The following is a 55,306-nucleotide window of genomic DNA, read 5'->3' as shown; positions in this document are numbered from 1 at the left end:
GTTTGCGGCCCGCCACCCGCATCGCCGAGTCGCCGCGCCCGATACCGCACACGGTCCGGTTGCCGTACATCTCGTTGAGCGTGGCGAAGGTGGAGGCGGTCACCTCCCAGGTTCTGGTGCCCGGGTTGGTGACCATGGGTCCCACGGTCAGTGTGGTGGTGTGTTCCAGAATGCGGCTGTAGATGACAAAGGGTTCCTGCCAGAGCACGGCGGAGTCGAAGGTCCAGCCGTAGCGGAAACCGTTGCGCTCCGCGCGCCGCATGAGCCCGACGACCGCCGACGACGGCGGGTCGGTCTGGAGGACAAGTCCGAAGTCCATGGCCTGGTCACTCCTCGGTGTCAGGTGAGGTGTTGGCTCGGTGTCAGCTGAGGTACTGGCATGTGGCGCGTGGGGTGTACTGCCCGTGTCCCGCCCGGCCGGTGAACTCCCGCCGGTCGATGACGAGTTCACCGCGCGAGAGGACGGTCTCCACCTGTCCGGTGAGCCGCTTGCCCTCGTACGCGGAGTAGTCGACGTTCATGTGGTGTGTCTCGGCGGAGACGGTCTGCTCGGTGTGCGGGTCGTAGATGACGACATCGGCGTCGGCGCCCGGCGCGATGGTGCCCTTGCGCGGATAGAGACCGAACATCCTGGCCGGGGTGGCGCAGGCGATCTCGATCCAGCGGCGTCGGCTCAGCTTCCCCTCGACCACGGCCTGATGGAGCAGGTCCATCCGGTTCTCCACACCGGGCAGCCCGTTGGGGATCTTCGAGAAGTCCCCGCGCCCCAGTTCCTTCTGCCCGGTGAAGCAGAACGGGCAGTGGTCCGTGGACACCACCTGGAGGTCGTTGGTGCGCAGTCCCCGCCAGAGCGCCGCCTGGTGCTCCTCGGGCCGCAGCGGGGTGGAGCAGACGTACTTGGCGCCCTCGAAGCCGGGTTCCGCGAGATTGTCCGTGGAGAGGAAGAGGTACTGCGGGCATGTCTCGCCGAAGACGGGCAGTCCCTTGTCCCGGGCGGCGGCCAGTTCGGCGACGGCCTCCTGCGCCGAGACATGGACGACATACAGCGGGGCCTCGGCGACCTGCGCGAGCCGGATCGCCCGGTGGGTGGCCTCGGCCTCCAGCAGGGCCTTCCGTACTTCTCCGTGGTGGCGGGGGTCGGTACGGCCGGCGGCCAGGGCCTGTTCGACGAGGACGTCGATGGCGATGCCGTTCTCGGCGTGCATCATGATCAGCCCGCCGTTGTGCGCGCCGCGCTGCATGGCGCGGAGGATACGGCCGTCGTCGCTGTAGAAGACACCGGGATAGGCCATGAAGAGCTTGAAGGACGTGATGCCCTCCTGGACCAGCAGGTCCATCTCCTTGAGGGAGCTCTCGTTGACATCGGCCATGATCATGTGGAAGGCGTAGTCGATCGCGCACCGGCCGTCGGCCTTGGCGAACCAGGTGTCGAGCCCTTCCCGCAGCGCCTGGCCCGGGGACTGGACGGCGAAGTCCACGATGGTGGTGGTGCCGCCCCAGGCGGCGGCCCGGGTGCCGGTCTCGAAGGTGTCGGAGGCGAAGGTGCCGCCGAACGGCAGCTCCATATGGGTATGGGCGTCCACACCGCCCGGGATGACGTACTTGCCGGTGGCGTCGATCGTCCGGTCGGCGGTCCAGCCCTGGGCCACGTCCGTGCCATGGGCGGCGAGGGCGACGATCCTGCTGTCCTCCATGAGGACATCGGCATGGGTCTCGTCGGCGGCGGTGATGACGAGTCCGCCACGGATCAGGGTGCGGGTACTGCTCATGGTGGTGGCGCTCCCTTTCTGAACGATCGGCCGGCCCGGGGCCGGACCGCCCGGTGCGGGCGGTCCGGCGGCGGTGCGAGTGGTGCGGCGGTACGAGCGGTCCGGCAGTGCGGCGGTACGAGCGGTCCGGCAGTGCGGCGGACTACACGGCGCGCAGGGCCTGTTCGAGGATCGCGGCGCCCTCTTCCGCCTCCGTGACGGTCAGGGTGAGCGGGGGCGCGATCCGCAGCACGCTGGTGTTGTGTCCACCGCCCTTGCCGAGCAGCAGGCCGCCCGCGCGCGCCGCCTCGATGACGGCCGAGGCCGCCTCGGGGGCCGCCTCTCCCGTACGGGGCCTGATCAGTTCGATGCCGATCATCAGCCCGCGGCCCCGCACCTCGCGTACGGAGTCGACACCGGCGCCGATCGCCCGCAGCCGCTCGATGAGCAGTCCGCCGACCCGGCGGGCGTTGCCCTGGAGGTCGTGCTCCAGGACGTACGAGAGATTGGCCAGGCCGGCCGCCATGGTGACGGGGCTGCCGCCGAAGGTCGAGATCGAGTTGCTGTCGAGGCAGTTCATGATCTCGGCGCGGGCCACCACACCGCCGATAGACATGCCGTTGCCGATGCCCTTGGCGAAGGTGAGCAGGTCGGGCGGGCCGTTCTCGGCGTGCGCCTGCCAGCCCCAGAAGTGTTCGCCGGTGCGGCCCCAGCCGGTCTGCACCTCGTCGCTGATCCACAGGATGCCGTGGCGGTCGAGGACCTGGCGGAACGCGGCGTACAGCCCGTCCGGCGGGGCGGTGAAGCCGCCGACGCCCTGGATCGGCTCGGCGATCAGCGCGGCGGGCGCCCGGGTGTGCCCGAGCAGGTCCTCCAGGTCGGCGACACACGCCTCGATGAAACGCTCGTCGGTGAGTCCCGCGTAGGGGCCCCGGCTGCGGACACCGCCGTGGACGTACAGCGTCTGGAGCGGGGACAGACTCGTCGGCGACCAGCCGCGGTTGCCGGTGACGGAGACCGTGGAGAAGGACCGGCCGTGGTAGCTGTTGCGCATCGCCAGGATCTGGTTCGAGGCGCGGTACGTGGTCGCCAGCAGCAGCGCCGTGTCATTGGCCTCGGTGCCCGAGGTGGTGAAGAAGACACGGGCGTCCGGGATGCCGGACAGGGCGGCGATCCGCTCGGCGAGTTCGACCATCGGACGGTTGAGATAGAGCGTGGAGGAGTGGATGATCCGTCCGGCCTGCTCACTCACCGCCTTGGTGACCTCGGGGAGCGCGTGGGCGGTCATCGTGGTGAGGATGCCGCCGAAGAAGTCGAGATAGCGGTTGCCCTCCGAGTCCCAGACATGGCGGCCCTCACCATGGGTGATCTCGATGGGCCGGTCGTAGTAGAGCGCCAGCCAGTCGGGGAGTACGGCGCGATGGCGTCCGTACAGATCGTTCGCGAGCGGCTCCGTCATGGCTGCACCAGTCCTTCGTACGCGTCGGGGCGGCGGTCCCGGTAGAACGCCCACTGCTGGCGTACCTCGTCGATCACCCCGAAGTCCAGGTCTCTCACAAGGAGTTCCTCGGTCTTGTCGCTCGCGGTCTCGCCGACGAACTGGCCGCGCGGGTCGACGAAGTAGCTCGTGCCGTAGAAGTCGTTGTCGCCGTACTCCTCCTGGCCGACCCGGTTGATCGCCGCGATGAAGTACTCGTTGGCGACGGCGGCGGCCGGCTGCTCCAACTGCCAGAGGTAGGCGGAGAGTCCGCGGGAGGTGGCGGAGGGGTTGTAGACGAGCTGCGCGCCGTTCAGCCCGAGTTGGCGCCAGCCCTCGGGGAAGTGGCGGTCGTAGCAGATGTACACGCCGACCCGGCCGACGGCGGTCTCGAAGACGGGCCAGCCGGCATTGCCCGGCTTGAAGTAGTACTTCTCCCAGAAGCCCTTGACCTGCGGGATGTGGTGCTTGCGGTACTTGCCGAGATATGAGCCGTCGGCGTCGATCACGGCGGCGGTGTTGTAGTAGAAGCCGGACTGTTCCCGCTCGAAGACCGGGACGACGACGACCATTCCGGTCTCGCGGGCCAGCTCCCTCATCCTGGTGACGGTCGGCCCGTCCGGGACGGCCTCGGCCCAGCGGTAGTGCTCGGGTTCCTGCACCTGGCAGAAGTAGGGCGCGTTGAACACTTCCTGGAACCCGATGACCTGCGCGCCCTGCCGGGCAGCCTCGCGGGCGTGTTCCTCATGTTTGGCGATCATCGATTCGGTGTCGCCGGTCCAGGTCGCCTGGACGAGTGCGGCGCGTACGACTCTGGCCACGAGCTGCTCCTTCGGCGGGGCGGCGATAGCTCTACGCCCGTAGATGCGATGCGTAGGAGGAGAACGTAAGCCCCGTCCCACACGGGGGCAAGACCATCGTCGTTAACCCGCAGAGTCGATCAAGTTTCACACCCGAGCGGTCGACATCGGGCGTTTCGGGTCTCACCAGGCTCTTGGCGGGCCCGTCAGGCGTCCGCGATTCCCGCCACTCTCAGGGCGTGGACGACATCGCGCTCACGGGCCACGGAGACCGCGCGGGCGGCGTCGACGAGCTGCGGGACGAGCCGGTGCGGGTCGGGCGCGGCGACCAGCACGGCGTCCTCCGGCGGACGGGCCTGCACGAAGGCGCTGAGCAGGGCTCTCGCCTCGTGGGCGCGGCCGGCCCCGCCCAGCGCGAGCACGGCGTCGGCGATCTCCTCGGCGGGGCGGGAGACCCCCTGGAGCAGAAGCTGTCGGCAGTCGTCGTCCCGGCCCGCCGTGGAGAGCGCGCCGGCCGCCGCGGCGAGCTGGGCGGGCGGCAGGAAGGCCGCCTCCCAGAGCAGCTCGGCCCAGTCGGCGCCGAGACCGGCGCGGTGCAGCTCGGCGGCGAGCAGGGGCAACTGCCCGGGAGGCCGGCCCGCGGCCTCGCAGAGCGCGACATGGGCCTCTCCGGTACGGCCGTCGGCGCGCAGCGCGATCAGGGTGGCGACCAGTTCGGCGGCGGCCCGCAGGTCCTCCGCGGAGTGCACGGGCTCCGGCGCGGGCGCGGACGGAGCGGGCTCGGCGGGTGCGCCGCCGAAGCGGGCACCCCGGGGGGTGGCGGGGGCGGCGGGCGGCGGCACGGGCAGCGCGGGGGCGGGCACGGCCTCGGTCTCCTCCTCGACCTCCAGCCCGGCGAACCGCGCGCCCCGGGGCTTGCGCCGGGGGGCGGACGCGCGCTTCTTCTCCTTCGCCTCCTTCGCGGTGGCCGGGGCCCGCACGGCGGACCCGGGCCGTCGGCCGTCCTCGGCCCACTGCGGAACGTCCTTGCCCCGGGGCACTCCTGACGAGCCGTCAGCGGCGGAGGCGGAGGCGGAGGCGGAGGCGGAGGCGGAGGCGTCGCGGCTCTCCGCCGGTCCGGTGGGCCCGCCATCGGCGCGGCCCGGGTCCGGCGCGGCCAGGGGGTCGAAGACCGAGGGCTCCTCGGCGCGGAACCAGCCCTCCGGGGCCAGCGGGCGCCCTGCCGGTACGGCGCGGCCCGGGGTGGTCAGGGCCGCCAGCCGGGCGCGCAGTTCGGCGCAGCGCGCGGTCGCGCGCCCGTGATCGTCACGGATCCAGGCCAGTTCATGGGTGAGTTCCCGTGTCTGCGGCGCGTCCGGCGGCGCCGTACGGAGCAGACGCGTCAGCTCCTCGGCCCGGCCCGCCGAGTACGCCTGCTCACGCAGCATGAGCTGGAGCCGCTCCGAGAGGGCCTCCGCGCCTCCGGACAGCCGGTCGTAGGCGGCGGCCGAGGCCGCGTGCAGCCGTCGTGCCCGTACGCCCTCGCGCGCCGCCTCCTCCCGGTCACGGCCCGCCGAGAAGTCCTGGAGCAGTGAGTCCACCACGTCCCAGGGCGGGATCTCGGTCCCGTCGAAACAGGCGCGCAGGCCGTCGGGATCACGCCGGAGGAAGACCCCGTACCAGCCGTCGTCCGGGTCGAGGAGCGACGTGAGGTCCCTTAAGTACCTCGCGAACGCCCCGATCTCCGCCGGGAGTTGATGCACCGCCATCGCTGCCCCGTCCCTGCCCTGGCCTGCCGAAGGGAACCTTTCGGTCCGCAGGCATTCGACCTCAGTCGTGTTACAGGACGGCTACGGACTGTTTTCCGGTACGGTGCGTCGCCCTTCTCCCCCGGAGGTTCAGGAGGTGACGGCGATACCGATCTGGGGACGCTTGCCGCGCCGGACGATCCGGGCCGGCCAGTCGATCACCCAGAACCGCCAGGTGTACTTGCGCGAGAGCATCTTCCGGATCCGGTCCGTGGCCGCCTCGTCGAGCAGCCGCGCCGTGCCCTCCACGATCGGCGCGCCCTCGGCGATCCGGCCGCGGAGGTCACACACCGCCACGGCGACACGGCCGTTGTTGCGGATCCGCTTGACCTTCCAGGAATCCGTCCGGGTCCAGATGAACATCTCGCCGCCCTCCACCGCGTGCCAGACGGGTGTGGCGACACCCGTACCGTCCTTGCGATAGGTGGTGAGGCTGACATAGCGGCTGTGGGCTAGCTCGTCCAGGGTCGTCACGGACGGGAGACTACGCGCTCGCGGGAGGGGCCCGGTAGCCCCTTCGACCGCTCCTCGACCACTGTTCGCGCGCCCGCCGCCGGGCCGACGCGCGGAAGCGGGGCCCGGCCGGGGTCGGACGGCCCTGGCAGGGCTCGGACCGGTACCCGGGGGGGCGGACCGGTACCCCCGGGGTCAGACCGGTACGAGGACGCAGCTCGCGGCGATCTCGTCCATCGACAGGCCCAGCGCGGCCGCCAGCGCCGCCACGGTGAAGAAGGCGGGGGTCGGGGCGCGGCCCGTCTCGATCTTCCGCAGCGTCTCGGCGGAGAGTCCGGCGACCGCCGCGACCTCCACCATGCTGCGCGCACCGCGCGCCTCGCGGAGCAGACGGCCGAGCCGCTCGCCGCGCTCGCGTTCCTGGGGGGTGAGTGGGCTCCGTACCATCTCGTCATTCTAATACCGCCACGCAAGCGTGCCCCAGCCGATGGCGACCGGTATAGTTATTGGAATGGTGGAGATCAAAACCGATGCGTCCCTGGACGCCATGCGAGCCGCCGGCCGGGTCGTCGCCCAGGCGCTGACGGCCGTACGCGAGGCGGCGGCCGTGGGAGTCACGCTGCGCGCCCTCGACGAGACCGCGCGCGCCGTGCTGCGCGAGGCCGGGGCCGGCTCGCCCTTCCTCGACTATCACCCCGACTGGGCGCCCACCCCCTTCCCCGCCGTCATCTGCGCCTCCGTCAACGACGCGATCGTGCACGGCATCCCCGACGCGTACCGGCTGCACGACGGTGATCTCGTGAGCGTCGACTGCGGCGCGGTGCTCGACGGCTGGGTGGGGGACGCGGCGGTCAGCTTCACGGTCGGCCGCGCGCGCCCCGACGACCTCCGGCTGATCGGCACGGCGAACGAGGCGCTGGAGGCGGGGATCGCGGCGGCCGTCGTCGGCAACCGCATCGGTGACATCGCCCACGCGATCGGCCGTGTCTGCCGTGCGGCCGGCTACGGCATCCCGGACGGCTTCGGCGGCCACGGGGTGGGCCGCTCGATGCACGAGGATCCGGGCGTGCCCAACGAGGGGCGCCCGGGGCGCGGTCTGCCGCTGCGCCACGGCATGGTGCTGGCGATCGAGCCGATGCTCATCGGCAGCGGCACGGACCGGCACTTCACCGCGCGGGACGGCTGGACGGTCCGCACCCTGGACTCCAGCCGGGCCTCCCATGTGGAGCACACGGTCGCGATCACCGACGACGGTCCGCGGATTCTCACGGCACTCTGAGCCTCGCCCCGCGGCCGGGTGGGCACCGCCGGCGGCCGTGGAACGCTCCCGGTCGCCGTGGAGACCCACGGCGACCGGAAAGGATCCGGCTCCGGCGCGGCAGGGACTACCGGCCGCCCGCCGGGCGTACCACCATCGCGGAGCCGCCGCCCCTGCGCACCTTCTCCGCCGCGGCCAGCCAGCGGCCGTCGGGCAGCCGCTGGACGCCGGTCGCCGCGCCGATCTCCGGGTTCTGGGTGAACACATGCCCCAGCGCCTCCAGTTGGGCGCGCACCGGACTGTCCCACAGACCCGGCTCCAGCTCCGTCGCCGCGCCGTTGCGCTGGCTGGCGCGGGGCGCCGCGATCGCGTCGACCAGGGGCAGACCACGGTCGAGGTGGCCCGTCAGGGTCTGGAGCACGGTGGTGATGATGGTCGCGCCGCCCGGGGAGCCGAGCGCGAGCACCGGACGGTCGTGCCGGTCGAGCACGATGGTCGGCGAGATGGACGACCGGGGCCGCTTGCCCGGACCGGGCAGGTTCGGGTCGTGGACCGCCGGGTTCGCCGGGGCGAAGGAGAAGTCCGTCAGCTCGTTGTTGAGCAGGAAGCCACGGCCGGGCACGGTGATCCCGCTGCCGCCCGTCGACTCGATCGTCAGTGTGTACGCGACGACGTTGCCCCACTTGTCCGCCGCCGTGAGATGCGTGGTGTTCTCGCCCTCGAAGGTCGTCGGCGCGGCGGTACCGCCGGACGCGCACGGCGTGGGACGGCTCGGGTCACCGGGCGCGAGCGGGCTCTTGAGGACGGCGTCGTCCTTGATCAGGCAGGCCCGTGAGTCCGCGAAGCGCTGGGACAGCAGTCCCTTCGTCGGTACGTCCTCGAAGGCCGGGTCACCGAGCCAGCGTCCCCGGTCCGCGAACGCGATCCGGCTCGCCTCGATGAAGCGGTGCAGATACCGGGCCTGGCTCGCCCGGGAAAGGTCGGTGCCCTCAAGGATGTTGAGCGCCTCGCCGACACTCGTGCCGCCGGAGGACGACGGCGCCATGCCGTACACGTCGAGACCGCGGTAGGAGACCTTCGTCGGGGCCTGCCGCTTCGTCCGGTACGCGGCCAGGTCCCGGGTGGTCAGATCGCCGGAGCGCACGACGCGGGTCGCGTCGGGGTCGACGGGGGGCTTGCGCACCGTACGGACGATGTCGTCGGCGAGGTCACCCCGGTAGAGCGCGGCGGTGCCCCTGCGCCCCAACTCCGCGTACGTACGGGCGAGATCGGGGTTCTTGAAGACCGATCCGACCACCGGCAGCTCTCCCCCGGGCAGGAAGAGCTCGGCGGAGGCGGGGAAGTCCGCGAACCGCGCCTGGTTGGACTGGGTCTGCGAGCGGAAGGTGGCGTCGACGGTGAAGCCGTTCTTCGCCAGCCGTTCCGCGGGCTTGAGAAGCCGCCCAAGGGACCTGCTCCCCCACGCGTCGAGCGCGGTGTCCCAGGTGGCGGGGGTCCCGGGGGTGCCGACACTCCGGCCGCTGGTCATGGCGTCCGCGAACGGGATCGGCTTGCCGTCCTCCAGGAAGAGGGAGCTGTCGGCCGACCGCGGCGCGGTCTCGCGGCCGTCGACGGTGTGCACCGTACGGGACTTGGCGTCGTAGTAGACGAAGTAGCCGCCACCGCCGATGCCGGCGGAGTACGGCTCGGTGACCCCGAGGGCGGCGGCGGTGGCCACAGCCGCGTCCACGGCGTTGCCGCCCTGCCTGAGCACCTCGATCCCGGCCGCCGACGCGTCCGCGTCCACACTCGCGACCGCTCCCCCGTACCCCGCCGCCACCGGTGTTTTCACCGGTGGCCTGGGTGTGGTGGTCGCCACCGACGACGGCAGTGCCGGGGCACATCCCGAGAGCGTGGCGAGGGCGACGGCGACAACCGATACATTCCGCGCGGCGGAGCGACGCATCCGTACCTCCAGTCAAGAACAGTCCGGGCAGCCTAACTTCAGCACGGCCGTCCCGTCAGGACCGTCCGGACAATGGTCACGTCCTGCCGATACGATGCGCGCCCATGAATGACGACATACGCACCCTCGTGCTCGGCGTGGTCGCAGTGGGCGTCGGCGCCTCCCTGGGCTGGATCGCCCGGACCTCTCTCTGGCGCCGCAGGCTCCGCCGTAGGCAGGCGTTCTTCGGGCTGCCCGGAAACTCGGAGTGCCTGCTCGTCGTCAATCGCGAGGCGGGCGGCGACAGCGTGGTCCACCGGTACGACGTCTTCGCGCTGCTGGAGCTGTCCGCCCTGATCAAGGACTGCGGCGCGCACGCCGAGATCGTCCAGCACGACACCGCGCGGCAGGGCTTCGGGGAGCGTACGGAGTTCTGCCTCGGCGGTCCGGCCTCGAACCGCCGTATGGGGGCGCATCTCACCTCGCTGCTGCCCGGGGTCGGGGTGAACACCGATCCCGAGCCCAAGTCCGACCGCGGCGCGTTCCGTATCGGCTCCGAGCACTATCGCGCGGAGCCCGGAGTGGCGGAGTACGTACTGCTGGCCCGGCTCACGGCCGGCGAAGGCGGCCGGCCGGTGTTCCTCTTCTGCGGCCAGCGCGCCATCACCAGCCAGGCCGCCTCCCGCTATCTGGCCCGTCACCACGAGAAGCTGGCCCGCACATACGGGGACAGCTCGTTCTGTCTGCTGCTGAAGGTGGTCAACTCACAGGCGTACGGCCCCGATGTGGTGGAGCTGGTCGCCGATGTGACCAGGGCGGCCCGGGAGCCGGTGCCCGTCGCCCCCGCCTCCCCCTCCGCCACGGACTGAGCACCACGGCAGAGGGCGCGGCGCGGAGAGAGCGGCACTCCCGTCCCCCCGGCTCCGCGACGCGGACCCGTCCCGTGCCGGGCGACCACCCGGCCGGCGCGCAGCTGACCTTCTTCCCGTCCGAGAAGTGATCTCCGGCTGCCGCCGGACGGGCCACTGCCCCTGAACTACCGCCCGCCCGGCAGTGGCGTCCCCGGTGCGGCCGGGGCTGCGCCCGCGGCCTCCGCTCCCGGTACGCGCCGCCGACGGCCTGCGAGCCAGTGGGCGAACCACGAGAGCAGCATGCACATCCCGATGTAGATCGGCGAAATCACCATCACCACGGGGATGAACGGCAAATCGTAGTCGAGATTCGACGCGATGAGTTTTCCGGCATGGAGGAACTCCTCATAGGTGATCAAATATCCCAGGGAGGTGTCCTTGAGAGCGACCACCAACTGGCTGATGATGGTGGGCAGCATGGCGCGGACCGCCTGCGGCACCAGCACATAGGTCATGACCTGCGTCTTGCGCATACCGAGCGCGTAGGCGGCCTCCCCCTGGCCGCGCTCCACCGAGTTGACTCCGGTGCGGAACACCTCGGCGAGCACGGAGCCGTTGTAGAGCGTGAGGCCCGCCACCAGCGCGGGCAGGGCCCGCACCTGGAGCGCCACGAAGATGAAGAAGATCATCACCAGCACCGGCATGGCGCGGAAGAACTCGACGAGCGCGGTGGCCGCCCACCGTACCGGCGGGTGCGCGGAGAGCCGGCCGCAGGCGAGCACCCCGCCGAGCGCGAGCGAGAGCACCGCGGCGCAGGCGAAGGCCGTGAGGGTGTGGGCGAGTCCGCGCAGCAGCAGGTCCTGGATGCCCTGGTACGCGAAGGGGCGCCACTTGGTGGCGGTGAACTGGCCGGTGGCGAAGAGCAGATGGACCACCCAGCCGAGCAGCACGGCGATCGCGGCCGCCGACACGATGCCGTACACCCGGTGCCGTGCGCGGGTCCTCGGCCCCGGGATGTCGTAGAGCGCCGTCGACTCGGCCACCGAGGGCGCCGCGCTCATGGCACGCACGACGCTCTGCGGGGCCGACGGGCCTGTCGTGCTCACCGGCTTCACCGGACGACCCCCCAGCGCCTCTCCAGCACGTTGAAGAGCGCGCTGATGGAGAGGGTGACGATCAGATAGCCGACGGCGATCCAGACGAAGGTCCAGACGATGCTGAAGCCCTTCTCGTTGAGCGTCCTGTAGGTGCCGAGCAGTTCGGTGACGCTGAACGCCCCCGCGATCGCGGAGTTCTTGGCGAGGGCGATCAGCGTGGAGCCGATGGGCGGAATGACCGTACGGAACGCCTGCGGCAGGATCACGGCGCCGAGTGTCTGGCCGAAGGTCATCCCGAGACCGCGGGCCGCCTCGCCCTGCCCCTTGGGCACGGTGTTGATGCCCGAGCGCAGCACCTCGCAGATGAACGCGGAGGTGTAGCAGCCGAGTGCGAGGACCGCGAAGAGCTGGAACGGCAGGACGAGCCCGAAGCGCGGCAGGCCCAGCAGGACGGCGAAGAAGAGCAGGGTCAGCGGGGTGTTGCGGAGGACATTGACCCATACGGCGCCCACGGCGCGCAGGGACCCTACGGGCGACACCCGGAAGGAGGCCATCAGGAACCCCAGGGCCAGCGCGAGCAGCGACGCGTAGACCGTCAGTTCGACCGTGCCGAGGAAGCCCTCGCCGTAGAGGGAGAAGTTCTCGGTGAGTACGTCCATGGCTCCCTCAGTTCGCCGGGTAGCGGTCGACGGGGGGCGCGGGCGTGGCCTTGCGGCCGGACAGGCCGAGGGTCGCGTCGTACGCCCTCTGCCAGTCGCCGTTCTTCTCCCGCGCCACGAGGGCGTCGTCGAGCGCGAATCTCAGGGCGTTGTCGTCGCGCGGGACGCCGATGCCGTACGGCTCCTTCGAGAAGGGCCTGCCGACCACCTTCAGCGCGTCGGGCGCCTTGGCCGCGTAGCCCAGCAGGATGGTGTCGTCGGTGGTGACGGCGTCGACCTGGAAGGTCAGCAGATTGTCCACACAGACCGAGTACGTGTCGTAGGCGACGAGTTCGGCGCGCGGGTAGTCGTCCTTGATCCGCTGGTACGGGGTGGAGCCGGCGGCCGAGCAGACGCGTCTGCCGTCGAGATCCCGGGGGCCCTCGATGCCGTGCTCGTCGGTGCGCACCAGGAGGGACTGGCCGGCCATGTAGTAGGGACCGGCGAAGCCGACGAGCTTCTTGCGTTTCGCATTGATGGTGTAGCTGCCGACGTACGTGTCGATCTGCCCGTTCTGGAGGGCTGTTTCGCGGTTCGCGGAGGCGATCGTACGGAAGCGGACCTCCTTCGGGCCGAAGCCGAGGGACGCCGCCGTCATCCTGGCGATCTCGATGTCGAAGCCGGAGTAGCGGCCGGTCGCGGGGTCCCTCTCGCCCAGATACGGCTGGTCCTCCTTGGCGCCGACGACGAGGTACCCGCGTTCTCTCGCCGCTGTCCAGGTGGGGGAGGCGGGGAGGCGGAAGGAGTGGTCCACGCGGTAGCGGGGCAGTGCGCCGGGGCTCGGGCCCTTGACGGGCGGGCTGCCCGGTCTGCCGCATCCGGCGCCGGACGCGGCGGCCAGGAGCACGATCGGGGCAAGCAGGAGCGCGGTGAGGACTCGTCTCGTACGGAAGGTCATACGCTGCCCCACCCCACTCCCGGCTGTGTCGAGGTCAGCGCAAACTATCCAGCCGGACAAGGGACTTCACAGACGACACGCACATGTGGGACATAAGCCGTATTTAACGCGAGCGGCACAGGCCGGTGGTAGCGCGGGCCGACGGCGGCGGTGCCGGCGGTCAGGCCTCCGCCGCCTCCGCGTACACCTGGGACAGCTCGGGGGCTCCGGTGACCGCCCAGTCGAGACCGGCCTCGACCACCTGGATCTCCCGCCCCGACGCCAGACGCACCACCGGATGGCCCCCCGGCCAGATGTGCCAGACCGCGCCGGGGACCGTACGGACGATCACCGTGCCGAGGTACAGGCCCGCGTCATTGCCCAGCCAGGGCAGCTCCTCCGGATCGTCACGCCAGCGCGGCGGGAGCTGGTCGAGCGCCTCCAACGAGGCCGGTGAGTCGTCCAGTTGCAGACCCTCCTGCCCCGCCCGGACACGGAGCAGTTCGCACTCGGAGAGCAGCTCGGCCACGCCCTCCGGCTCACCGCGGACGGCGGCGGCCAGCGAGGTGCCGCGATCACCGCCGTGCCGCTTGCGCCAGTTGTCCAGAAAAGGAATGTTCATACCGCTCAGAGTGCCATTCCCCCGCCCGCTCCACCATGGGGCACGCTGAACGGCGGATCCCGGCGGACGGGGACCCGCCAGGAACCCGACAGGGCTGTCGCGGACGTCCCGCCCGGCTCGCGACGCCCCACGGGCGGACGGCGCTCCTCCCGAAAGAGCCGGGAGGCCCTAGATGTCCACGACGACGGGCGCGTGGTCCGAGGCGCCCTTGCCCTTGCGCTCCTCGCGGTCGACATAGCTGTCCTTGACGGCCGCCGCGAACGGCGCGTTCCCGTACACCAGATCGATGCGCATGCCCCTGTTCTTGGGGAAGCCCAGCTCGCGGTAGTCCCAGTAGGTGAAGGGACGGTCGTACTTGAGGGGACGGGGCACCACGTCCGTGAGCCCCCCCTCGCGCAGCGCGGCGAGCGCGGCACGCTCGGCCGGGGTGACATGTGTGGCGCCCTCGAAGAGCGAGATGTCCCAGACGTCCTCGTCGGCCGGTGCGACATTGAAGTCACCGAGGACGGCGAACGGGCGCGGGCCCGCCGCGTCGTCGGCGACCGCCTTGCGCAGCGCGTCGAGCCAGCGCAGCTTGTACGCGTAGTGGTCGTGGCCGACCTCGCGGCCGTTGGGCACATAGACCGACCACAGACGGACCGGGCCGCAGGTCGCCGAGATCGCGCGCGGCTCCTCCACGCCCTCGTACGCGGGACCGCCGGGCAGGCCCTGGACGATGTCCGCCAGGCCGACGCGGGAGATCAGCGCGACGCCGTTCCACCGTCCGTTCGCGTTGACCGCGGACTCGTAGCCCAGCTCGCGGAGCTGGTCGGCGGGGAACTGCTCGGCGGTGCACTTGGTCTCCTGGACGCACAGCACATCCGTGCCGCTGCTCTCCAGCCAGGCCAGCAGCCGGGGCAGCCGAGCGGTGATCGAATTGACGTTCCAGGTCGCGATGCGCATGCCGACAGCCTATCGGCGGGGTCCGACAACCGGCGTCCCCCCAGGTCGGGGGGCGGGAGCCGGGCCGCTTACCGCCCCCGGTCGGTCACACCTCGGCGGAGTCGCCCGCGGCGAGCCTCGTGTGCTCGGCGCCGCCCAGCTCGGCGAGGGTGTCGTAGAGCGGCCTGGCCAGCTCGGCCAGCAGGGCGTCGTGGATGTCGAGCGTACGCCGCGGCTTGACCTCCCGTACGTAGTCGATCACCTCGGAGATCTTGTTCCAGGGCGCCTGCACGGGCAGCATCAGCGTCTCGACGGGCTCGTCCGGAACCGTCAGCGCGTCGCCGGGATGGAAGAGCGAGCCGTCCACGAGAAAGCCGACATTGGTGATCCGGGGAATGTCCGGATGGATCACGGCGTGCAGCTCACCGTGCACCCGCACATCGAAACCGGCCGCGGTGAAGGCGTCGCCGTGGCCGATGGTGCGGACCCGGCCGGGGAAGGCCGCCGAGACCTGCTCGGCGACGCTGCGCAGTGTCCACAGCTCGGCCGCCGGATTGGCCTCCAGGCCCGCGCGCAGCCGGCCCTCGTGGAAGTGGTCGGCATGCTCGTGCGTGACGAGGATGGCGTCCGCGCCCTCGGTGGCGTCCTCCTCGGTGTAGACGCCCGGATCGATGACCAGCGTGCGTCCGTCCTTCTCCAGCCGGACGCAGGAGTGCCTCTTCTTGATGAGCCTCACCGGTGACCGCCTCTTCTCTCGCGTCGCTCGCGTGGTCGGGTCCCGCGTGATCGGACCCCTCAAGCCCATCCTGCTACGCCTCGGGCGTCGTCTCCTCCTGGATCACGGTCCGCGCCACCCGGAACGCCGTGTTCGCCGCCGGAACGCCGCAGTAGACGGCCGAGTGGAGCAGCACCTCCTTGATCTCGGCCGGGGTGAGACCGTTGCGGAGCGCGGCCCGGGTGTGGAAGGCCAGCTCCTCCAGGTGTCCGCCCGCGACCAGCGCGGTCAGCGTGACCGCGCTGCGGGTGCGGCGGTCCAGTCCGTCCCTGGTCCACACCTCGCCCCAGGCGTAGCGGGTGACGAGCTCCTGGAAGTCGCCCGCGAAGTCGTCGGCGCCGGCCATCGCGCGGTCCACATGGGCGTCCCCGAGGACCTCCCTGCGCACCCGCATGCCCGCCTCGTACGGGTCGGGGCGCCCGGCGGACACGGCTTCCGGCTGCTCGGCGGGGGCGATCTCGGCGACCGGTCCCGCCGGCGCGGAGACCACGGGCTGGAGCAGCCGTTCGGGCAGCACGGTCAGACCGGTGGCGGTGTCGGACGGGTTGTACCAGGCCGTGGAGAAGTGGTGGACGAGCAGATCCGTGACGGCGGCGGGCTGCTCGACCGGCGCGAGATGGGAGGCGCCGGGCACCAGCGCGAGCCGGGCGTCCGGGATCCCCGCGACCAGGGTGCGGGCCTCGGCGGGTCCTGTCACCTTGTCCTCGGCGCCCACCAGGACCAGCGTCGGCACCGTGATACGGCCCAGCTCCGCGCGGATGTCGAAGGCGGCGAGCGCCTCACAGGCGGCTATGTAACAGCCGGGATCGGTGGTGCGGACCATCTGGACGGCCCATTCCACGATGGCGGGCTGGGCGGCGGCGAAGTGCGCGGTGAACCAGCGCTCGGGCGCGGTGCGGGCCATGGGGTCCAGACCGTTGGCCCGTACGATCACCCCGCGCTGGCGGAACTCGTCGGCCGTACCGAACCGGGGCGACGCGGCCACCACGGCGAGCGAGGCGATCCGGTCGGGGCGGCGCAGCGCCAGTTCGGCCCCGATGGCGCCGGCGATGGAGCAGCCCACATATCCGAAGCGCTGCACCCCGAGCCCGTCGAGCGTGGCCAGCAGCCGTTCCGCCAGTTCGGGAACGCTGCTCGCGGGGTGCGCGGGGGCGCCGCCGTGGCCGGGCAGGTCGAAGCGGATCACCCGCCACTGGCGCGCCAGTTCGGGGACCTGCCGGTCCCACATGTGCCAGGTGGTGCCCAGTGAGGGACCCAGGATCAGGACTGGGGCGTCTTCTCGCCCGTCGACGCGGTACTGGAGGGTCTTCGGTGGTGTCTCGCTCACCCGGCCGACCCTCTCATGTACCACGAAATCTCACATCGCCGGGGCCAGCCTGACGGCTCCCGTCCCTCGTACCACGACAGGTCCGGCACCGCCGGAACCCGCGAGGGTCCGGGTAGGTGTGCTCCGGCGGGTACCCGTGACCGTGCCGCCCGTGGGTCCTCCGGACGCGCGCCTTCTCCCGGTTTCCGCGCCCGGGAGTTTCCTCCTTGGTCACAGCCTTCACGCCATACGGCTGGGGACACGGGCCGGTCCTCCCGGCGCTTCGTGGTCCTGACGTCGGTGCGCGACGTATGCGAAGCGGCTCACGCCGGGGTCGGCTCGTGTCGAGGTCGAGTCGTGTCGGGGTCGGCTCGCGTCGAGGTCGGCTCGCGTCGAGGTCGATTCGTTTTCCTGACTCAATCTGCTAGCGTTCCTGCCACCGGTGACCCCCGTAACCGAATCAACCGAGGCAGGCGATGTCGGGCTCCGCCCGGCCGGGTCAGGCAGGAGCCTGGAATGACAACGCTGCACGACTTCGCGGAACTCGCCCGCTCACAGCAGGGCCTTGCCGTGGTGTCGACCTCGCGCGCCGACCGGAGCGTCCAGTCCTCGGTGGTCAATCTCGCGGTCATGAGCCATCCGACCGCGGGTGCGGACGTCGTGGCGTTCGTGACGTACGGCAAGGTCAAGCTCGCCAACCTCAGGGCGCGTCCCCTGCTCGCCGCGTCCGTGCGCTCCGGGTGGAACTGGGCCACGGTGGAGGGAACGGCCGAGATCATCGGACCCGACGACCCGCATCCGGCGTTCGACACGGACAGCACGCGCCTGCTCCTGCGGGAGATCTTCACCGCGGCGGGCGGCACCCACGAGGACTGGGACGAATACGACAGGGTCATGGCCACCGACCGTCGCGCGGCTGTTCTGGTACGGCCCGAACGGATCTACGGAATCATCTGATCACGATCGACGGGATCACCGTCAGCCCACCGCGGGCGCGGGAGTGACATGCCGCTCACCCCACACACGCAACGCGATCAGAACAGGCGCGAGGTCCCGGCCGGCCGCGGTGAGCACATACTCGTCCCGCGGCGGGCGGTCGCAGTACCGCCGGCGTTCGATGACCCCCGCCTCTTCGAGCTTGCGCAGCCGCAGCGCGAGAGTCTCCCGCGGCGCACCGGTGTTGACCTGGATGTCCTTGAACCGGTGGACACCGAAACCCAGCTCCCGAAGAACGAGCAGGCTCCAGCGCTCCCCGACGACGTCGAGCGCGTCAGCGATGGAACAGACCCGGGGAGCCCCGAGATTGGTCGATTCGCATTTCTGACTCACGGTGTTATCGTAACCCGCATAGTGAGTTCGAAAAGCGAACTCACTGGCGCGATCGCGCCTCGCGTGACCCTTCAGCCGACAGGGAGCAGCGAAACCATGTCCTCCATCCTGATCACCGGCGCCTCCAGGGGCATCGGTCGAGCCACCGCCGTCGAACTGGCCAAGCGCGGCCACCGCGTGATCGCCACCGCACGCGATCCGCGCACCCTGGACGGCCTCGACGTCGACCTGCGGCTGCGCCTGGACGTGACCGATCAGGCCGACGTCGACGCCGCGATCGCACAGGCCGGCGAGATCGATACGTTCATCTCGAACGCCGGCGCCATCTTCGCCGCGACGGTCGAGGCCAGCCCGACCGCCGAGATCGAACGCCTCTACGCCCAGAACACCGTCGGGGCGATCCGCGTCGCCCAGGCCGTCCTCCCGCAGCTGCGCCGACGCCGCGAGGGCCGGCTGCTGTTCGTCTCCAGCATCGCCGGGCGGACCGTACTGCCGGGCAACGCCGCCTACAGCGCCTCGAAATGGGCTCTTGAGGCCTTCGCGGAGACTCTGGCCGTCGAGCTCGCCGGTTTCGGCGTCGACGTCACTCTCGCCGAGCCCGGCCCGGTCAGCTCCGGCGCTCTGGACGGCATGCTCTCCTACAGCCTGCCCGACGACCCGTACGCGGCCCTGTTCGCCGGGGGTGGGATCCCCGCCGAGATGATGAGCAGCCCCGAGCAGGTCGCCGCGGCCCTGGCGGATCTCGTGGAGCAGCCCACCGTTCCGCTGCGGGTACCGATCGGACCCGTGGCCGCGCACGTCCTCGCCGCCCGCGACACCGCCCCCTACGACCAGCCCTTCCTGCCCTCCTGACCGTGCCGGCCTCCCCCCGGACCGCTCTGCGTGCCGGGTGCCTCGACCGGCGGGTTCCGGTGAGCCGCGGGCCGGTGCCCGATGCCGCTGTGGCGGGTCAGCGGACCTGGTAGCGGGTGAGCATGCCTTCGTCCATGTGGTCGTCGACATGGCAGTGGTAGAGCCAGATACCGCGGTTGTCGGGGAGCATGTCCGCGGTGACCATGGTCGCGGGCAGCAGGTTGATGACATCGGTGCGCTGTGCGGCTACCTCGACGGTGTTGCCGTGCCAGTGCGGTGTGTGCTGGTCCTGCTCGCTGCCCATGGCGAAGGCGTACCAGCGCACCCGCTCGCCCTTGGCCATGGTCATGGCGGTGTGGGTGTTGTCGGTGCCTGAGGGCCCGTTGCCCCACAGGAAGCCGTTGATGGAGGACTTCGTGTTGCTGTCCTGGAAGTCCGCGTCGCCGAGGTCGAGACGCTGTCCGGGGGCGAACCGGGCGAGGTTGCGCCGGAGGTAGGGGCTGTCGTTCTCGTTGAACAGCGTGAAGAACGTGAAGAACTCGCGGTCCACGTCGGCCGGTCCGCCGTCCTCCCTGGCCGCCCCCCGCCGGGTGATCACCAGCGGGCCGACCAGACCGGCCTGGGTACCGGGGACACCCATGTCCACGGCGTGGTCGTGGTAGAGCCAGACCAGGGAGGAGGGGTCGTCGGGGCCGGGACCGGCCCGCTCGGGCACCTGCCAGGTATAGGTGTAGGTCGCGCCGGGAGCGATGGCGTCGTCGGCCTTGTCCGCCCCGGAGGTGCCGTCATCGCCCGGAGTGCCCTCGTTGGCCTTGGTGTAGAAGACACCGTGCGGGTGCACCGACACCGGGAAGATGGCGTTGTTCTTGAACACCACCCGGATGGTGTCCCCGACCTCGGCCCGGATCACCGGTCCGAGAATGCCCAGATGCGCCTCGTGCGCCGGCCGCGCGGCCAGGGTCGTGAAGGAGTCGTCGGTGTACCGGCGGTACTGCGCCTTCTCGTACCGGGGGCCGAGCCGGCCACGACCGGCGCGCGTCCACTTCTGTTCCTGGGCGCTGAACGCGGCCCCGGAGATGAGGTTCCGGCCCTGCGGCACATAGTTCCAGGTGACCGTGTCCGCCGCGACATAGTACGTACGCACACGATCGCGCGGGACGGGAGCGAGAGCACCCTTCGAGCTCGCACAGCCCGCCGCGGCCGGTGTCACCGCCAGCGCCGCGCCCCAGGTCAGCACACGCCGCCTCGTCGTCGCGTCTCCCACCGGGCCTGTCACCACGTCAACGACCCTTCCACGGGGACCGCCACCACCGGCAACGGTCCGTAGCCGCAGGTGACTTCGCCTGCCCCGACGGTCACCTGCGACGATCGTAAGCGGGCGCGCGGCGGACCGCCTCCGCTCCGCGTCGAGGCGTTCGCCGGGCAGGGCCGCCGGGATGCCCGGCGGGTACGGCGTCAGCGTTTCGGCACTGATCCGGCCCGCCGCCTCCGTCCACGGCACCTGCTCGGTGGGGCCGAAGGCCGGGCGGTTACGGAGGCGATCGGCTGCGAGCCTCGAATGGCGCCGTGTCGGACGCGGTTCGTCGGGTACCCGACGAACCGTCGCTTCTCCAGCGGCGAGTGAGAGGAAAGGAGTGGCCATGTCGACCATCGAGGAGTCCGTCGAGGTCGCCGTACCCGTGAGCACGGCGTACAACCAGTGGACGCAGTTCGAGGAGTTCCCGCGGTTCATGGACGGGGTCGAGCGGATCGAACAGCGCACCCCCACCCTGACGCACTGGATCACGAAGGTGGACGGGGTGAGCCGGGAGTTCGACGCGAAGATCACCGAGCAGAGCCCCGACGAGCGGGTGGCGTGGACCACCGTCGAGGGGGAGGTCCGCCAGGCCGGCGTCGTCACCTTCCACCGTCTGGACGACACCCGTACGAAGGTCATGCTCCAGCTCGAACACGACCCGCAGGGCATCGCCGACACCGTCGGCGACAAGCTCGGCTTCGTCCGCCGTCAGGCCAAGGGGGACCTGAAGAACTTCAAGGAGTTCATCGAGTCCCGCGGCGCCGAGACCGGTGCCTGGCGCGGCCGGGCCTGACCCGCACGGCTCGCGCGTGCGGGCCCGGCGCCTCCGCGCCGCCCCCGCGCCGAAGAGCAGAGGATCCCCGGCGGCGTGATCGTGAGGATCACGTCGCCCGGGATCCCTGGGGATCACGTCGTCCGGGATCCGCGGCTCGGACCCGCGCCTGTATGTGGTGTTCGGCCCCTCCCCCGACCCGTCCCGGACCAGGCGTTACCGCTCCGGGCGCCCTCCCTGTCCGACGAGCCGGCCGGCGCGGGTCCGAGGGCACGTCAGGGACCGGAAGGCGGGCCCGAGGAGGGCGTGCGGGGTCAGGGGGTGGTGGTGGAGACCACGAACACCCGGGGAAAGCCCGGCTCCGTCAGATCCACGACCACGTCCTGGCTGGGTCTGGGGGCCTTCTGCCGGTGGCTGGTGCCCGCCCAGTCGTGCCCGGGGAGGCCGAAGTTCCAGCCGACGGTCGCCAGGTCGCGCGCCCCGATCGTGATGTCGCCGTCCTTCAGCGCGGATCTGCTGGTCCCCATGTCGGTCAGGAACCTGTCGAGCTGGGTGGAGTCGACGTCGAACTGCACGTACAGCCGGCTGGTCTTCCAGTTGCTCGTCTCGAAGTACCGCACGCGCGTGGCCCCGCTGGGAATGGGCACCTCGAAGATCCGCCGCTTCATCTTGGACGGGCGCAGATGCTGGAGCCCGGTGGCGGAGGACTCGGCCTCCTTGTCCCGGCCGCTCTCCCGGCTCTGCCCGGCGGAGATCACCAGATAGCCGGCCGGGATGCCGATGAGCAGCACGATCACGACGGCCGTCAGCCACCGGCGGCGGTTGCGGTGGCGCCGGTCCTCCGGCGGCTTCCCGGTCTCGTCCGTGGCCGGCAACGGTCGTGACAGCGTCATGACGGTGGTTCCTGGCTCGTACGGGAGGTGCGGATGGCCTGGGCATAGCGCTCGTACCGCTCATGGCGCTCGACCCGGCGGCGATTGGCGCGGCGGAAGCGTCGGGCCACCAGCCGGGAGAGATCGGCGGCCCCGACCATGCCCGCCTCGGGGCCGAGCTGGGCCTTGACGATCCTGGCCTCGGGGCGGTAGCCGCGGCCGGTGAGATGGCGGCGGAAGGCGTCACGGGCCGGACCGATCAGCAGATCGTCGGCGGCGCTGACCCCGCCGCCGATGACGAAGCAGGAGGGGTCGAGCGCGGCGGCCAGATTGGCGATGCCGACGCCGAGCCACTGGCCGATGTCCTGGAACAGCTCGACGCACATGGCGTCGCCCTCGCGGGCCAGCTCGGTGATCAGCGGTCCGGTGATCTCGTGGACGTTGCCCTTGACCCGGTCGATGATGCTGTACGCGACCGGGGAGTCGGCGGCGGCCAGCTCCCTGGCCTCCCGTACGAGCGCGTTGCCCGAGCTGTACTGCTCCCAGCAGCCGCGGTTGCCGCACGGGCAGCGGTGGCCGCCGGGCACGACCTGCATATGGCCGAACTCCCCGGCGACCCCGAACTTGCCGCGCTTGACGCGGCCGTCCTCCAGGATGGCGCCGCCGATACCGGTACCGAGCGTGATCATGACGAGATGGTCCTCGCCGCGCCCCGCGCCGAAGCGCCACTCCGCCCAGGCGGCGGTGTTGGCGTCGTTGTCGACCATCACGGGGACGGCGAGCCGGGCGGAGAGCGCGTCCCTGAGGGGTTCGTCGCGCCAGGCGAGATGCGGGGCGAACAGCACCTTCGAGCGGTCGGCGTCGACCCAGCCGGCCGCGCCGATCCCGACGGCGTGCACATCGTGGCGGTCGGACAGGTCGAGGACCAGCTCCACGATGGTGTCCTCGACGACCCGGGGGCTCTTGGACTTGTCTGGGGTCTCGGTGCGGACCTTCTCCAGGATGTTGCCGTCGGGGTCGACGACCCCGGCCATCACCTTCGTCCCGCCGATGTCGATACCGACGGTCGGGACCCTGGGCGCGGTGAGCAGCGAACGGCGCTCACGGGTGCCGGCGGTCCGCAGGACCGTGGCGCGGGCGGAGCCGCGGTGGGACGCGAAGTCGCGGTAGGTGCTCATCGGCCGGACTCCCTCGTACGCGTCGGCTCAGGCCTGCCGTGCCGGGTGAGACGGCCAGGCCGCGGTTCGGGTGCTCGCACGAGTCGTGTCGTCCCTGGGATCGGGGGCCGGCGGCCCGGGTGGGCAGCGGCGGCGGACGGTGTCCGCCCTGGCAGATTGTGCCATCCGGGGCGGGTGGGGGCGGGTGAGGTGGCCCGTGCGGCCCGGCGGGGGCGGCACGGGGCAGCACGTCGGTACGGCGGCCGGTACGGACCGGGGTGGCCCGTCACCGGGGCCGAGGGGGGAGACCGGCCGGCCGGCTGCCCTTCGCGGGACCGGGCGCGGACGCGCGAAGGGCCGCCGGACCGGACCGGCGAAGGACCGGAACGGACCGTCGCCGGACCAGGACCGGACCGGCTCCTGAGCGGCTTCGGGGTGGGGCCGGAGGGCGGTCAGGGGGTGTCGCCGGTGGCGCGCTCCAGTTCATGGCTCAGCTCCTCCAGCTCGGAACCGCCCGCCATCTCCCGCGTCAGCTCGTCGAGAGTGATCGAGTCCTTGGTATGGCTTCCCGACATGACTCCGCGCTTGAGCATGATGAACCGGTCTCCCACCAGAAAGGCGTGGTGCGGGTTGTGCGTGATGAGCACCACCCCGAGTCCGGCGTCACGTGCGGCAGCCACATATTTGAGCACCACACCCGACTGCTTCACGCCCAGCGCCGCGGTCGGCTCGTCCAGGACCAAGACCTTCGCGCCGAAGTGGACGGCGCGGGCGATGGCGACACACTGGCGCTCACCGCCGGACAGGGTGCCGATCGGCTGGTCGACATCGCGCAGATCGATGCCCATCCGCAGCAGCGCGGCCCGGGTCGTCTCGCGCATCAGCCCGACATCGAGCCGTTTGAAGGGTCCGCTGCCCCTGGTGGGCTCGGAACCGAGGAAGAAGTTCCGCCAGACCGGCATCAGCGGGACGACGGCGAGGTCCTGGTAGACCGTGGCGATACCCCGGTCCAGGGCCTCGCGCGGGGAGTTCAGCACGGTCTTCTCCCCGTCGATCAGGAAGTCGCCCGCGTCGTGCCGGTGCAGCCCGGCGATGATCTTGATCAGGGTGGACTTCCCCGCGCCGTTGTCGCCGAGCACACAGCTGATCCCGCCCGCGCGCACCTCCAGCGAGACGCCTTCCAGGGCCCGGATATTGCCGTAGTACTTACTGACGTTGACCAGCTCGACCAGTGCGCCGTCCGCCGTCATCGTGTCGCCTCCGCACGCTTGCGCACCCACGCGTTGAGCAGGGTGGCCAGAAGGAGCATCGCTCCGAGGAAGAACTTGAACCAGTCCGGGTTCCACTCCGCGTAGACGATGCCCTTGCTGGTCATGCCGAAGATGAACGCGCCGACCGCGGAACCGACCGCCGAGCCGTAGCCACCGGTGATCAGACAGCCGCCGATGACGGCCGCGATGATGTAGATCAGCTCGTTGCCGACGCCCTCGCCGGACTGGACGACGTCGAACGAGAACAGCAGATGCTGTCCGGAGACCCAGGCGCAGAAGGCCACGCCCATGTACAGCCCGATCCTGGTCCTGGCGACCGGTACGCCGACGGCGCGGGCGGCCTCGGCGTTGCCGCCGACCGCGAAGATCCAGTTGCCGAAGCGGGTCCGCAGCAGGATCCAGGTCGCCACCGCCACCAGCGCGGCCCACCACAGGATGGTGACCTTGAGATCGACATCGCCGAGGGTGAGCTGGGAGGCGAAGAGCTTCCTGGCGGAGGGGAAGCCCTCCATGTCGCCGATGGTCTTGGTCGAGACCGTGCCGCTGATCAGCTTGGTCAGTCCGAGATTGAGGCCGGTGAGCATCAGGAAGGTGCCCAGCGTGATGATGAAGCTCGGCAGCTTCGTCCGGGTGAGCATCACCCCGTTGAACGCCCCGAGGGCCAGCGTGACCAGCAGCGACACCCCGACGCCCACCCAGACGTTCGCCGTCATCTGATAGCTGAACATCGAGGAGACCAGCGCGGAGCTGGTGACCATCACACCCGCGGAGAGGTCGAACTCACCGCCGATCATCAGCAGCGCCACCGGAACCGCCATGATCCCGATCGTGGAGGCCGCGTAGAGGACGGTGCCGAGGCTGGACGCCTGGAGGAAGGAGTCCGCGACGACCGAGAAGAAGAGGAAGACGGCGATCGCGCCGACGACCGCGCCCAGCTCGGGCCGGCCGAGCAGCGTACGCAGCGGCGAGACACGGAGCAGACGCTCGTCGCCGCCCCCGGTCCCGCGCGGGCCGTCCGGCCGGTCGTTCACGGGCGGTGCGGTCGCGGTCATCGGGTGCCCCGCTTCGTGTACGCGGCCAGCGCCCCGGCGTCCTTCTCCGTGATGATCTGCGGTCCGGTCAGGACCGGGAGGCCGCCGCCGAGCACATCGGCGTTGTAGCGGTAGAGCCAGAGCAGGTCCACGGCCTCGTACCCCTGGAGGTACGGCTGCTGGTCGACGGCGAAGCCGAGTGTTCCGGCCGTGAGCGCGGAGGCGACCTTGGCGTTCAGGTCGAAGGTGTCGATCTCCGCCTCGCTGTTCGCGGTCTCCTTCGCCTTGACGGCGGCGTCCGCGAAGGGGGCGCCGAGGGTGACCACGGCGTCGATGCTCCGGTCGCTCTGGAGCTTCGCCTCGATGGACGCCTGGACGTCCGGCATGTTCGTACCGTCGACATAGAGGTTCTGGAGCTGACCGCCGAAGGTCTTCTTGGCTCCCGCGCACCGCTGCTCATGGCCGACGTTGCCCTGTTCGTGGATGACGCAGAGCGCCTTCTTCCTGTCGCGCCGGTCGAGTTCGTCGCCGACGGCCTCGCCGGCTATGGACTCGTCCTGGCCGATATGGCTGAGCGCGCCGAACTGCTTGGACTGCTCGGCCCCGGAGTTCACGGTGATCACCGGGATACCGGCCTTGACGGCCTTGGCGACGACGTCCTTCATGGCGTCGGGCTTGGCGAGGGTGACGACCAGCCCGTCGACCTTCTTGTCGATGTAGGACTGGACGAGCTGGGCCTGCTGCTGGCCCTCGTCGCTGTGCGCGTAGAGGAAGTCGATGTTGTCCTTGACGGCCGCCTGCTTGGCGCCGCTCTGGACGATGTCCCAGAAGGTGTCGCCGTCACCGGAGTGGGTGACCATCGCGACGGTCCACTTCGGGGTGTCCACCGCGGCCCGTCCCTGGGCCGCGGCCCGCTGGGCCCGTTCCTCGGCGCGCTTGCCGCCCGTGCTGCTGCATCCGGCGAGGGCCGAGACCCCGAGCACTGCCGCCACCACCGCGCTCAGCGCGCGTACCCCTGTCCGAACCGTTGCCACGACGCCGTGCCCTTCTTGCTGAAGTCCTCGGTACGGCCGGGAAGCGTACGGATCCGGCCCGGCCGTACCGAGTATCGGTCATGTCCGTTCGCCGGGTGGTCATCGGGTGGCCCCCCGGTCGTCCCACCGGGTACCACACGGGTGCACCGCTCCCGGCCGCCGTTGCGGCTGGGGGGAAGTTCTAGCCCCGTCGCGCGGCCCCGTCAAGGGTTTGTCCGTACATCCTTACGAAGAGACAGGGGCGGAGGGACCGTCGGCGGAGGGGTCTACGACCGTACGAGGAGCTGGAACTCGAAGGCGTACCGGGACGCCCGGTAGATGTGCGAGCCGAACTCCACGGCCCGTCCGGTGTCGTCGAACGTGGTGCGTTCCATCGTGAGCAGCGGGGCACCCGTGGGCTCGGCCAGCAGCCCGCCCTCCTCGGCCGTGGCCGCCCGTGCCCCGACCGTCTGCCGGGCGCTGTGCAGGGTGATCCCGGCGGAACGCATCATCCGGTAGAGCCCGGTGGCTTCGAGACGCCCGGTGTCGCACTCGATGAGACCGAACGGAAGATGGTTGCGCAGACACGCCATCGGTTCGTCGTGCGCGTACCGCAGCCGCTCGACGACCTGGACGTCCGCGCCCTCCGCGACCCCCAGCGCGGCGGCGACCGCGGCGGTGGCCGGCTCGACCGTGTTGCGCAGCACCCGGGTGGCCGGGCGCTGGCCCGCCGCCTCCAGATCGTCGTAGAGACTGCTCAGTTCCAGCGGGCGCTTGACCTGGCTGTGCACGACCTGGGTGCCGACGCCCCTGCGGCGCACCAGCAGGCCCTTGTCGACCAGGGACTGGATGGCCTGGCGCACGGTGGGACGGGAGAGCCCGAGCCGTCCGGCGAGTTCGATCTCGTTGCCCAGCAGACTGCCGGGGGCCAGTCTGCCCCGCTCGATCGCCACCTCCAACTGCTGCGCGAGCTGGTAGTAGAGCGGGACGGGGCTGGTGCGGTCGACGCTGAGCTGGAGCGGCAGATCCCGCTCCGTCCCCGGTCCGGGCGGTTCCTGTCCCGCTTGGGCTGATCTCGGCTGATGGGGCACGGCCCGAGCGTAGTCGCACCGATTGTTGACGGGAAGCCGTGAAGTTCGATTGTCAGGACAAATGCTTGACATGGCGAGCGGCGTACGGCCACCTTGGGGCCATGCGCATCGGACTCATCGGCACGGGCCGTATCGGCACTTTTCACGCGGACGTGCTCAGCCGCCATCGCGAGGTCGGCTCCCTGGTCGTCGCGGACACCGACTCGGCACGGGTGGCCCAGGTCGCCGACCGTACGGGATCGACCGCCGCCCCCTCCGTCGACGAGATCTTCAGCTGGGGCGTGGACGCCGTGGTGATCGCCTCGGCCACCTCGTCCCACGCCGATCTGATCAGCCGCGCGGCCCGCGCCGGGCTGCCCGCCTTCTGCGAGAAGCCGATCGCCCTCGATCTGGCCGGCACGCTCGGTGCGCTGCGCGAGGTGGAGGCGGCGGGCACGGCGCTCCAGCTCGGTTTCATGCGCCGCTTCGACGCGGGCTACACCGCGGCGCGCGAGCTCGTGCGGTCGGGCCGGCTCGGCCGGCTGCACACCGTACGGGCGATCACCTCCGACCCCGCGCCGCCGCCCGCCGCGTATCTGCCGCTCTCCGGCGGTCTGTACCGCGACTGTCTGGTGCATGACTTCGACATCCTGCGCTGGGTCACCGGACGCGAGGTGGTGGAGGTGTACGCGACCGGTTCGGACGCCGGCCCCGGGATGTTCCGGGAGGCGGGGGACATCGACACCGCGGCGGCGGTGCTCACCCTGGACGACGGGACGCTCGCCACCGCGACAGCCACCCGGTGCAACGGCGCGGGCTATGACGTGCGGATGGAACTGGCCGGTGAGCACGACCAGTTCGCCGTCGGCCTGGACGACCGTACGCCGATCACCTCGACCGAGCCCAAGGGCCCGCCGCCCTGCGACAACCCGTGGCCGGGCTTTCTGGAGCGGTTCGCCCCGGCGTACGAGGCGGAGCTGGACGCCTTCCTCAAGGTGGTCAACGGCGAGCTGGAGAATCCCTGCGACGGCAGGGAGGCGCTCCACGCGCTGCGGATCGCGGAGGCGTGCGAGCTGTCCCGGCGGGAGCACCGGCCGGTCGCGCTGGCGGAGATCCCCGCCGGCTGAGCGGGGATCACGGCAGACCGCACACGCCACGGGCGCCCGCACCACACCACGGGCGCCCGGCGCCGCGCCGGGGCTACCAGCGCACCGGCAGCTCACGCACCCCGCGGATCAGCATCCCCGGCAGCCAGTCGTACGAGCCGGCCTCCGGGTCGAGTGCCAGTCCGGGGCAGCGCTCCAGCAGCGCGCGCAGGGCGGTCCCGCCCTCCAGCCGGGCGAGCGGGGCGCCGATGCAGAAGTGGATGCCGTGCCCGAAGGCGAGATGCGCCGGGCCACGGCCGGGGGTCGCCGAGCGCCGGATGTCGAAGGTGTCCGGATCCGGGAAACGGGCCGGGTCCCGGTCCGCCGAGGCCAGGGAGATCAGCACCGCCTGCCGGGCGGGGATCTCCGTACCGCCGTACGAGACCGGCTCCCTGGTGAACCGGATGGTGCTGGTCTCCACCGGTCCCTCGTACCGCAGCGTCTCCTCGACCGCCCCGTCGAGCAGCGAGAGGTCGGCGCGCAGCGCGGCAAGCTGGCCGGGATGGCTGAGCAGGGAGCGGGCCGCGTTGGCGATCAGGTTGACGGTCGTCTCGTGCCCGGCGATCAGCAGCACATAGGCCCAGGCGCGCAGCTCGGCCGGGGACAGCCGGTCGCCGTCCTCCGCGCTGGTGCGCAGCAGCCTGGAGAGCAGGTCGTCGGCGGGGCCCGAGCAGCGCTTGTCCTCGATGAGTTCGTCGAGATACGCGCAGAGGGCGATGGTGTTGTCGCGCGCGCCGGTGGGGGTGGTCGGCGCCACGATCTCGTTGGTCCAGGCGCGGAAAGTGTCACGGTCCGCGTGCGGCACCCCGAGCAGTTCGCTGATGACGATGATGGGCAGCGGGAAGGCCAGGGCCTCGACGAGATCGGCGTGCCCGGCCGGGACCATGGCGTCGAGCAGTTCGTCGGTGATCCGCTGGACGCGCGGGCGCAGCGCGTCCACCCGGCGCGGGGTGAACTCGGGGGCGACCAGCTTCCGCAGCCGGGTGTGGTCCGGCGGGTCGAGGGTCAGTACATGCGGACCCATGATCGCCTCGTCGCCCGGCTCGTACCCCATGGTGGCGGGCGCCTTGGACAGCCGGGCATCGGCGAGGGCCGCGCGGCCCTCCTCGTATCCGACGACCAGCCAGAAGCGGTTGCCGGCCGGGCCCACCACCTCGTGAACGGGACCGGCCTCCCGCAGTTTCGCGTAGTACGGATAGGGATTGACGTTGAAGTCCGGGCCGTATTCCGCCAGTTCGATGACCGCCATTGGATCAGCGTACGTGGCCGCCCGCCGCCTCACCATCGTCGATGGCCGGATCCGCGCCCCGCGCCGACCGGACAATCCGAACAGCGTGTCCTGGCCGTTCCGCCCGAAGCCGGGCGGGAGGTGTCAGCCGGAGCCGTGTTCCCGGTGGCGGGCCGCGAGACGGCGCGCGCCCTCCTCGGTGAGGGAGCCGAAGAGCCGCAGCCGGGAGATTCCGCCGTCGGGATAGATGTCGATCCGTACCCGGGTCGCCACCACGGGCGCCGGCAGGACGAAGCGGTGGCCGGTGTCGGGCTGGAGCCGGGTCCTGGGCAGGATCTCGGTCCAGTCACCGGCCCCGCCGTCGCGCACGGACAGCGCCGCCCAGCCGGCCGCGTTGCCCTTCAGATACGCCGTGTCGATCTCGACCGCGCGGATCTCGGCCTGCTCCACCAGCCGGTAGCGGATCCAGTCGTTGCCCCGGTCCCGGCGCCGCCGGGTCTCCCAGCCGTCGTCCATCCGGCGGGAGCGGCCCGGCCGGATGGTGTTCGTGGGGGGCGAGTAGAAGCGGTCGGAGGCGTCCTCGACCCGGCCGCCGTTCTCCAGCGCGACCAGGTCGAACGTACCGAGGACACCGAGCCAGACCGGATCGGGCGCGACCTCGCCGTACACCCGCAGCCGGGCGATCCCCCCGTCGGGGTGCTGGTTGACCCGCAGATGGGTGAAGCGCCGCTCGGCGTCGACCGTGAAGCCGTTGGCGGCGTGGCCGCCGATGGGCGTACGGGGCACCAGCGCCGTCCACGTCACCCCGTCGGCGAGCAGGTCCCCGGGCGACGGGGCGCCCGGCAGTGCGGTGCCCTCGACGGAGACCGCCTTGGGGTAGTTGCCCCGGAAGTGCGCGGTGTCGACGACGATCCCCCGGACGATCCCGGGGGCGCCGAGCCTGACCAGCGCCCAGTCGTGGTCCTCGTCGGCGGGATGGGGCCGGTCCGCGCCCGCGCCGCGTCTGCGCCGGGTCTCCCAGCCGTCCATGATCTTTCCCTTGTGGCCGAAGCGCTCCGGTTCGAACTCCGCGGGCCCCGGCGTCAGCAGATTCTCGCGCTCGGCGAAGAACTCGTCGTTGGCGGCGACGACCCCCGCGCCGAGGCGCCGGTCGGCGAGATCGACGAGGTGGGCGAAGGGGAACTCGGCGGTGCGGTAGTCGGCGTACGGATCACCGCCGCCGTACGGCAGGGCGTCACCGGTGAAGGAGGGCGGGCCGGGCAGGGAAGGACCGGACGGCGGGGGTTCGGACACGGTCAGTCGGTCCTTTCGAGCAGTCGGCCGGAGGGTTCGGCGAGCACCCCGTCGCGCATGACCGGGGTGCCGCGCAGCCAGGTCGATCTGACGACTCCGTACAGCCGCCTGCCCGCGTACGCGGTGACCTGGTTGCGGTGGTGCAGCGCGGCGGGATCCACGGTGAAGGCCTCCTCGGGCGCCAGCACCGCGAAGTCGGCGTCGCGGCCCGCCTCGACGGCGCCCTTGCGGGTCAGTCCCGCGAGCGCGGCGGGGCCCGCCGACATCCAGCGGACGACGTCCTCCAGCGAGCGGCCGCGTGCGCGCGCCTCGGTCCAGATCGCGGGAAGGCCGAGCTGGAGCGAGGAGATACCGCCCCAGGCCGCAGCGAAGTCGGGGGTCTTCAGATCGGCCGTGCAGGGCGAGTGGTCGGAGACGACACAGTCGATGGTGCCGTCGAGGAGCCCCTGCCAGAGCGCGTCCTGGTTCGCGGCCTCACGGATCGGCGGACAGCATTTGAACTCCGTCGCCCCGTCCGGGACCTCCTCGGCCGTGAGGGTGAGGAAGTGCGGACAGGACTCGACGGTGATCCGTACCCCCTCGCGCTTGGCCGCGGCGATCAGCGGCAGCGCGTCCGAGGAGGAGAGATGCAGGATGTGCACCCGGGCGTCGAGCCGGGCGGCCCGCGCGACCAGGCCCTCGATCGCCGCGTTCTCGGCGCCGCGCGGCCGGGACGCGAGGAAGTCGGCGTAGGCGGGACCGCCGCGCTGCGGCGCGGAGGCCAGTTCGGCGGGGTCCTCGGCGTGGACGATCAGCAGTCCGCCGAAACCGGCGATCTCGGCCAGGGACGTCCCCAGCCGCTCCTGGTCCAGCTCGGGGAACTCCTCGACACCGGACGGCGACAGGAAGCACTTGAAGCCGAAGACCCCGGCGTCGTGCAGCGGCCGGAGATCCTTGAGGTTGCCGGGGACCGCGCCGCCCCAGAACCCCACGTCCACATGGGCCTTCGTACGCGCCACCCGCTGCTTGGTCCGCAGATGGGCGACGGTGGTGGTGGGGGGCAGGGAGTTGAGGGGCATGTCGAGCAGCGTGGTGATCCCGCCGGCCGCGGCGGCGCGGGTGGCGGTCCAGAAGCCCTCCCACTCGGTGCGCCCCGGATCGTTCACATGGACATGGGTGTCGACCAGCCCGGGAAGGACGGCGTCGTCCCCGACGTCCTCCAGCCGGGCACCCGGCGGCAGCGGGGCGCCGTACGGCAGAACGGCCTCGATCCGTCCGCCGGCGACGGCGATGGAGGCGGCCCGTGTCCCCTCAGGGGTGAGGACGCGGGTCGACCGCAGTACCAGGTTCACCTCGGACACCCGTACCTCGCTTCGCTGTCGCCCGTCTCCGCCGTCCGCCACCCGCGCCCGTACCCGCGCCCGGTCGTTGTGCGACGGAACGCGAATTCAACGAACTGTTGAAGGAGTCTTCACTCCTGGCCGCAGGCCGTCAAGACCACATTTCCAGGGCCCCCGCCCGGGAGCGGCGGCGCCGCGCTAGACTGGGCCACTTCCATAAAACGGAATACAGATTTCACCAAGCAGAACACCACATGCTCCTGGAGGAACCATGGACGGCCGAGGGCCGGTCCCGGGCCCCGCACGGAGAGCGGACGAACCCACGGGCCGAACGCGCTCCGACCGGCCGGGACGCCGCGCGCGCGGGCCTGTGCCGGACCGCACCGCCCGGTAGGCTGCTTGCTTGGCCCCGCCTGCTCCGAAAGGACCGTTGACGTGCCGTCGCCCAGCGCCAGCAGCACCGACGCCAGCAAAGCCGCCTCCGCCGGCGGCGGCGTCCAGTCCCTTGAGCGCGCCTTCGACCTGCTCGAACGGATGGCGGACGCGGGCGGCGAGGTCGGGCTCAGCGAACTCTCCGCCAGCAGCGGACTGCCGCTGCCCACGATCCACCGGCTGATGCGCACGCTGGTCGCCTGCGGCTATGTGCGCCAGCAGTCGAACCGGCGGTACGCGCTCGGCCCCCGGCTGATCCGGCTCGGCGAGTCGGCGTCCCGGCTGCTCGGCACCTGGGCCCGGCCGTATCTGGCCCGGCTGGTCGAGGAGACCGGCGAGACCGCGAACATGGCGCTGCTCGACGGCGACGAGATCGTGTATGTCGCCCAGGTGCCGTCCAAGCACTCGATGCGGATGTTCACCGAGGTGGGCCGGCGGGTGCTGCCCCACTCCACGGGCGTGGGCAAGGCGCTGCTCGCACACGCCCCGGCGGAGGAGGTGCGGGCCCTGCTCGCCCGTACGGGTATGCCGGCCGCCACGGAGAAGACGATCACGACGCCCGAGGGTTTTCTGGAGGCCCTGGAGCTGGTGCGCAGAGCCGGATACGCGATCGACGACAACGAGCAGGAGATCGGGGTCCGCTGTCTGGCGGTGCCGGTGCCCAACTCCCCCACGGCGGCGGCCATTTCGATCTCGGGGCCGGCGGGCCGGGTGACGGAGGAGGCCACCGAGAAGATCGTCCCGGTGCTCCAGGAGGTGGCGCGGGATCTCTCGGAGGTGCTGGCGAGCACGACGGCCCAGAGCTGAGCGGCGGACCGGCGTACGAACGGGACGGGGGCCGGCGCCGACGGGGTGCGGGCCGGGCGCCGACCGGGCGCGGGCCGACGTCTCCGCCGGCCCTTGACCCGTACCCGCCGACCGTCGACCCGTGTCTGTCGGCCGCGACCCGTTTCTGTCGGCCGGCCGGCCATACCCGCGAGGCCCCGGCCCCTGACCCGGGTCCGTCCGGGGACCCGTCGGGAGCGCTACCGGCGCGGCCGGGGCACCTCTCCGAAGAGGTCGACCGCGTGCCGTACACCCATCAGCGCCGGCCCCAGCGCGCTGACCGATCCGATCGAGCCCACGATCAGCAGCAGCGAACGGCGCATACGGGCGATCTCGGGAGCCCCGCCCGCCACCATCGCGGCCAGGGCCGCCAGTTCGTCCTCGGCGATGGCCCGGTCACGGAACTCGACCGGATAACCGGCCAGCTCGCGCCGGAGCCGGGAAACGGCTCCGTCCAGGCCCGCCACTCTCGGGTCCTCACCCTTCTCTGTCACCGGCGCCTGCCCCACGCTCCGCAACAAAGCTTCCCCCTCTTGCCCCTCGCACCCGCACATTTTTGTGCCGGCGCACCTTCACGCTGACATTCCGATTCCTGGACGGTGGTCAAGCGCCAAGGTTCGCGGGCAAGTTAACGCCATCGCGCGCGGTACGCGCCACTCCGCGGACGGAATACGGCGGGAATGTGAGGGGAATGCGGACAGAACGCCCGATGATCACAACGGGCCCCGCCGGTCACGGGCCCGGCGCACCGCGCGTGAACGTGCGCGGATGCGGTATGCAGGGCCCATGGCAGGCACGGACAACGAGAGCGCGGATCCTCCCGAGGCGGACCTTCCCCGGACCATGGCTCCTTCCGGCACCGCGGTCCCGCCCGTCGCCGGGCTGCTGCTCGCCGCGGGCGGTGGCCGCCGGCTGGGCGGCCGGCCGAAGGCACTGCTGGTCCACCGGGGCCGCCCGCTGGTCGAACACGCCGCACGCACCCTGCGCGAGGGGGGCTGCGCGCCGGTGCATGTGGTGCTGGGGGCGGCGGCGGACCGGGTGCGGCACCGGGCCGAGCTGCCGGGATGCGTCCTGGTCGACAACCCGCGCTGGGCGGACGGCATGGGCTCCTCACTGCGCGCGGGGCTGACCTCGCTGAGCGGCACGGACGCGGGCGCCGCCCTCGTCCTGCTGGTGGACCAGCCGGGGATCGGCGCGGCGGCGGTGGCCCGGGTGGTGGCCGCGTACACCGGTCCCGACGCGCTCGTGTCGGCCGCGTACGACGGACGGCGCGGCCATCCCGTGCTGTTCGGCGCCCGCCGGTGGGCGGAGGTCGCGGCGGATGCGGAGGGCGACCGCGGGGCACGCGCGTATCTGAAGGCGCGTGAGAGCGACATCGTTCTGGTCGAGTGCGGGGATGTCGCGCGGGCGTACGACATCGACACGGAGGAAGATCTGTCGCATCTGGAGTAGCCGCCGGCGGAGCCCGTGGCGCCTTGGCACCCGGCGCCACACTCCCTCGACCCGGAGATTCTCGACATCGACACACCATTGAAGTTCCACTATGAGAAAACTACTATCCACAGGTCAGAAGCGTCCGGCCCCCCGGCCGACGCCCGCGACCGTATCCCGGCGCCCTGGCACCCTGTGCCGTCCGAGGTGACCCGTCGGGCCGCCAGGCGCCGCCCGCGAAGGAGTGACAGCTCATGTCCGCATCCGCGCCGCCCCCGCCGGTCGTCGTCGACGCCGACCCCCTGCCCCGGCAGGACGAAGTACTGACCGACGCCGCCCTCACCTTCGTGGCGGAGCTGCACCGGCGGTTCACCCCCCGGCGCGATGAACTGCTCGCCCGCCGCGCCGAGCGCCGCGCCGAGATCGCCCGTACCTCCAGCCTGGACTTCCTGCCGGAGACCGCGGCGATCCGTGAGGACGAGAGCTGGCGCGTCGCCCCCTCGCCGGCCGCGCTCGACGACCGGCGGGTGGAGATCACCGGACCGACGGACCGCAAGATGACCGTCAACGCGCTCAACTCGGGCGCGCGGATCTGGCTCGCGGACTTCGAGGACGCCTCGGCTCCCACCTGGGAGAACGTGATCGTGGGCCAGCTCAATCTGAAGGACGCCTACGCACGCCGTATCGATTTCACCGACCCGCGCTCCGGCAAGTCGTACGCCCTGAAGGACGCGGACAGCCTGGCGACGGTCGTGATGCGTCCGCGCGGCTGGCATCTGGCGGAGCGTCATCTCCAGGTGGACGGGGTGCCGGTGCCCGGCGCGCTGGTCGACTTCGGTCTCTACTTCTTCCACAACGCGAAGACCCTGATCGAGCTGGGCAAGGGCCCGTACTTCTACCTCCCGAAGACGGAGTCGTATCTGGAGGCCCGCCTCTGGAACGACGTCTTCGTCTTCGCCCAGGACTATGTGGGCATCGCGCGGTCCACCATCCGCGCGACCGTGCTGATCGAGACGATCACCGCGGCCTACGAGATGGACGAGATCCTCTACGAGCTGCGCGACCACGCCTCCGGGCTCAACGCGGGCCGCTGGGACTATCTCTTCTCGATCGTCAAGAACTTCCGTGACGGCGGCGCCAAGTTCGTGCTGCCCGACCGCAACGCGGTCACGATGACGGCGCCGTTCATGCGCGCCTACACCGAACTGCTCGTCCGCACCTGCCACAAGCGCGGCGCGCACGCCATCGGCGGTATGGCGGCCTTCATCCCGTCCCGGCGCGACACCGAGGTCAACAAGGTCGCCTTCGAGAAGGTCAAGGCCGACAAGGACCGGGAGGCGGCCGACGGTTTCGACGGCTCCTGGGTCGCCCATCCGGATCTGGTGCCGATCGCGATGGCCTCCTTCGACGCAATCCTCGGCGACCGGCCCCATCAGAAGGACCGGCTGCGTGAGGACGTCTCCGTCGCCCCCGGCGATCTGATCGCCGTCGACTCGCTGGATGCCCGGCCCACGTACGAGGGTCTGCGCAACGCCGTCCAGGTCGGGATCCGCTATATCGAGGCCTGGCTGCGGGGCATGGGCGCGGTCGCGATCTTCAATCTGATGGAGGACGCGGCCACCGCGGAGATCTCCCGCTCCCAGATCTGGCAGTGGATCAACGCGGGCGTCGAGTTCGAACACGACGGCCGGACCGTCCGGGCCACCCCGGAACTCACCCGTGAGCTCGCCGCGGAGGAACTCACCGCGATCCGCGCCGAACTCGGCGACGAGGCGTTCGCGTCCGGGAAGTGGCAGCAGGCCCATGATCTGCTGCTGACGGTGGCCCTGGACGACCACTACACGGACTTCCTCACGCTCCCCGCGTACGAGCAGCTCCGCGGCTGAGCCGGCCGTCGGAGTCGGAGACCGGCCGGGCCACTCCGCGCGCAGACGCCCCCGGTGCCCCACGGCGCCGGGGGCGGTGGGGTCCGGCCGCCCGCCGCCGGGTTCCCAGGCGTCCCGCGGCGGGGTCTCAGGCGTCCCGTGGCGGAGGGAGCCTCGGCACGCTGGCGATCAGCCGCCGGGAGTAGGGGTGGGAGGGCGAGCCGAGGACCGACGCGGTGTCCCCCTGCTCCACGATCCGTCCGTGCTCCAGCACCGCGGTCGACTCGCACAGCGCCGCCACCACCGACAGGTCGTGCGAGACCATCGCGATGGTCAGCCCCCTCGTCTCCTTCAGCTCGATCAGCAGATCCACGATCCTGACCCGCGTGGTGACGTCGAGAGCGCTCACCGGCTCGTCGGCGAGCAGCACCCGTGGCTCGCACACGGTGGCCCTGGCGATGGCGATGCGCTGGCGCTGGCCGCCGGAGAACTCGTGCGGATAGCGGCCCGCGGCGTCGGCGGGCAGGCCGACGGCCTCCAGCGCGGCGGCGATACGGGGATCGTCGTCCCGGGACCGGGTCAGCCCGAGCGAGCGCAGGGGCTCCGAGACGATCCCGGCGACCCGTCGGCGGGGATCGAGCGAGGAGTACGGGTCCTGGAAGACGCTCTGTACGCCGCGGCGGAACCGGCGCATCTGTTCGCGGTCGCGAAGCCTCAGCTCGTCCCCGTCGAACAGGACGCGTCCGCTGGTGGGCCGGGTGAGACCGAGCAGCAGCCGGAGCACCGTGGTCTTGCCCGCGCCCGACTCGCCGACCAGTCCGACACTGCGGCCGGCGGTGATGTCGAGCGAGACGCCGTGCAGCACGGGGGGCGAGCCACGGTAGGCGAAGCCCGCGTCACGCGCGGACAGGACCGGCGCGGACGGCACCGGGGCGGGCGGGGTCGGTGCGGACGGCACCGGGGCGGCGGGGATCGGTGCGGTCATCGGACGATCCGTTCCAGTGCGCTTTCGAGGTGCCGGGCGCTGTCCACCAGATCCCGGGTGTACGGGTGCCGGGGGCGGCGCACTATGTCGTCCACGCTCCCGGACTCGACGGCGGACCCGTCCTTGAGCACCAGGACATGGTCGGTCACGGCCGAGACGACCGCCAGGTCATGGCTGACGAACAGCAGCGCCATGTCCCGCTGGGCGACCAGCCCGTCCAGCAGGGCGAGCACCTCGGACTGGACGGTGACATCCAGGGCGGTGGTGGGTTCGTCCGCGATCAGCAGAGCGGGTTCGCAGGCCAGGGCCATGGCCAGCGCCACCCGCTGGCGCTGGCCGCCGGAGATCTCGTGCGGATAGGCGCGGATGATCCGGTCCGGCTCGGGAAGCCGCACCTGGTCGAGCGCCTCCTCCACCGCGCGGCGCAGCGCCCGCCCGCGCAGCCCCCGCCACCGGCGCAGCGGCTCCGCGATCTGGCCGCCGATCCGCATCAGCGGGTCGAGCGCGGTGAGCGGCTCCTGGAAGACGACCGTGGCGGCCCGTCCGCGCAGACCGGTCAGCCGCTGCTCGCTCGCGCCGACCACCTCGGTGCCGGGTCCGTCCTGGGCCGGTCTCAGCACGATGCTGCCGGAGGCGGTCATCCCGGCGGGCAGGAGGCCCAGTACGGCGAGCGCGGTGAGGGACTTGCCGGAACCGGACTCGCCGACCAGGCCCAGCCGGGAGCCCGCGCCGATCGAGAACGACAGGTCGGAGACCAGGGCGCGGCCCTGGTCGGTACGGATCGTCAGTCCGCCGACATCGAGCACGTTCGGTCCGGACGCCTTCGGGCCGAGCAGGTTCGAACCGGGCACGTTCGGGCCGGGCACGTTCGGGCCGGGCACGTTCGGGCCGGACGCCTTCGAACCGGGCACCTTCGGGTCGGGCACGTTCATCGGGTCCTCCGCCGGGTGGGGTCCAGCGTGTCGCGCAGTCCGTCGGCGATCAGGTTGACCCCCACGACCAGCATGACCAGCAGCACTCCGGGGGCGATGACCCCGGTGGGAGCGGTGAAGACGGTCGCCTGTGCCTCGTGGAGCATCCGTCCCCAGGAGGCGTTCGGCGGCGGGGCGCCGAGCCCCAGGAACGACAGACTCGCCTCGGCCATGACGGCGAGACCGAACTGCTGGGCGAGATTGACCACCAGGGTGGGCCAGATGTTGGGCAGCACATGGCCGGTGACGACACGGGGCCACGATGTGCCCGAGGTACGGGCCGCCGTGATGTAGTCCTGGGCCAGCACCCGCTTGACCAGGATCCGGGTCAGCCGGGCCACCACGGCGGTCATGGCCAGCCCGATGGCGAGGACGGCCGAGCTGAGCGAGGCCGACCGGGCCGCCACCATCAGCATGGCCAGCAGCAGGGTGGGGAAGGCGATCAGCACGTCCAGCAGCGTGGACAGGGTGTCGTCCAGCCAGCGGGTGGCGAAGCCGGCGGCCAGTCCGGCGCAGACACCGAGGACCGTCCCGATCGCGATCGCGCCGAGACCCGCCTCCAGGGCGATCCGCGCGCCGGTCATGAGCTGGGTGAGCAGATCGCGGCCGAGCTTGTCGGTGCCGAGCAGATGGGACGGCCCGGGTGGCATCAGCCGGCCGCCGGTGGTGTCCTCGGGGGCGTACGGCACCCAGAACAGGGAGACCAGCGCGGTCGCGACGATCAGCCCGACCAGGACACAGCCGGCCACCAGGGCCGGTGAGCGCCGCAGCCGTACGGGCCCGAAGACCTCCACGGGCTTGACGGGCTCCCCGGCCGGCCCCGGGGCGTTCGTCCGCGGGTCCTTCTCCGTAGTGGTCCGCCCGTTCATCGGGCACCTCCGGACAGCCGGCCCCGCAGCCGGGGATCGATCAGCCGCTGGGCGACATCGCTGAGGAACCCGATGACCAGGACGGCGAAGGTGCTCACGAAGAGCACCCCCTGGACCGTGGGGTAGTCGTGCTGGGCGACCGCCTGGGCGAGCAGGCTGCCCAGACCCGGCAGCGCGAACACCGTCTCGACCACCACCGCGCCGAGCAGGGTCGTCGCGAGTTCGATACCGAGGACCGAGACGACCGGTACGGCGCCGTTGCGCATCCCATGCCGCCACATCGCTCGGTGGAAGGACGAGCCCAGGGCCCTGGCGGTACGCAGATAGTCGCTGCCGAGGACATCCAGCGCCGCGGACCGTACGTACCGGATGAGGGAGGCGGACATCACCAGGGCGACGGTGATCACCGGAAGGGTGAGCGAGGTGAGGGCCTCCCCCGGTGCCGCCCAGCCGTCCTGGGGGAAGCCCCCGGCGGGCAGTACGCCGAGGCGCAGCGCGAACACGGTGATGAGGATCATCCCGATCCAGAAGACCGGTACGGCGATGCCCAGTTGGGAGATGCCGCTGATGAGCGTGCCGTACCAGGTGGCCGACCGGTGGGCCGCCACGAAGCCGACGGGGACCGCGATCACCACGGCCAGCAGGAACGAGAACAGGGTGAGCGGCACGGTGACATCGAGCCGGGAGGTGATCTCCGGTCCGACCGGCAGCGTGCTGACGAACGAGTTCCCGAGGTCGAAGGTGGCCAGTTGCCCGAGCCAGGTGACGAACTGCTCGGGCAGCGGGCGGTCCGAGCCGATCTCATGACGGGCCGCGGCGATCTGTTCGGGACTCGCGCCCACCGAGAGCAGGGAGTTCGCCGGATCGCCGGGCAGCAGCCGCAGCAGCAGGAAGATCACCACGCCGGCCAGGAACAGGGAGCCGGCCAGGAAGGCCAGCCGCCGCAGCAGGTACGAGATCATCAGGGAGGGGGACCGATCGACGGAAGCGGGGATATCGACCACGGCGGGGGCTCCGCCGCGCGGGCCCGGTGTGGAGGCCGGGCCCGTGCGGCGGTCCGCGCCATCAGCTCTTCTTGATGCCGTAGGCGTGGAACTGCGAGTTGAGACCGTTGAGCGGGTAGCCCGACAGCTTGGTGGAGGCCACCACGATCTGCGGGTAGAGGTAGAGCCAGTCGCTGGCCGCGTCCTCCGCGATCTTCGTGTTGACCTTCTTCAGCAGTGCTGTCTGCTCGTCGGTGGTGTCCGACTGCTCGGCCTGTTTCACCCACTCGGTGACCTGCTTGTTGTCGTAGCCCCAGTAGAAGTCCGGGTCGCCGTACCAGACGATGTCCCGGTCATTGACGTGCTCCTGGAGCGTCGCGCTGAAGTCGTGGTTCTTGTAGACCTTGGTGTACCACTCGTCCGGCGTGATGATGTTGATCTTGACATTGATACCGACCTTGGCCAGCTCCGACTTGATGAAGGTGGCCGCCGTCGGGTGCGGGTCGTAGTTCGGGGTGTCGAGCGTGACGTCGAAGCCCTTGGCGTATCCCGCCTCGGCGAGCTGCCGCTTGGCGAGGGCCACGTCGTACGGGTTGACCTGGGTGAGGTCCTCGTACCACGGGTCGGTCGGCGGGACCATCGAGCCGATCAGCGTGCCGTGGTCGCCCCACACCGACTGGAGCAGCTTCTTGTTGTCGATCGCCGAGCTGACGGCCTTGCGCACCTTGATGTTGTCGAACGGCTTGACCTTGTCGTTGAAGGCCAGGAGCAGCTTGGTGGTCGACTTGCCGTCGTTGACCTTGTAGGCCGGGTTGCTCTTGAACTGGTCGAGGGCGTCCGGGCTCTGCTCGCTGGTGACCACGTCCACGGCGTTGGTGAGCAGTGCGTTGTTGAGGGCGGTGGCGTCCTTGTAGTAGTGGAAGACGACCTTCGCGTTGGTCGCGGGCGTCCCCCAGTAGCCCGGGAAACGGTCCAGGCTGAGCGCGGAGCCGCGGGTCCACTTCTCCAGCTCGTAGGGCCCGCTGCCGTCCTCCGAGGTCTTGAGGTCCTTGGCCTCGGAGTTGATGATCCACACATAGCTGAGGTTGTAGACGAACGAGATCGACTTGGACGACAGCGTCACCTCGACCGTGGCGGGGTCGGGGGTCGCGATCGACTTGATCATGTCGAAGCTGCTCTTGCGCGCCGACTGGGAGTTCTCGGCGGTCACCTTCTCGATGCTGTACTTCACATCCGCGGAGGTGAGCTTCTTGCCCGAGTGGAAGGTGACACCGTCGCGCAGTGTGAAGGTGTACGTGAGGCCGTCCGGGCTGACGGTGTAATCCTTGGCGAGCTGCTTCTCGACCTTGCCGCTGTCGGTGAGCCGGAACAGGCCCTCGTAGACGTTGCCGTTGAGCGCCTCGGTCACGCCCTGGCCGCCGCCTCCGGTGTTGTCCAGATTCTGCGGTTCGTAGAGCGAGCCGATGCCGATCGTCGCGTTCTTGTCGTACGAACCGGAGGGCGTGCTGTTCTTGCTGTCGGTCCCGGAGCCGCAGGCGGTGAGGGCCAGGGACAGGGTGACCGCCAGGGTGCCGCCGAGCAGCGGTACGGACTTTCTCATCTCTTCTACTCCTGATCAACGGCCGGACAAAGGGCCCGCGAGGGGTGCCGGGTCCGGCTGTGGTGCCGTGGGTGAGCTCAGTTGACGGCGTAGCCGCCGCGGAAGACCGGGACCTTCTCGCCCGCCTCGACGGGCAGGTGCAGCCGGTTCTGCCGCGGCGGCAACGGACAGTTGTACTGAGCGGAGAATCCGCACGGCGGCACGAAGGCGCGGTTGAAGTCGAGTATCACCGTTTCGCTCTCCCCCTCACGCGGGACGAACAGGAACCGGCCCGCGCCATAGGTGTCGCCGCCGTTGGTCGGGTCACCGAAGACCAGAAGAAGCGTTCCGTCGTCGTCGAAGGCCGACAGCGTGTAGTCCACGCCGTCCAGTGTGACGTGGATGTCGCCGGGGACGACCAGTTCCCGGCTGCCCCCGCTGTCCCTCATGTGCTCGAACGGCACCCGCCGGTCGCCGGAGACGGGGGTGAAGGCGGCCTCGACCACCCAGTCCGGACGGAACGGGTAGACATCGAGGTGCGAGAAGTGCCGTACGGCCGGGGCATCCGCGTCCCAGAAGCGCAGCGCGTGCTCCGGCTCGCCGGTGTGGAGATTGGTCCGCGCCACTGTGGTGACCGTCACACCGTCAGCCACCGCCGCCCGCGCCCGCTCCTCGTCGGCGTCGGTGCCGGGGGCCAGCCAACGGGTCTCCACCAGCGCCAGATTGCCGACGGGTCCGGTCACGGTGGCCTGCCGTGAGACGCGCCAGGCATCCAGACCAGCCTGGGCGGCGGCTATGGCCGACGAGGAAGCATGAGTGTGTACCGACATGCGCAACTTGCTCCGGTCTGCGTAAAAGGTTCGATCCGGCGCGCGTTGTCGCTGTCGGGTCTGGAACGAGTGGATCGTACATGCGAGGGATTATTTCCAGCCATATTGACCATCCTTCGAGACAGCCGTCCCAAATCCATGGCGCACCGATGAGTTCCGGCGGCGGGGCCGGTCACCCCTGCATGGACATACAGAGAAAGACCGCCCCGTTCGACTTCGGCCCCGCCTGCAAGGCGGTGGCCGGGTTGCTCGGTGGTATCAGCGAGGAACAGCTCACGGCGCCCACCCCCTGTCCCGCGTACACGGTGCGGGAAGTGCTCGGGCATCTGGTCGGACTGACCGCGGGGTTCCGGGACGCGGCACGGAAGGAGCTGGGGCCGACGACGGACGCCTCGCCGGACGCGGCTCTGCCCGTGCTGCCCGGCGACTGGCGTGAGGTGCTGCCCCGGCAGCTCGACGAACTGGCGGAGGCCTGGCGCTCGCCCGAGGCGTGGCGGGGCGACTCCCGGATCGGCGGGGTCGATCTGCCGGGCGACGCGGTGGCGGCCGTGGGACTCAACGAGGTCCAGGTCCACGGCTGGGACCTGGCACGGAGTACGGGACAGGAGTACGTGCCCGACGAGGCGAGTCTCCGGGTGTCGTACGCCATGATGGCCGCCGCCGAACCGGCCGACGCCGGTCCGGCCCCCGAGGGGCTGTTCGGCCCGCCCGTGCAGCTTCCCGAGGATGCCCCGCTGCTGGACCGGGTGATCGGTCTGAACGGCCGTCGCCCGGACTGGCGGCCGGGGGTGTGAACCGGGCGGGTCCGGACCGCCGCCCGGGGGCCGGGGGGCCTCACGGCCGGCCCGGACCCGCCCTCCGGGGCTTCCCCCGTGTGCCGTCCCGGCACCCGGACCTGCCGGCGGCCCGGACCTGCCCGCCCCTGACGGACCCGCCGGGCGCCGGGCCCGTCAGGGGCGGTCCCCGGCCGTGCGGAGCAGCGCGCGGGCGGTCTCCTGGAACAGGGCGTCCGCATCGGGAACACGCACGCCGCTGCCCGGACACCAGACGCGGCGGTCCCGCTCCGCCAGGTCGGTGAGCCGGTCGAGGTGCGGCCGCGACAGCGTTCCGGGGCCGAGGGCGGCGAGCGCGTCCAGGGCGCCCATCGCGTCGGCGTCGCTCTCGGCGGAGATCAGGGCCGCGTCCGCCAGATGCGCGCGGTCCAGGCCCGACGGGTCCACGGAGAGCAGGGCCAGAACCGCCGACGGCGCCAGTACGGGGTCGTCCAGTGCCTCTTCCAGGGCCGGGCGCAGCGGGGCGGCGGCCGGGCCGAGGAGGGCCGCGGCCCGCGCCGCCCTGACGAGCGTCCAGCGTGCCCAGTCGCTGTCCGCCTCCTCCAGTACGCGCGTGATCACGGGCAGCGCCACGCCCGGGTCGCCGGTCAGCCGCCGGAGAGCGAGCGCGATCTCCAGATCGGCGTCCATGCGGGGGATCGTCGTGTCGCTCGCGTCCGTGGCGAGGGCCGCCCGGAGCGACGGCAGCAGTACGGCGGCGTCCTCGCCCAGCCCGTCGACGGCAGCGGCGGCCTCCCGCTGCCGGTGGCGTTCGCCGGTGGCCAGCTCGACGGCGAGAACCGTCAGCAGCGGGCCGCTCTCCCCCGTGAGCCCGTGCAGTGCGCGCGCCGCCGCGAACCGCCCCTCCTCGGGCCCCGACACGGCGGCCTCACGCAGCGGTCCGACGGCCTTCGCGGGGTCGGCCGCCGCCAGCGCGCGCGGCACGAAGACGGGGAAGCGCCCGAGCGCCGCGAGGAGTTCGGGAAAGGCGGGCGCGGCACGCTCGCCCCAGCAGCTCAGCAGACGGGTGAGATGGATCGGCTCGTTCCCCGCGAGATCCGGATCGGCCAGCCGGGCCCGGACGGCGGTCAGCAGCTCCGGGTGGTACGGGAACGGCGCGGCGCTCCCCCGCTCCGGGAAACCGGCGGCCGCGCCGAGGGCCACGGGACGCTCGGGCAGATCACGGGCGAGCAGCGGGGCCGCCCGCTCCGGGTCGGCCCGGACCAGGGACGCGAGCGCGCGGTCCGCGAGCTCCCCGCCGCCGGCGGCGAGGACCTCCAGCGCGGGGGCGGCCGAGGCCGCGAGCGCGCCCAGCTTGTCGACGACGGACAGCGCCGGGCGCGCCGAGGACGGGTCCGCCAGCAGAAGGGTCAGCGGGGCCGCGAGCCGGGCCGGGGCCGTACGTGAGGAGTCGCAGGCCTCTTCCGCCGCCCACAGCGCCTCCGCCCGCACCTCGGCGTCCGGAGCGCGGAGCGCGGTGTCGAGCAGGGAGAGCGCCGCCTCACGGTCCTCGGGGGTCTCCCTGCTCAGAAGGGTGTCCACGATGTACCGGAACGGTTCCATCCGGTCCTGGTCGAAGCGGTCGGCGACCAGCGGGTCGAGCGGGAGCAGGGACAGCACGGCCTCCTGGTGCGCGGAGGTCCAGGGCAGCTCCGCGTCCAGAGCGCCGAGGACGGCGGCGATCCTCAGCTCCGCCGGTTCCCCGGCGCCGAGGGCCGCCGAGACCGCGGACGGCGCGGCCGCCGGGTCGAGCAGCACCGTCGCGGCCAGCAGCTCGGCCCGTACGAGCGTGTCCTTCTCGCGCTCCCCGCACCGCCGCAGCGCCGGAAGGACCTGCTCCGCCGCGTCCGTCCTGGCCGCCGCCCAGACCGCCGCCTGCCGCAGCAGCGCCTCGTCGGACGTCATGAACGGCAGGATCAGGGGCAGTTGGGCGATGACGGCCGTCCGGCAGCCACCGGCCCCGGAGCCGTCGGGCTCGTCCTCGCTCTCGGCCGTCCCGCCCAGCAGGAGCAGCAGTTCGAGACTCTGGACCCCGGCGGCGGCCAGCCCCGCGAGATAGGGCACGGCCCGCGCCGTGGCCCCGTACACCGAGCCCTGGTGGAAGATGCTGCCGTACAGCTCGCCCAGAGCCTCCGCCGCCTCTTCCTCGTCCTCGCTCGCCAGCGCCCGCAGCAGTCCGGGCACATCCTCCGCGCTGCCGTACGCGTGCTCCAACTCCGCCCAGGGCTGGGCGTCCAGACCGGCGAATACCTGTACGAGATCCATGCTCGGAATCGTGCCACGGGGGTCTGACAGTGACGCCGCGGACCGTGACGCCCGGCCCCGGCTTCCCCGGCCCTCCAACGCCCGCCCGGCTCACGCGGTCATCCGGCCTCCCGTGGCGGCCTCCCGTGGCGGCCTCCCGTGGATCGGCGCCCTGGGGCGCCCCGCGCCGACGGCGCCTCAGACCGCGTTGAGACCGCGCCCGCGCGCCTCGTCGTACGCCGCCCGCGACTGCGCGATCGTCACCCGATGACGCTCGGCCCAGTCCGTCAGACCCAGCAGCGAGGCGTGCAGTTCACGGGCGACCGCCGTCAGTTCGTACTCGACCTTGGGCGGGACGGTCGGATGCGCCGTACGGATCAGCAGCCCGTCGCGCTCGAGATTGCGCAGGGTCAGGGTGAGCATCCGCCGGCTGATGCCCTCGATGGAGCGCTCCAGTTCGGTGAAACGGATGGGCCCGTGGGCCGCGGCGATGATGATCAGGACGCTCCGTTTCCCGGCGACACACGGATCCTGCGGACAGCATGGGCCCTAGCGGCCGTCACACGCTGGCAGGAGCTAGCCGCAACGTACGTCTGTACTCCTGGGATCCGCTCCGCATCTTGCTGATCACAAGAGGGGCCCGCAGTCTGGCTTCGACGTGCCCCACAGCATCCCTCGACTGCCCCAGCCCCAGCCCCAGCCCCAGCCCCAGCCCCAGCCCCAGGGGCAAGATAGATCCATGTCGAGCCGCTGGAACATTGGCGTAAGCGAGCGGCCGCGTTGGGGGCATGTCTTTCGCGGCGTACGGGACAGCCCTTAAGTGACTGCCTCCAGTACTTCTCGCACTTCCCGAACTGAGGAAAACTCTTGGAGTCGTTCAACTACTGTCCGAATGCGTTCAGTGATGCGCTCAGAAGCGATGTCACCTGACATGGCAATCACTCGTGCTGCGGTCGCTGCCGATTCTTCGGGCTCGTTAGCATCTGCGTAAGCAATTGCCAACCACGAGGAGTAGAGGGCAAGTTCACGCGTTCGTGTGACGTCGTACCGGCTGAGCACCCTTTGCAGGGTTGGCACGGCACGTAGCGGTTTGTGCAGTTCGGTGTAGACCCGGGATTCCATGACAGTCAACTCGTCGTGTGATACCCAATACAGATACGGGGGCGATTCTTCCCCATCATTCTGGTCCAGGGCTTCTCTTGCCTGCGCAAGCGCACGCATTGCCGGCTGGGGCTCATGGGCCTGAGTGTGGGCCCACGCCAACCGGTCCAGCGTCAAGGCGCGAGCCTTGGGCGGCGCTCCATCAGTCAGTCCGACGGTTGCAAGCTGCACAGCCTTCGCGGCCTCGCCGTTGTTGCTCCACATGTAGGCCAGACTGCCTGCTAGGTTGCCAACTAGCGTTTCGGCGTTGGCTTGCTTGGCCGCACTTAAACCCAATTGGTAGATGCGTTGCGCCTCGTCTCGGCGGCCGGCATCCGCAGCAATGAACCCTGCAATCTGCGCGAGTTCGCCAATCTGGCAAAGCAATGCGTTGCCGATTTCCTCGGTGTGGGTGCTTTCTCGATAGAGCTTCACTGCGGAACGTAGTTCTCGTAAAGCAGGGCCGATCAGGTCGCCTCCCGCTAGAACATCGTCTGCCAGCCGTAGGCCGTGAATTCGACCTGCCAGACCTTCTACATCCCCCATGCCCACGCGCTTACCCTGCTTTGTCTTGAGGGGAGCGAGGGGTTCCCCTTCGGGCAGGAAGTCGTCAACTGTCTGCGGGGCGACGGACGGCGTGGCCAATGCTGCTTCGAACTCTTCGAGTGGCACACCGAGAGCAATAGCTAGCGCAGGTAGCCAATCGCGGGGCGTTCGCTTCCCCTTCTCGTACCGGTAGATGTCGCCTCGGGTGAGGGAATCAACCGGCACACCGACAGCGCGGCATATCTCGACGGCCAAGCGCTGCTGGCTCCAGCGCTTGGCGATACGGAGTCGCCGGATCATGTGGGCCAGGTTCTCACCGTGCATGCGTCCAGTGTGGCCTACATCGGGCCTACATGGGGCCGCTGTGCACGAGTTGGCAAGCCCGGAACCGTGGCAAACGAAAGAACCCCGCGACCGCGTGAACGGCCCGGGGCTTGGCCGGAGCTCGGTAGAGGAGCAACGACGTGAGAAACGGTATCTGGCAAAGGGGTGACGACGGAAGCGGTCTGTGGACATGTGCCGCCCGTCTTGCTGAGCCTTTGCTTCAACGCTTGTTCGAATCGGCGGAGAGCCAGCATCAGAAGGACCTCGATGGGCTTCCGGTGCCTGCGCTTCGGCGTCGCTTGATCGTCACGAACCGCGTAGTGGTCGTGGTGGATGGCCGGTTCACGCCTCGTAGTGAACAGTGCTCGCCGGTGTGGTGGCCCTATGACCGGTTGGGCTCCGAGCGCTGGGAGCGCGTCGGAGTGGCGCGGGAGCGGGGACGTCGGCGTGCGCTGTGGCTGGCGTGGGTGGCTGCTCATGGGGTGGGGATGTCCCATCATGACGCCTAGTCAGCAGGAAGGCGGCGGCACGGTAGCGGTGCGGTGGTCTGGGCATCCGCGCTGCGTCGGGATGGCTCGCGAGGAACTGCGCAAGACACTCGCTGGATGGGGGCTCTCGGAGTTGGAGGAGCACGCCGTACTCGTCCTCTCGGAGTTGCTGACCAACGCTCTGGAACACGGCTGCGAGGAGGGTGCTGGCGTCGAGACGCGTTACGTTTCGCGTCGGTGCGGGCTCCGTATCGAGGTGCGCGACGCATAGCCCGAAATGCCTGCCCAGCGGGAGCCTGAGCCGGGGGAAGTGAACGGGCGGGGGCTCGGGATCGTCGAGGCGCTGTCGGATCAGTGGGGCTGGTGGTACCAGCGCTGGCACGGCAAGACGGTATGGGCTGAGCTGTCGCTTCGTCCGGGTCCGGAGGGTGGCCTCCTCGATGGGGGATGAGAGCTACTCGGCTGCGGACAGGAGTCGGGTCGGGGCCCACGCCATGGGCAGTTCTGCAAGCGTTCGAGAAGCCTCCGACATTATCCGGCAGCCGTGCTGCTGTCCCATGTGCTCGCGCCCCACGGGCACGGCCGACCGCACGCGGGAAAACTCGTGCGCTGACGAACCGGACAGCGCGGCCATAGCGCGGCTCCGGCCCCTCATTCAGCAGGACACCGCGCGACGCCGTCACGAAGTTGGCTTTCTGGGGCGGCGGTTGTGACCGGCAAGCCCGTCCCGGGGGATCTCTCGCTGAAGCCTTTGCGGACCTCAACCGGTGCCACTCCTACCAAGAAAGTGACTGCCACCCCTTGTTCCGTGATCTAGCTCCACGCCTCACCTTTAATGACGGGACGTCGCGCTGCCACGTGTGCCACTGGCCCGTGAAACCGGAGGAACCCCACCGCAGGGTGTATCGGGATGCTCCTTCCGGTTCCGGCTGGTACGCGCTCGTACATGAGGACTGCTTCAAAGCGGTTGAGTACGAACAGCGCGAGTAGTTACGGGATGAGGGGCCCTGGCTGGATGTTCAGTACCCCGAGCCAGCTCAAGGGGAAATTCGAACCGCCTTTGAGTCGCCTTTTGAAGCAAGGGCGGGGCTATTCGTCGCCATGGTCCTCGCCATTGCAATTCTGAACGGGAGGTGTTCCTGTGCGCGACCGGTGCGCGGAAGAAACAGAGGTCGGTCCAGCGCTGCAAGAGGAGTGGGGTAGATGTCGATGCGAGCTGTCGCGGCTCATCGCCTTCGCCGGACTCCTCCTGCTGGCGGGGCGGCTCGGTGATCTCATCGGCGGACGGCGGATGTTCGTCTCCGGGCTCGCCGTGTTCACCGCGGCCTCGCTGCTCTGCGGGATCTCCACCGGCTCGGGCACCCTGATCGCCGCGCGTTTCCTCCAGGGCATCGGAGGGGCGATGACCTCGGCGGTCGTGCTGGGGATGCTGGTGGCGCTCTTCCCCGAGGGCCGTGACCGGGCCAGGGCCATCGCCGTGTTCAGCGCGGTGGGGGCCGCGGGCGGCGCGCTCGGCACGTTTCTCGGCGGCGCCTGCTCCGTACGGACAAGGTCCGCCCCGCGAAGGCCCCTACGGACAATCCTCGTCGCGCGAACCCCTCCGCGCAGAACCCCCGTACGGAGGAGCCCCGTACGGAGGAGCCGCACGGAAGAGGCCGCGCCGCGAGGAGCTGAGCCGGGAGAAGTCCGGTCGAAAGGCGGTCAACGGCCCACCCCCGCCGCGCTTCCCGCTCCGTCCCTTACTCGTTCTTCACATCCGAACGGCTGTACGGCCACCCCTCGCCCTTGGTAGGAAAGCTTCCTAACAGATAAGCGCAACCAGGAACGCTCCTCATGGAGGTCAAGGTGCCCACCCCCCACACACGCACTGTTCTGCTCGCACTGACACTGGTCGCCGTTCCCCTCACCGCCACCACCACGGCGAACGCGGCGCCGGACCCCGCCGGGGCCGCCCGTGCCGCCGTCGCACCCGCCGCACCCGCCGCCGCGGCGGCGACGGGACTCGACGACCCGGCGAAGAAGGAGATCGCCATGCGGCTCGTCTCCAGCGCGGAGAACTCCTCGCTGGACTGGAAGGCGCAGTACGGCTACATCGAGGACATCGGCGACGGCCGTGGCTACACCGCGGGCATCATCGGATTCTGTTCCGGTACCGGGGACATGCTGGACCTCGTCGAGCTGTACACCGGCCGCACACCGGGCAACCCGCTCGCCCCGTATCTGCCCGCCCTGCGGCAGGTCGACGGCACGGACTCGCACCAGGGTCTCGACCCGGGCTTCACCTCGGCCTGGAAGCAGGCCGCCAAGGACTCCGCGTTCAAGACCGCCCAGAACGACGAGCGCGACCGGGTGTACTTCAACCCGGCCGTGAACCGCGGCAAGCAGGACAAGCTCGGCACGCTCGGGCAGTTCGCGTACTACGACGCCATCGTGATGCACGGCGACGGCGGCGACAGCACCAGCTTCAGCGGCATCCGCAAGCGCGCGATGGCCCAGGCGAAGACACCGGCCCAGGGCGGTGACGAAAGGCAGTACCTGCGCGCGTTCCTCGACGCCCGGGTCTGGGCGATGAAGCAGGAGGAGGCGCACGAGGACACCAGCCGGGTGGACACCGCGCAGCGGGTCTTCCTCGACCAGGGCAATCTGAACCTGGACCCGCCGCTGGACTGGAAGGTCTACAGCGACAGCTTCCACATCGGCTGAGCAGGCGGCCTCCGGCATCCGGCACCGGCCCGGCCGGCCGGGGGCGCAGGACGGTGGTACGGGCACCCGGACCGGGGGCCCGTACCACCACCGCTCGGCCCGCTCGGCCCTCTCCGGATCGCTACCGCTCAGCCCGCTCGGCCCGCACCGGATCGCTACCGCTCAGCCCGCTGAGCCCTCTCCGGATCGCTCGGCCCGCTCAGCCCTCCGCGGCGATCCGCGCGAGGCGCCGCGCCTCGCTCCGGGTGGCGCGGGCGATGGCGTCCTCGTCCACCGTGGTCAGACGGTTGTCCTCGACCACCGTCCGCCCGTTCACCAGGGAGAGGGTGACGGGCGCGGCGGCGCCGAAGACCAGCGCGACGACCGGGTCCGCGATCGAGGCATGGGCCAGCGTGTCCATCCGCCAGAGCACGAGGTCCGCCAGCTTGCCCGCCTCGATCGAGCCGATCTCACCGGCGCGCCCCAGGACCTGGGCGCCGCCGTACGTACCGAGCCGGAGCGCCTGGCGTGCGTTCAGGGCGCTCTCGCCCCGTCCGCCGAGCCGGTTGATCAGCAGCGCGTTGCGCAGCTCGGTGTGGAGTTCACCCGACTCGTTGGAGGCCGTGCCGTCGACACCGAGGCCGACCGGGACCCCCGCCGCGAGCATGTCGGGAACCCGGGCGATTCCGGCGGCGAGCCGGGCGTTGGAGGACGGGCAGTGCGCGACCCCCGTACCCGTCCGCGCGAACGCCGCGATATCCGAGTCGTTCATATGCACGCAGTGGGCCATCCACACATCGGAGCCCAGCCAGCCGGTCGACTCGAAGTAGTCCGTCGGGCCCATCCCGAACCGCTCCTTACAGAACGCCTCCTCCTCCACGGTCTCACTGCCATGGGTGTGCAGCCGTACGCCCTTGCGGCGCGCCAGCTCCGCCCCCTGTTTGAGGAGTTCGGTGGAGACGGAGAAGGGCGAGCACGGCGCCACCGCGATCCGGGTCATCGCGTCGGACGCGGTGTCATGGTGGCGGTCGATGGTCTCCTCGGTCGCGGCGAGCGCCCCGTCGAGGGACTCGACGGCGAAGTCCGGGGGCAGTCCGCCGTCCGAGGAGCCGAGGTCCATGGAGCCACGGGCGAGGGTGAACCGTACGCCGGTCTCGGCGGCGGCCCCGATGATCGCGCCGGACAGATCGCCCGTGCCGCGCGGATACACATAGTGGTGGTCCATCGCGGTGGTGACGCCGCCGCGGGCCATCATCGCGAGTGAGCCGCGCGCCGCCGCCCGGACCATCGGCTCGTCGATCCGCGCCCAGACCGGATAGAGCGCCACCAGCCAGTCGAAGAGAGGGAGGTCGGTGGCGAGCCCCCGGGTGATCCACTGGTAGAAGTGATGGTGCGTGTTGACCAGGCCGGGGGTGACGAGATGGCCGGTGCCGTCGATACGGCGGACCACCCGCTCCAGCCCGGCCGGGGCCCTGCCCGCGCCGACCGACTCGATCCTGTTGTCCGCGACGACGACATGCCCCGAGGCGTACTCGGTGTCGTGCGCGTCCACGGTCGCGATGGCGCAGTTCTCGATGACGATGCGCGAAGCCGCCATGGGGGTCCTCTTCCTGCCGGCGGGGGGGTGAGGTGAGGTGGGTCAGAGCCGGGTGAGGTCGGCCGGGATACGCGGCTCGGCCCCGTCCCGCAGAACGGTGGCCTCGATCAGCCCGTAGGGACGGTCGGCCGCGAAGTAGACCTCGTTGTCGTTCTTCAGCCCGAAGGGCTCCAGATCGACCAGGAAGTGGTGCTTGTTCGGCAGGGAGAAACGGATCTCGTCGATCTCGCCGCGGTTCTCGATGACGCTCGACCCCATCTGGTAGAGGGTCTGCTGGAGCGAGAGCGAGTACGTCTCGGCGAAGGCGCGGAGTATGTGCTCCTTCGCCCGCGCGTAGGACTCGTCCCAGTCCGGCGTCCGTTCGGCGTCGCTCGACCAGTGGTAGCGCCAGCGTGCGGAGACCTCGGTCGCGAGGATCCGGTCGTACGCCTCCCGGAGCGTGGTGTACCGGTCCTTGGTGTACCCCCAGAACTCGGAGTTGGTCGAGTTCAGCACGGTCAGATCCGTCAGCCCCGAGACGACCTCCCAGCTCTCGCCGTCGAAGGTGATCTGGCTGACGCGGGTCTCCTGGCCCGTACGGACGAAGGAGTGCCGGGGCGGGTCGGCGACGCCCCCGCCGGTCCCGGCTCGCCCGCCGGCCGCGGCTCGCCCGTCGGTCCCGGCTCCCTCGTCGGTGCCGGCACCCTCGTCGGTGCCGATTCCGCCGTCGGTGCCTTCGGGGAGCTCGATGCGCTCCCAGGCGTACTCCTCGATCCGGATGCGCGCCCGGTGGATCGGCTCCTGGCTGGTCACGAAGTGCCGGGCGAGCTGGATACCGAACTGCTCGGCCGACTCGATGCCGTGCTCCTTGGCGAACGCGTACACCGTGTTCTTGGTGCTGTCGGTCGGCAGGACATGGGTGTTGGAGCCGGAGTAGTGCACATCCGCCAGGTCACCGGAGAGGGAGACGGAGACGTTCAGGTCCTTGATGTGATGCGTACGGCCGTTCCGCGTGATCCTGACGACGCGGTTCTCCGCTTTGCCGTACTGGTTCTGGCCGAGAATCGTGGGCATGGCCTGCTAGCTCCCTCGGTATACGGAGTAGCCGAACGGACTGAGCAGCAGCGGCACGTGATAGTGCTCGCCGGGAGTGACGGCGAAGGTGATCGCCACCTCCGGGAAGAACGGCACGCCGCTGTCCCGTGCGCGGGGGGTGTCATCCTGCCGCGCCTCGGCTTGGTCCCTGCTGACGAAATAGGCCTCGGTCCCGAAGCCGAGACGCACCTGTGCCGTACCCGCCGGCAGCTCCGGCAGGTCCTTGCAGCGCCCGTCGGAGTCGGTGCGCGAGCCGCCGAGCGCCACCCACTCGGCGCCGGAGCCGCTCCGGGCCGCGAGCGAGACGGCGACGTCCCCGGCGGGGCGTCCGACGCCGGTGTCCAGGATGTGTGTGGACACCGAGGCGGTGGTCGCGGTGCTCATGAGTCCTCCCCTTCCCCGGCGACCTCTTCCACGGGGTCCCCGGCTTCCACGGGGTCCCCGGCTTCCACAGGGCCCCCGGCGGCCGGGGCCACCAGGCCCTGCGTCACCAGACGGGTCAGCCGGATGCGGTTGATCTTCCCCAGCTCGACGCGCGCGACCGCGCGCTCCCGCTCGGGCGTGTGCGCCAGCCGCTCCTTCAGCGCGTCGCGCATCCCCTCGCCGCTCGCGCCGGTGGCGCAGATCAGAAAGACATGCCCGAAGCGGTCCTGGTACGCCAGATTCAGTTCGAGCATCTCGGCCCTCAGCTCCTCGGAGGCACCGGCCATCCCCCGCTGTTCGCGGGACGAGACGGGGTCCCCGGGCTTCGGCCGGCCGATCGGCGGATGCCCCGCCATCGCTTCGGCCAGTTCCGTGTCGGTCAGCTCACCCGTGGCGGTGTCACCGGCGGCGAGGAGGGCGTCGGCGGTGGCGTACGGGCGCCCGGCGAGCACCTTCCTCCCCCATGCCGCACTGGCGCACACCTCGTGCAGCGCGGCCAGGACCGCATGGTCGGAAGAGGTGTTGAACCGGGCCAGGCCCGGTGTCGCTGTCGAAGTCACGGGAGCCTCCGTGGCGGTGCTGGCGGGCTTCGCCCAGCTAACGCCCTCGGCGTCACGGCGTCAACACTTTGTTGAATTCTCGCCCGCGGCAGCCCCGCCGGGGGCGTACGGGGGCGCGTGTGTCCCGGCGCCGGAGGATGCCGTGGTGTGTGTCGGCCGGTATGACCTTTGCCCTCGTACGGGTGATACGGCCTCCCGATCACCGGCGCCGCGGGGCCGGTCGCCGGTATCTGTCGGGCCATGCTGAAAATCCTGGTGCGGGCCCTGACGGCCGCCGCTCTTCTCGTCCTGCCCCTGACCACCCCGGCCCCGGCCCATGCCACCGACGCACAGTGCTCCCGGTACCTCCAGGACCTGGGATACACCTATCCGCTCCTGGGCCTCCAGTGCCAGCTGGGGGCGG

General features: G+C 70.9%; 52 protein-coding genes and 3 pseudogenes (2 of these 55 cut by a window edge). 14 read left to right on the top strand and 41 right to left on the bottom strand.

Features of this window, described 5'->3' with window-relative positions; translation table 11 throughout:
• The 7 genes from ACFYYH_RS00525 to ACFYYH_RS00495 all read right to left on the bottom strand — a co-directional run.
• A protein-coding gene (locus ACFYYH_RS00525; RefSeq protein ID WP_388543893.1) for a TIGR03842 family LLM class F420-dependent oxidoreductase crosses the window boundary here: on the bottom strand, positions 1-319 show its beginning. 683 nt of this gene lie to the left of the window's left edge; the window shows 319 of its 1,002 coding nt (coding positions 1-319); it begins with the start codon at positions 317-319; its stop codon lies beyond the left edge, outside the window.
• 43 nt (positions 320-362) lie between these two features.
• Positions 363-1,769, bottom strand: coding sequence for a dihydropyrimidinase (gene hydA, locus ACFYYH_RS00520; protein WP_388543890.1), 1,407 nt, complete (start codon positions 1,767-1,769; stop codon positions 363-365).
• Positions 1,770-1,911: 142 nt separating this feature from the next.
• Complete coding sequence (locus ACFYYH_RS00515; RefSeq protein WP_388543887.1) at positions 1,912-3,207, bottom strand: aspartate aminotransferase family protein; 1,296 nt, start codon at positions 3,205-3,207, stop codon at positions 1,912-1,914.
• Positions 3,204-4,046 carry a nitrilase-related carbon-nitrogen hydrolase gene (locus tag ACFYYH_RS00510; RefSeq protein WP_388543884.1) on the bottom strand — a complete coding sequence of 281 codons (843 nt, stop codon included), beginning with the start codon at positions 4,044-4,046 and terminating at the stop codon, positions 3,204-3,206. Before ACFYYH_RS00510 ends, ACFYYH_RS00515 begins: the two co-directional genes overlap by 4 nt.
• A 185-nt stretch (positions 4,047-4,231) precedes the next feature.
• Positions 4,232-5,773, bottom strand: coding sequence for a hypothetical protein (locus tag ACFYYH_RS00505; RefSeq protein ID WP_388543881.1), 1,542 nt, complete (start codon positions 5,771-5,773; stop codon positions 4,232-4,234).
• A gap of 129 nt (positions 5,774-5,902) precedes the next feature.
• The gene (locus ACFYYH_RS00500; protein ID WP_388543878.1) at positions 5,903-6,286 is read right to left on the bottom strand and encodes a PPOX class F420-dependent oxidoreductase; all 384 of its coding nucleotides are present in this window, start codon (positions 6,284-6,286) and stop codon (positions 5,903-5,905) included.
• 174 nt (positions 6,287-6,460) lie between these two features.
• Positions 6,461-6,712 (bottom strand): helix-turn-helix transcriptional regulator, encoded by a 252-nt coding sequence (locus tag ACFYYH_RS00495; protein WP_365901696.1) that lies wholly within the window; start codon positions 6,710-6,712, stop codon positions 6,461-6,463.
• Between the two features lie 64 nt (positions 6,713-6,776).
• Here ACFYYH_RS00495 and map point away from each other — a divergent pair, with 64 nt between their 5' ends.
• Positions 6,777-7,544 carry a type I methionyl aminopeptidase gene (gene map, locus ACFYYH_RS00490; protein WP_388543875.1) on the top strand — a complete coding sequence of 256 codons (768 nt, stop codon included), beginning with the start codon at positions 6,777-6,779 and terminating at the stop codon, positions 7,542-7,544.
• Positions 7,545-7,650: 106 nt separating this feature from the next.
• On the opposite strand, the gene ggt is transcribed toward map, so the two are convergent.
• A complete protein-coding gene (gene ggt, locus ACFYYH_RS00485; protein ID WP_388543872.1) occupies positions 7,651-9,468 on the bottom strand; it encodes a gamma-glutamyltransferase in 1,818 nt (605 codons plus the stop codon).
• A 104-nt stretch (positions 9,469-9,572) separates the two neighbouring features.
• Between ggt and ACFYYH_RS00480 the strand changes: the two genes are divergently transcribed.
• Complete coding sequence (locus ACFYYH_RS00480) at positions 9,573-10,316, top strand: hypothetical protein (RefSeq protein WP_388543869.1); 744 nt, start codon at positions 9,573-9,575, stop codon at positions 10,314-10,316.
• A 167-nt stretch (positions 10,317-10,483) separates the two neighbouring features.
• Here ACFYYH_RS00480 and ACFYYH_RS00475 read toward each other — a convergent pair whose 3' ends face one another.
• The 7 genes from ACFYYH_RS00475 to pcaC all read right to left on the bottom strand — a co-directional run bounded on the left by ACFYYH_RS00475 (position 10,484) and on the right by pcaC (position 16,615).
• On the bottom strand, positions 10,484-11,359 hold the full coding sequence (locus tag ACFYYH_RS00475) for an amino acid ABC transporter permease (RefSeq protein WP_388545234.1): 876 nt from the start codon (positions 11,357-11,359) through the stop codon (positions 10,484-10,486).
• A gap of 50 nt (positions 11,360-11,409) precedes the next feature.
• Entirely contained in the window at positions 11,410-12,054 is a 645-nt protein-coding gene (locus tag ACFYYH_RS00470; protein WP_388543866.1) for an amino acid ABC transporter permease, read from the bottom strand.
• A gap of 7 nt (positions 12,055-12,061) precedes the next feature.
• Positions 12,062-12,991, bottom strand: coding sequence for a glutamate ABC transporter substrate-binding protein (locus ACFYYH_RS00465; RefSeq protein WP_388543863.1), 930 nt, complete (start codon positions 12,989-12,991; stop codon positions 12,062-12,064).
• 160 nt (positions 12,992-13,151) lie between these two features.
• Entirely contained in the window at positions 13,152-13,592 is a 441-nt protein-coding gene (locus tag ACFYYH_RS00460; RefSeq protein ID WP_388543861.1) for a DUF6278 family protein, read from the bottom strand.
• Positions 13,593-13,760: 168 nt separating this feature from the next.
• Positions 13,761-14,534: an exodeoxyribonuclease III gene (locus ACFYYH_RS00455; RefSeq protein WP_388543858.1), complete on the bottom strand. Its 774-nt coding sequence runs from the start codon at positions 14,532-14,534 to the stop codon at positions 13,761-13,763.
• An 85-nt stretch (positions 14,535-14,619) separates the two neighbouring features.
• Positions 14,620-15,249, bottom strand: a complete 630-nt coding sequence (locus ACFYYH_RS00450) for an MBL fold metallo-hydrolase (protein ID WP_388543855.1) — start codon at positions 15,247-15,249, stop codon at positions 14,620-14,622.
• 73 nt (positions 15,250-15,322) lie between these two features.
• Positions 15,323-16,615 carry a 4-carboxymuconolactone decarboxylase gene (gene pcaC, locus ACFYYH_RS00445; RefSeq protein ID WP_388543852.1) on the bottom strand — a complete coding sequence of 431 codons (1,293 nt, stop codon included), beginning with the start codon at positions 16,613-16,615 and terminating at the stop codon, positions 15,323-15,325.
• 495 nt (positions 16,616-17,110) lie between these two features.
• Between pcaC and ACFYYH_RS00440 the strand changes: the two genes are divergently transcribed.
• Positions 17,111-17,551: a TIGR03618 family F420-dependent PPOX class oxidoreductase gene (locus ACFYYH_RS00440; protein WP_388543849.1), complete on the top strand. Its 441-nt coding sequence runs from the start codon at positions 17,111-17,113 to the stop codon at positions 17,549-17,551.
• A 21-nt stretch (positions 17,552-17,572) separates the two neighbouring features.
• Here ACFYYH_RS00440 and ACFYYH_RS00435 read toward each other — a convergent pair whose 3' ends face one another.
• Positions 17,573-17,923 carry a winged helix-turn-helix transcriptional regulator gene (locus ACFYYH_RS00435; protein ID WP_388543846.1) on the bottom strand — a complete coding sequence of 117 codons (351 nt, stop codon included), beginning with the start codon at positions 17,921-17,923 and terminating at the stop codon, positions 17,573-17,575.
• Positions 17,924-18,019: 96 nt separating this feature from the next.
• On the opposite strand from ACFYYH_RS00435, the gene ACFYYH_RS00430 reads away from it, so the two are divergent.
• Positions 18,020-18,775 (top strand): SDR family NAD(P)-dependent oxidoreductase, encoded by a 756-nt coding sequence (locus ACFYYH_RS00430; protein ID WP_388543843.1) that lies wholly within the window; start codon positions 18,020-18,022, stop codon positions 18,773-18,775.
• A 97-nt stretch (positions 18,776-18,872) separates the two neighbouring features.
• Here ACFYYH_RS00430 and ACFYYH_RS00425 read toward each other — a convergent pair whose 3' ends face one another.
• Together ACFYYH_RS00425 and ACFYYH_RS00420 are read right to left on the bottom strand one after the other, a co-directional pair.
• The gene (locus ACFYYH_RS00425; protein WP_388545232.1) at positions 18,873-20,039 is read right to left on the bottom strand and encodes a multicopper oxidase domain-containing protein; all 1,167 of its coding nucleotides are present in this window, start codon (positions 20,037-20,039) and stop codon (positions 18,873-18,875) included.
• A 138-nt stretch (positions 20,040-20,177) separates the two neighbouring features.
• A pseudogene (locus tag ACFYYH_RS00420) lies at positions 20,178-20,294 on the bottom strand (hypothetical protein); the annotation flags it as partial.
• 121 nt (positions 20,295-20,415) lie between these two features.
• Here ACFYYH_RS00420 and ACFYYH_RS00415 point away from each other — a divergent pair.
• A complete protein-coding gene (locus ACFYYH_RS00415) occupies positions 20,416-20,865 on the top strand; it encodes an SRPBCC family protein (RefSeq protein WP_388543840.1) in 450 nt (149 codons plus the stop codon).
• A gap of 293 nt (positions 20,866-21,158) precedes the next feature.
• On the opposite strand, the gene ACFYYH_RS00410 is transcribed toward ACFYYH_RS00415, so the two are convergent.
• From ACFYYH_RS00410 to ACFYYH_RS00385, 6 genes are all read right to left on the bottom strand, one after another.
• Positions 21,159-21,737, bottom strand: coding sequence for a hypothetical protein (locus ACFYYH_RS00410; protein WP_388543838.1), 579 nt, complete (start codon positions 21,735-21,737; stop codon positions 21,159-21,161).
• Positions 21,734-22,894, bottom strand: a complete 1,161-nt coding sequence (locus tag ACFYYH_RS00405; protein WP_388543835.1) for an ROK family glucokinase — start codon at positions 22,892-22,894, stop codon at positions 21,734-21,736. The genes ACFYYH_RS00410 and ACFYYH_RS00405 overlap by 4 nt, the downstream gene beginning before the upstream one ends.
• A gap of 431 nt (positions 22,895-23,325) precedes the next feature.
• Positions 23,326-24,123, bottom strand: coding sequence for an ATP-binding cassette domain-containing protein (locus ACFYYH_RS00400; protein ID WP_388543833.1), 798 nt, complete (start codon positions 24,121-24,123; stop codon positions 23,326-23,328).
• Positions 24,120-25,196 carry an ABC transporter permease gene (locus ACFYYH_RS00395; protein WP_388543830.1) on the bottom strand — a complete coding sequence of 359 codons (1,077 nt, stop codon included), beginning with the start codon at positions 25,194-25,196 and terminating at the stop codon, positions 24,120-24,122. The genes ACFYYH_RS00400 and ACFYYH_RS00395 overlap by 4 nt, the downstream gene beginning before the upstream one ends.
• Positions 25,193-26,209 carry a sugar ABC transporter substrate-binding protein gene (locus ACFYYH_RS00390; protein WP_388543827.1) on the bottom strand — a complete coding sequence of 339 codons (1,017 nt, stop codon included), beginning with the start codon at positions 26,207-26,209 and terminating at the stop codon, positions 25,193-25,195. Before ACFYYH_RS00390 ends, ACFYYH_RS00395 begins: the two co-directional genes overlap by 4 nt.
• Positions 26,210-26,475: 266 nt before the next feature.
• On the bottom strand, positions 26,476-27,213 hold the full coding sequence (locus tag ACFYYH_RS00385; RefSeq protein WP_388545229.1) for a GntR family transcriptional regulator: 738 nt from the start codon (positions 27,211-27,213) through the stop codon (positions 26,476-26,478).
• A 167-nt stretch (positions 27,214-27,380) separates the two neighbouring features.
• On the opposite strand from ACFYYH_RS00385, the gene ACFYYH_RS00380 reads away from it, so the two are divergent.
• Positions 27,381-28,385: a Gfo/Idh/MocA family oxidoreductase gene (locus ACFYYH_RS00380; protein ID WP_388543825.1), complete on the top strand. Its 1,005-nt coding sequence runs from the start codon at positions 27,381-27,383 to the stop codon at positions 28,383-28,385.
• Between the two features lie 73 nt (positions 28,386-28,458).
• Here ACFYYH_RS00380 and ACFYYH_RS00375 read toward each other — a convergent pair whose 3' ends face one another.
• From ACFYYH_RS00375 to allB, 3 genes are all read right to left on the bottom strand, one after another.
• Positions 28,459-29,652 (bottom strand): cytochrome P450, encoded by a 1,194-nt coding sequence (locus ACFYYH_RS00375; RefSeq protein ID WP_388543823.1) that lies wholly within the window; start codon positions 29,650-29,652, stop codon positions 28,459-28,461.
• Between the two features lie 123 nt (positions 29,653-29,775).
• A complete protein-coding gene (gene alc, locus ACFYYH_RS00370) occupies positions 29,776-30,894 on the bottom strand; it encodes an allantoicase (protein WP_388545226.1) in 1,119 nt (372 codons plus the stop codon).
• 32 nt (positions 30,895-30,926) lie between these two features.
• Complete coding sequence (gene allB, locus ACFYYH_RS00365; RefSeq protein ID WP_388543821.1) at positions 30,927-32,264, bottom strand: allantoinase AllB; 1,338 nt, start codon at positions 32,262-32,264, stop codon at positions 30,927-30,929.
• A gap of 414 nt (positions 32,265-32,678) precedes the next feature.
• Here allB and ACFYYH_RS00360 point away from each other — a divergent pair, with 414 nt between their 5' ends.
• Positions 32,679-33,482, top strand: coding sequence for an IclR family transcriptional regulator (locus ACFYYH_RS00360; RefSeq protein ID WP_388543818.1), 804 nt, complete (start codon positions 32,679-32,681; stop codon positions 33,480-33,482).
• A gap of 218 nt (positions 33,483-33,700) precedes the next feature.
• Here the strand turns inward: ACFYYH_RS00360 and ACFYYH_RS00355 are convergent, their stop codons facing one another.
• Positions 33,701-34,021 (bottom strand): DUF5955 family protein, encoded by a 321-nt coding sequence (locus ACFYYH_RS00355; RefSeq protein WP_388543816.1) that lies wholly within the window; start codon positions 34,019-34,021, stop codon positions 33,701-33,703.
• A 322-nt stretch (positions 34,022-34,343) separates the two neighbouring features.
• Here ACFYYH_RS00355 and ACFYYH_RS00350 point away from each other — a divergent pair, with 322 nt between their 5' ends.
• Both ACFYYH_RS00350 and aceB read left to right on the top strand, forming a co-directional pair.
• Positions 34,344-34,952 carry an NTP transferase domain-containing protein gene (locus ACFYYH_RS00350; RefSeq protein WP_388545223.1) on the top strand — a complete coding sequence of 203 codons (609 nt, stop codon included), beginning with the start codon at positions 34,344-34,346 and terminating at the stop codon, positions 34,950-34,952.
• A 233-nt stretch (positions 34,953-35,185) separates the two neighbouring features.
• On the top strand, positions 35,186-36,817 hold the full coding sequence (aceB, locus tag ACFYYH_RS00345) for a malate synthase A (RefSeq protein WP_388543813.1): 1,632 nt from the start codon (positions 35,186-35,188) through the stop codon (positions 36,815-36,817).
• Positions 36,818-36,944: 127 nt separating this feature from the next.
• Here the strand turns inward: aceB and ACFYYH_RS00340 are convergent, their stop codons facing one another.
• The 6 genes from ACFYYH_RS00340 to ACFYYH_RS00315 all read right to left on the bottom strand — a co-directional run bounded on the left by ACFYYH_RS00340 (position 36,945) and on the right by ACFYYH_RS00315 (position 43,013).
• Positions 36,945-37,781, bottom strand: a complete 837-nt coding sequence (locus ACFYYH_RS00340) for an ABC transporter ATP-binding protein (protein ID WP_388543811.1) — start codon at positions 37,779-37,781, stop codon at positions 36,945-36,947.
• Entirely contained in the window at positions 37,778-38,713 is a 936-nt protein-coding gene (locus ACFYYH_RS00335) for an ATP-binding cassette domain-containing protein (protein WP_388543808.1), read from the bottom strand. The genes ACFYYH_RS00340 and ACFYYH_RS00335 overlap by 4 nt, the downstream gene beginning before the upstream one ends.
• Positions 38,710-39,621, bottom strand: a complete 912-nt coding sequence (locus ACFYYH_RS00330) for an ABC transporter permease (protein ID WP_388543806.1) — start codon at positions 39,619-39,621, stop codon at positions 38,710-38,712. The genes ACFYYH_RS00335 and ACFYYH_RS00330 overlap by 4 nt, the downstream gene beginning before the upstream one ends.
• Positions 39,618-40,583, bottom strand: coding sequence for an ABC transporter permease (locus ACFYYH_RS00325; protein ID WP_388545221.1), 966 nt, complete (start codon positions 40,581-40,583; stop codon positions 39,618-39,620). The genes ACFYYH_RS00330 and ACFYYH_RS00325 overlap by 4 nt, the downstream gene beginning before the upstream one ends.
• 103 nt (positions 40,584-40,686) lie before the next feature.
• Positions 40,687-42,204, bottom strand: coding sequence for an ABC transporter substrate-binding protein (locus ACFYYH_RS00320; protein ID WP_388543803.1), 1,518 nt, complete (start codon positions 42,202-42,204; stop codon positions 40,687-40,689).
• 77 nt (positions 42,205-42,281) lie between these two features.
• Positions 42,282-43,013 (bottom strand): DUF1684 domain-containing protein, encoded by a 732-nt coding sequence (locus ACFYYH_RS00315; protein WP_388543800.1) that lies wholly within the window; start codon positions 43,011-43,013, stop codon positions 42,282-42,284.
• A gap of 182 nt (positions 43,014-43,195) precedes the next feature.
• Between ACFYYH_RS00315 and ACFYYH_RS00310 the strand changes: the two genes are divergently transcribed.
• Positions 43,196-43,807 carry a TIGR03086 family metal-binding protein gene (locus ACFYYH_RS00310; protein WP_388543798.1) on the top strand — a complete coding sequence of 204 codons (612 nt, stop codon included), beginning with the start codon at positions 43,196-43,198 and terminating at the stop codon, positions 43,805-43,807.
• A gap of 156 nt (positions 43,808-43,963) precedes the next feature.
• On the opposite strand, the gene ACFYYH_RS00305 is transcribed toward ACFYYH_RS00310, so the two are convergent.
• The 3 genes and pseudogenes from ACFYYH_RS00305 to ACFYYH_RS00295 form a co-directional block, all read right to left on the bottom strand.
• Positions 43,964-46,090, bottom strand: a complete 2,127-nt coding sequence (locus ACFYYH_RS00305) for a hypothetical protein (protein WP_388543796.1) — start codon at positions 46,088-46,090, stop codon at positions 43,964-43,966.
• Positions 46,091-46,267: 177 nt separating this feature from the next.
• Positions 46,268-46,591, bottom strand: a pseudogene (locus ACFYYH_RS00300) (winged helix-turn-helix transcriptional regulator); the annotation flags it as partial.
• A 294-nt stretch (positions 46,592-46,885) separates the two neighbouring features.
• Positions 46,886-48,079 (bottom strand): helix-turn-helix transcriptional regulator, encoded by a 1,194-nt coding sequence (locus ACFYYH_RS00295; protein WP_388543794.1) that lies wholly within the window; start codon positions 48,077-48,079, stop codon positions 46,886-46,888.
• Between the two features lie 498 nt (positions 48,080-48,577).
• On the opposite strand from ACFYYH_RS00295, the gene ACFYYH_RS00290 reads away from it, so the two are divergent.
• From ACFYYH_RS00290 to ACFYYH_RS00280, 3 genes and pseudogenes are all read left to right on the top strand, one after another.
• Positions 48,578-48,838 carry an ATP-binding protein gene (locus ACFYYH_RS00290; RefSeq protein WP_388543792.1) on the top strand — a complete coding sequence of 87 codons (261 nt, stop codon included), beginning with the start codon at positions 48,578-48,580 and terminating at the stop codon, positions 48,836-48,838.
• A 912-nt stretch (positions 48,839-49,750) separates the two neighbouring features.
• A pseudogene (locus ACFYYH_RS00285) lies at positions 49,751-50,101 on the top strand (MFS transporter); the annotation flags it as partial.
• A 299-nt stretch (positions 50,102-50,400) separates the two neighbouring features.
• Positions 50,401-51,270, top strand: a complete 870-nt coding sequence (locus ACFYYH_RS00280) for a chitosanase (protein WP_388543790.1) — start codon at positions 50,401-50,403, stop codon at positions 51,268-51,270.
• A gap of 199 nt (positions 51,271-51,469) precedes the next feature.
• Here ACFYYH_RS00280 and ACFYYH_RS00275 read toward each other — a convergent pair whose 3' ends face one another.
• From ACFYYH_RS00275 to uraD, 4 genes are read right to left on the bottom strand one after another with little or no spacing between them, the layout of a single operon-like run.
• Positions 51,470-52,846 (bottom strand): 8-oxoguanine deaminase, encoded by a 1,377-nt coding sequence (locus ACFYYH_RS00275; RefSeq protein WP_388543788.1) that lies wholly within the window; start codon positions 52,844-52,846, stop codon positions 51,470-51,472.
• A 42-nt stretch (positions 52,847-52,888) separates the two neighbouring features.
• Positions 52,889-53,899 carry a factor-independent urate hydroxylase gene (gene pucL / locus ACFYYH_RS00270; RefSeq protein ID WP_388543786.1) on the bottom strand — a complete coding sequence of 337 codons (1,011 nt, stop codon included), beginning with the start codon at positions 53,897-53,899 and terminating at the stop codon, positions 52,889-52,891.
• Positions 53,900-53,905: 6 nt separating this feature from the next.
• Complete coding sequence (uraH, locus tag ACFYYH_RS00265; protein ID WP_388543784.1) at positions 53,906-54,304, bottom strand: hydroxyisourate hydrolase; 399 nt, start codon at positions 54,302-54,304, stop codon at positions 53,906-53,908.
• Complete coding sequence (uraD, locus tag ACFYYH_RS00260) at positions 54,301-54,903, bottom strand: 2-oxo-4-hydroxy-4-carboxy-5-ureidoimidazoline decarboxylase (RefSeq protein WP_388543782.1); 603 nt, start codon at positions 54,901-54,903, stop codon at positions 54,301-54,303. Before uraD ends, uraH begins: the two co-directional genes overlap by 4 nt.
• A 240-nt stretch (positions 54,904-55,143) precedes the next feature.
• Between uraD and ACFYYH_RS00255 the strand changes: the two genes are divergently transcribed.
• Positions 55,144-55,306, top strand: partial view of a hypothetical protein gene (locus ACFYYH_RS00255; protein WP_388543779.1) — the 5' portion only. Its footprint extends 107 nt past the window's final position; 163 of the gene's 270 nt are visible here — the first part of the coding sequence; its start codon is at positions 55,144-55,146; its stop codon lies off the right edge, out of view.

Source organism: Streptomyces sp. NPDC002018, assembly GCF_042890865.1.
In the GTDB taxonomy this organism is placed as follows: Bacteria; Actinomycetota; Actinomycetes; order Streptomycetales; family Streptomycetaceae; genus Streptomyces.
The sequence above is the reverse complement of the archived record's forward strand: the minus strand, read 5'-3'. Positions and strand labels throughout refer to the sequence as shown.

What these genes read in the sequence shown, in the direction of transcription:
- ACFYYH_RS00480 (WP_388543869.1), top strand. Translation starts at nt 9,573, where the DNA reads ATGAATGACGACATACGCACCCTCGTGCTCGGCGTGGTCGCAGTGGGC.
- ACFYYH_RS00310 (WP_388543798.1), top strand. Translation starts at nt 43,196, where the DNA reads ATGGACATACAGAGAAAGACCGCCCCGTTCGACTTCGGCCCCGCCTGC.
- ACFYYH_RS00275 (WP_388543788.1), bottom strand. Translation starts at nt 52,846, where the DNA reads ATGGCGGCTTCGCGCATCGTCATCGAGAACTGCGCCATCGCGACCGTG.
- ACFYYH_RS00465 (WP_388543863.1), bottom strand. Translation starts at nt 12,991, where the DNA reads ATGACCTTCCGTACGAGACGAGTCCTCACCGCGCTCCTGCTTGCCCCG.
- ACFYYH_RS00320 (WP_388543803.1), bottom strand. Translation starts at nt 42,204, where the DNA reads ATGAGAAAGTCCGTACCGCTGCTCGGCGGCACCCTGGCGGTCACCCTG.
- ACFYYH_RS00295 (WP_388543794.1), bottom strand. Translation starts at nt 48,079, where the DNA reads ATGCACGGTGAGAACCTGGCCCACATGATCCGGCGACTCCGTATCGCC.
- ACFYYH_RS00505 (WP_388543881.1), bottom strand. Translation starts at nt 5,773, where the DNA reads ATGGCGGTGCATCAACTCCCGGCGGAGATCGGGGCGTTCGCGAGGTAC.
- ACFYYH_RS00380 (WP_388543825.1), top strand. Translation starts at nt 27,381, where the DNA reads ATGCGCATCGGACTCATCGGCACGGGCCGTATCGGCACTTTTCACGCG.
- pucL (WP_388543786.1), bottom strand. Translation starts at nt 53,899, where the DNA reads ATGCCCACGATTCTCGGCCAGAACCAGTACGGCAAAGCGGAGAACCGC.
- ACFYYH_RS00315 (WP_388543800.1), bottom strand. Translation starts at nt 43,013, where the DNA reads ATGTCGGTACACACTCATGCTTCCTCGTCGGCCATAGCCGCCGCCCAG.
- uraH (WP_388543784.1), bottom strand. Translation starts at nt 54,304, where the DNA reads ATGAGCACCGCGACCACCGCCTCGGTGTCCACACACATCCTGGACACC.
- ACFYYH_RS00405 (WP_388543835.1), bottom strand. Translation starts at nt 22,894, where the DNA reads ATGAGCACCTACCGCGACTTCGCGTCCCACCGCGGCTCCGCCCGCGCC.
- ACFYYH_RS00350 (WP_388545223.1), top strand. Translation starts at nt 34,344, where the DNA reads ATGGCTCCTTCCGGCACCGCGGTCCCGCCCGTCGCCGGGCTGCTGCTC.
- ACFYYH_RS00335 (WP_388543808.1), bottom strand. Translation starts at nt 38,713, where the DNA reads ATGAACGTGCCCGACCCGAAGGTGCCCGGTTCGAAGGCGTCCGGCCCG.
- ACFYYH_RS00280 (WP_388543790.1), top strand. Translation starts at nt 50,401, where the DNA reads ATGGAGGTCAAGGTGCCCACCCCCCACACACGCACTGTTCTGCTCGCA.
- ACFYYH_RS00290 (WP_388543792.1), top strand. Translation starts at nt 48,578, where the DNA reads ATGACGCCTAGTCAGCAGGAAGGCGGCGGCACGGTAGCGGTGCGGTGG.
- ACFYYH_RS00375 (WP_388543823.1), bottom strand. Translation starts at nt 29,652, where the DNA reads ATGGCGGTCATCGAACTGGCGGAATACGGCCCGGACTTCAACGTCAAT.
- hydA (WP_388543890.1), bottom strand. Translation starts at nt 1,769, where the DNA reads ATGAGCAGTACCCGCACCCTGATCCGTGGCGGACTCGTCATCACCGCC.
- ACFYYH_RS00340 (WP_388543811.1), bottom strand. Translation starts at nt 37,781, where the DNA reads ATGACCGCACCGATCCCCGCCGCCCCGGTGCCGTCCGCACCGACCCCG.
- ACFYYH_RS00455 (WP_388543858.1), bottom strand. Translation starts at nt 14,534, where the DNA reads ATGCGCATCGCGACCTGGAACGTCAATTCGATCACCGCTCGGCTGCCC.
- ACFYYH_RS00460 (WP_388543861.1), bottom strand. Translation starts at nt 13,592, where the DNA reads ATGAACATTCCTTTTCTGGACAACTGGCGCAAGCGGCACGGCGGTGAT.
- aceB (WP_388543813.1), top strand. Translation starts at nt 35,186, where the DNA reads ATGTCCGCATCCGCGCCGCCCCCGCCGGTCGTCGTCGACGCCGACCCC.
- ACFYYH_RS00415 (WP_388543840.1), top strand. Translation starts at nt 20,416, where the DNA reads ATGTCGACCATCGAGGAGTCCGTCGAGGTCGCCGTACCCGTGAGCACG.
- ACFYYH_RS00470 (WP_388543866.1), bottom strand. Translation starts at nt 12,054, where the DNA reads ATGGACGTACTCACCGAGAACTTCTCCCTCTACGGCGAGGGCTTCCTC.
- ACFYYH_RS00495 (WP_365901696.1), bottom strand. Translation starts at nt 6,712, where the DNA reads ATGGTACGGAGCCCACTCACCCCCCAGGAACGCGAGCGCGGCGAGCGG.
- ACFYYH_RS00330 (WP_388543806.1), bottom strand. Translation starts at nt 39,621, where the DNA reads ATGAACGGGCGGACCACTACGGAGAAGGACCCGCGGACGAACGCCCCG.
- ACFYYH_RS00410 (WP_388543838.1), bottom strand. Translation starts at nt 21,737, where the DNA reads ATGACGCTGTCACGACCGTTGCCGGCCACGGACGAGACCGGGAAGCCG.
- ACFYYH_RS00515 (WP_388543887.1), bottom strand. Translation starts at nt 3,207, where the DNA reads ATGACGGAGCCGCTCGCGAACGATCTGTACGGACGCCATCGCGCCGTA.
- ACFYYH_RS00430 (WP_388543843.1), top strand. Translation starts at nt 18,020, where the DNA reads ATGTCCTCCATCCTGATCACCGGCGCCTCCAGGGGCATCGGTCGAGCC.
- ACFYYH_RS00440 (WP_388543849.1), top strand. Translation starts at nt 17,111, where the DNA reads ATGACAACGCTGCACGACTTCGCGGAACTCGCCCGCTCACAGCAGGGC.
- ggt (WP_388543872.1), bottom strand. Translation starts at nt 9,468, where the DNA reads ATGCGTCGCTCCGCCGCGCGGAATGTATCGGTTGTCGCCGTCGCCCTC.
- ACFYYH_RS00475 (WP_388545234.1), bottom strand. Translation starts at nt 11,359, where the DNA reads ATGAGCGCGGCGCCCTCGGTGGCCGAGTCGACGGCGCTCTACGACATC.
- map (WP_388543875.1), top strand. Translation starts at nt 6,777, where the DNA reads ATGGTGGAGATCAAAACCGATGCGTCCCTGGACGCCATGCGAGCCGCC.
- ACFYYH_RS00325 (WP_388545221.1), bottom strand. Translation starts at nt 40,583, where the DNA reads ATGATCTCGTACCTGCTGCGGCGGCTGGCCTTCCTGGCCGGCTCCCTG.
- ACFYYH_RS00400 (WP_388543833.1), bottom strand. Translation starts at nt 24,123, where the DNA reads ATGACGGCGGACGGCGCACTGGTCGAGCTGGTCAACGTCAGTAAGTAC.
- ACFYYH_RS00305 (WP_388543796.1), bottom strand. Translation starts at nt 46,090, where the DNA reads ATGGATCTCGTACAGGTATTCGCCGGTCTGGACGCCCAGCCCTGGGCG.
- ACFYYH_RS00395 (WP_388543830.1), bottom strand. Translation starts at nt 25,196, where the DNA reads ATGACCGCGACCGCACCGCCCGTGAACGACCGGCCGGACGGCCCGCGC.